The organism is Klebsiella sp. 28 (assembly GCF_018223905.1).
In the GTDB taxonomy this organism is placed as follows: domain Bacteria; phylum Pseudomonadota; class Gammaproteobacteria; order Enterobacterales; family Enterobacteriaceae; genus Klebsiella; species Klebsiella pneumoniae.
Map to the genome: position 1 here is coordinate 1 of NZ_JAGRQY010000035.1, position 56183 is coordinate 56183.

At 55.3% G+C, this 56183-nt stretch carries 58 protein-coding genes and 1 tRNA gene; 26 read left to right on the plus strand and 33 right to left on the minus strand.

All coding sequences use genetic code 11. The features are described 5' to 3' along the window. Positions 1-30 precede the first annotated feature (30 nt). Positions 31-504, plus strand: coding sequence for a hypothetical protein (locus KHQ28_RS06740; RefSeq protein ID WP_032419369.1), 474 nt, complete (start codon positions 31-33; stop codon positions 502-504). Positions 505-760: 256 nt separating this feature from the next. On the opposite strand, the gene KHQ28_RS06745 is transcribed toward KHQ28_RS06740, so the two are convergent. The 7 genes from KHQ28_RS06745 to KHQ28_RS06775 form a co-directional block, all read right to left on the minus strand. Then, on the minus strand, positions 761-1117 hold the full coding sequence (locus KHQ28_RS06745) for a DUF4156 domain-containing protein (protein WP_021464585.1): 357 nt from the start codon (positions 1115-1117) through the stop codon (positions 761-763). Positions 1118-1355: 238 nt separating this feature from the next. Beyond that, positions 1356-1892: an Ail/Lom family outer membrane beta-barrel protein gene (locus tag KHQ28_RS06750; protein ID WP_020802545.1), complete on the minus strand. Its 537-nt coding sequence runs from the start codon at positions 1890-1892 to the stop codon at positions 1356-1358. Positions 1893-2101: 209 nt separating this feature from the next. Further along, positions 2102-2590 carry a hypothetical protein gene (locus KHQ28_RS06755; protein ID WP_004183096.1) on the minus strand — a complete coding sequence of 163 codons (489 nt, stop codon included), beginning with the start codon at positions 2588-2590 and terminating at the stop codon, positions 2102-2104. Further along, positions 2563-3297 carry a transcriptional regulator gene (locus KHQ28_RS06760; protein ID WP_032419370.1) on the minus strand — a complete coding sequence of 245 codons (735 nt, stop codon included), beginning with the start codon at positions 3295-3297 and terminating at the stop codon, positions 2563-2565. Before KHQ28_RS06760 ends, KHQ28_RS06755 begins: the two co-directional genes overlap by 28 nt. A 56-nt stretch (positions 3298-3353) precedes the next feature. Further along, positions 3354-4916, minus strand: a complete 1563-nt coding sequence (locus KHQ28_RS06765) for an EAL domain-containing protein (RefSeq protein WP_077259193.1) — start codon at positions 4914-4916, stop codon at positions 3354-3356. A 58-nt stretch (positions 4917-4974) separates the two neighbouring features. Beyond that, entirely contained in the window at positions 4975-5475 is a 501-nt protein-coding gene (locus tag KHQ28_RS06770; RefSeq protein ID WP_026005907.1) for a hypothetical protein, read from the minus strand. Continuing rightward, complete coding sequence (locus tag KHQ28_RS06775; protein WP_032419511.1) at positions 5448-6194, minus strand: membrane protein; 747 nt, start codon at positions 6192-6194, stop codon at positions 5448-5450. Before KHQ28_RS06775 ends, KHQ28_RS06770 begins: the two co-directional genes overlap by 28 nt. Before the next feature lie 476 nt (positions 6195-6670). Here KHQ28_RS06775 and KHQ28_RS06780 point away from each other — a divergent pair, with 476 nt between their 5' ends. From KHQ28_RS06780 to KHQ28_RS06800, 5 genes are read left to right on the plus strand one after another with little or no spacing between them, the layout of a single operon-like run. Continuing rightward, entirely contained in the window at positions 6671-7207 is a 537-nt protein-coding gene (locus KHQ28_RS06780) for a fimbrial protein (protein ID WP_004183089.1), read from the plus strand. Positions 7208-7266: 59 nt separating this feature from the next. Further along, a complete protein-coding gene (locus KHQ28_RS06785) occupies positions 7267-8025 on the plus strand; it encodes a fimbria/pilus periplasmic chaperone (RefSeq protein ID WP_009309770.1) in 759 nt (252 codons plus the stop codon). Continuing rightward, positions 8009-10564, plus strand: coding sequence for a fimbrial outer membrane usher protein (locus KHQ28_RS06790; RefSeq protein WP_032419371.1), 2556 nt, complete (start codon positions 8009-8011; stop codon positions 10562-10564). The genes KHQ28_RS06785 and KHQ28_RS06790 overlap by 17 nt, the downstream gene beginning before the upstream one ends. A 4-nt stretch (positions 10565-10568) precedes the next feature. Continuing rightward, the gene (gene stbD, locus KHQ28_RS06795; RefSeq protein ID WP_021441244.1) at positions 10569-11903 is read left to right on the plus strand and encodes a fimbrial usher protein StbD; all 1335 of its coding nucleotides are present in this window, start codon (positions 10569-10571) and stop codon (positions 11901-11903) included. Next, positions 11869-12603 carry a fimbrial assembly chaperone gene (locus KHQ28_RS06800; protein ID WP_021464589.1) on the plus strand — a complete coding sequence of 245 codons (735 nt, stop codon included), beginning with the start codon at positions 11869-11871 and terminating at the stop codon, positions 12601-12603. The genes stbD and KHQ28_RS06800 overlap by 35 nt, the downstream gene beginning before the upstream one ends. 190 nt (positions 12604-12793) lie before the next feature. On the opposite strand, the gene KHQ28_RS06805 is transcribed toward KHQ28_RS06800, so the two are convergent. The 3 genes from KHQ28_RS06805 to KHQ28_RS06815 form a co-directional block, all read right to left on the minus strand. Then, entirely contained in the window at positions 12794-13258 is a 465-nt protein-coding gene (locus tag KHQ28_RS06805) for an HNH endonuclease (RefSeq protein ID WP_009309774.1), read from the minus strand. Positions 13259-13529: 271 nt separating this feature from the next. Then, positions 13530-14279 (minus strand): cyclopropane-fatty-acyl-phospholipid synthase family protein, encoded by a 750-nt coding sequence (locus KHQ28_RS06810; RefSeq protein ID WP_004183078.1) that lies wholly within the window; start codon positions 14277-14279, stop codon positions 13530-13532. Positions 14280-14336: 57 nt separating this feature from the next. Next, positions 14337-14594, minus strand: coding sequence for a YjhX family toxin (locus KHQ28_RS06815; protein WP_002889848.1), 258 nt, complete (start codon positions 14592-14594; stop codon positions 14337-14339). Positions 14595-15055: 461 nt separating this feature from the next. On the opposite strand from KHQ28_RS06815, the gene glaH reads away from it, so the two are divergent. The 6 genes from glaH to csiR all read left to right on the plus strand — a co-directional run bounded on the left by glaH (position 15056) and on the right by csiR (position 22386). Continuing rightward, complete coding sequence (glaH, locus tag KHQ28_RS06820) at positions 15056-16033, plus strand: glutarate dioxygenase GlaH (RefSeq protein WP_002889847.1); 978 nt, start codon at positions 15056-15058, stop codon at positions 16031-16033. 27 nt (positions 16034-16060) lie between these two features. Beyond that, a complete protein-coding gene (gene lhgO, locus KHQ28_RS06825) occupies positions 16061-17329 on the plus strand; it encodes an L-2-hydroxyglutarate oxidase (protein WP_002889846.1) in 1269 nt (422 codons plus the stop codon). Between the two features lie 24 nt (positions 17330-17353). Then, on the plus strand, positions 17354-18802 hold the full coding sequence (gene gabD / locus KHQ28_RS06830) for an NADP-dependent succinate-semialdehyde dehydrogenase (protein WP_032419372.1): 1449 nt from the start codon (positions 17354-17356) through the stop codon (positions 18800-18802). 12 nt (positions 18803-18814) lie between these two features. Next, entirely contained in the window at positions 18815-20098 is a 1284-nt protein-coding gene (gabT, locus tag KHQ28_RS06835; protein ID WP_023302284.1) for a 4-aminobutyrate--2-oxoglutarate transaminase, read from the plus strand. Between the two features lie 149 nt (positions 20099-20247). Next, positions 20248-21648, plus strand: a complete 1401-nt coding sequence (gene gabP, locus KHQ28_RS06840; RefSeq protein ID WP_002889795.1) for a GABA permease — start codon at positions 20248-20250, stop codon at positions 21646-21648. 45 nt (positions 21649-21693) lie between these two features. Beyond that, on the plus strand, positions 21694-22386 hold the full coding sequence (gene csiR, locus KHQ28_RS06845) for a DNA-binding transcriptional regulator CsiR (RefSeq protein ID WP_032419373.1): 693 nt from the start codon (positions 21694-21696) through the stop codon (positions 22384-22386). A gap of 1 nt (position 22387) precedes the next feature. Here the strand turns inward: csiR and KHQ28_RS06850 are convergent, their stop codons facing one another. Both KHQ28_RS06850 and KHQ28_RS06855 read right to left on the minus strand, forming a co-directional pair. Continuing rightward, positions 22388-22660, minus strand: coding sequence for a hypothetical protein (locus KHQ28_RS06850; protein WP_223366137.1), 273 nt, complete (start codon positions 22658-22660; stop codon positions 22388-22390). Positions 22661-22863: 203 nt separating this feature from the next. Then, positions 22864-23757 carry a LysR substrate-binding domain-containing protein gene (locus KHQ28_RS06855; RefSeq protein WP_032419375.1) on the minus strand — a complete coding sequence of 298 codons (894 nt, stop codon included), beginning with the start codon at positions 23755-23757 and terminating at the stop codon, positions 22864-22866. Between the two features lie 149 nt (positions 23758-23906). On the opposite strand from KHQ28_RS06855, the gene KHQ28_RS06860 reads away from it, so the two are divergent. From KHQ28_RS06860 to KHQ28_RS06875, 4 genes are all read left to right on the plus strand, one after another. After that, positions 23907-24917 carry an aldo/keto reductase gene (locus KHQ28_RS06860; protein ID WP_032419376.1) on the plus strand — a complete coding sequence of 337 codons (1011 nt, stop codon included), beginning with the start codon at positions 23907-23909 and terminating at the stop codon, positions 24915-24917. Positions 24918-24960: 43 nt separating this feature from the next. Next, positions 24961-25758 (plus strand): SDR family NAD(P)-dependent oxidoreductase, encoded by a 798-nt coding sequence (locus KHQ28_RS06865; protein WP_023325095.1) that lies wholly within the window; start codon positions 24961-24963, stop codon positions 25756-25758. Between the two features lie 32 nt (positions 25759-25790). Continuing rightward, positions 25791-26207, plus strand: coding sequence for an SRPBCC family protein (locus tag KHQ28_RS06870; protein WP_004215795.1), 417 nt, complete (start codon positions 25791-25793; stop codon positions 26205-26207). Positions 26208-26364: 157 nt separating this feature from the next. Beyond that, entirely contained in the window at positions 26365-26577 is a 213-nt protein-coding gene (locus KHQ28_RS06875) for a DUF1471 domain-containing protein (protein ID WP_032419512.1), read from the plus strand. A 368-nt stretch (positions 26578-26945) separates the two neighbouring features. On the opposite strand, the gene crl is transcribed toward KHQ28_RS06875, so the two are convergent. The 3 genes from crl to gpt form a co-directional block, all read right to left on the minus strand. Next, positions 26946-27344 (minus strand): sigma factor-binding protein Crl, encoded by a 399-nt coding sequence (gene crl, locus KHQ28_RS06880; protein WP_002889793.1) that lies wholly within the window; start codon positions 27342-27344, stop codon positions 26946-26948. A gap of 57 nt (positions 27345-27401) precedes the next feature. Further along, positions 27402-28646 (minus strand): esterase FrsA, encoded by a 1245-nt coding sequence (gene frsA / locus KHQ28_RS06885; protein WP_002889742.1) that lies wholly within the window; start codon positions 28644-28646, stop codon positions 27402-27404. A 105-nt stretch (positions 28647-28751) separates the two neighbouring features. Further along, a complete protein-coding gene (gene gpt / locus KHQ28_RS06890) occupies positions 28752-29210 on the minus strand; it encodes a xanthine phosphoribosyltransferase (RefSeq protein WP_002889733.1) in 459 nt (152 codons plus the stop codon). A 257-nt stretch (positions 29211-29467) separates the two neighbouring features. Here gpt and pepD point away from each other — a divergent pair, with 257 nt between their 5' ends. After that, on the plus strand, positions 29468-30925 hold the full coding sequence (gene pepD / locus KHQ28_RS06895) for a cytosol nonspecific dipeptidase (protein WP_004152033.1): 1458 nt from the start codon (positions 29468-29470) through the stop codon (positions 30923-30925). A 42-nt stretch (positions 30926-30967) separates the two neighbouring features. On the opposite strand, the gene KHQ28_RS06900 is transcribed toward pepD, so the two are convergent. Both KHQ28_RS06900 and dinB read right to left on the minus strand, forming a co-directional pair. After that, positions 30968-31420, minus strand: a complete 453-nt coding sequence (locus KHQ28_RS06900) for a GNAT family N-acetyltransferase (protein ID WP_004145818.1) — start codon at positions 31418-31420, stop codon at positions 30968-30970. Between the two features lie 2 nt (positions 31421-31422). Next, complete coding sequence (gene dinB / locus KHQ28_RS06905) at positions 31423-32478, minus strand: DNA polymerase IV (RefSeq protein ID WP_002889726.1); 1056 nt, start codon at positions 32476-32478, stop codon at positions 31423-31425. 159 nt (positions 32479-32637) lie between these two features. Between dinB and KHQ28_RS06910 the strand changes: the two genes are divergently transcribed. Continuing rightward, positions 32638-33498: a glycerophosphodiester phosphodiesterase family protein gene (locus tag KHQ28_RS06910; RefSeq protein ID WP_032419377.1), complete on the plus strand. Its 861-nt coding sequence runs from the start codon at positions 32638-32640 to the stop codon at positions 33496-33498. A 312-nt stretch (positions 33499-33810) separates the two neighbouring features. Here the strand turns inward: KHQ28_RS06910 and nqrM are convergent, their stop codons facing one another. From nqrM to KHQ28_RS06945, 7 genes are read right to left on the minus strand one after another with little or no spacing between them, the layout of a single operon-like run. Beyond that, the gene (nqrM, locus tag KHQ28_RS06915; protein ID WP_002889722.1) at positions 33811-34026 is read right to left on the minus strand and encodes a (Na+)-NQR maturation NqrM; all 216 of its coding nucleotides are present in this window, start codon (positions 34024-34026) and stop codon (positions 33811-33813) included. A 2-nt stretch (positions 34027-34028) separates the two neighbouring features. After that, positions 34029-35252, minus strand: a complete 1224-nt coding sequence (nqrF, locus tag KHQ28_RS06920; protein WP_002889720.1) for an NADH:ubiquinone reductase (Na(+)-transporting) subunit F — start codon at positions 35250-35252, stop codon at positions 34029-34031. 12 nt (positions 35253-35264) lie between these two features. Beyond that, positions 35265-35861, minus strand: coding sequence for an NADH:ubiquinone reductase (Na(+)-transporting) subunit E (gene nqrE / locus KHQ28_RS06925; RefSeq protein WP_004177335.1), 597 nt, complete (start codon positions 35859-35861; stop codon positions 35265-35267). 6 nt (positions 35862-35867) lie between these two features. Beyond that, positions 35868-36506 carry an NADH:ubiquinone reductase (Na(+)-transporting) subunit D gene (locus KHQ28_RS06930; RefSeq protein ID WP_002889716.1) on the minus strand — a complete coding sequence of 213 codons (639 nt, stop codon included), beginning with the start codon at positions 36504-36506 and terminating at the stop codon, positions 35868-35870. Continuing rightward, positions 36499-37293: a Na(+)-translocating NADH-quinone reductase subunit C gene (locus tag KHQ28_RS06935; protein ID WP_004177336.1), complete on the minus strand. Its 795-nt coding sequence runs from the start codon at positions 37291-37293 to the stop codon at positions 36499-36501. The genes KHQ28_RS06930 and KHQ28_RS06935 overlap by 8 nt, the downstream gene beginning before the upstream one ends. Then, the gene (locus KHQ28_RS06940; protein ID WP_004147186.1) at positions 37286-38524 is read right to left on the minus strand and encodes an NADH:ubiquinone reductase (Na(+)-transporting) subunit B; all 1239 of its coding nucleotides are present in this window, start codon (positions 38522-38524) and stop codon (positions 37286-37288) included. Before KHQ28_RS06940 ends, KHQ28_RS06935 begins: the two co-directional genes overlap by 8 nt. A gap of 3 nt (positions 38525-38527) precedes the next feature. Next, the gene (locus KHQ28_RS06945) at positions 38528-39871 is read right to left on the minus strand and encodes a Na(+)-translocating NADH-quinone reductase subunit A (RefSeq protein ID WP_002889702.1); all 1344 of its coding nucleotides are present in this window, start codon (positions 39869-39871) and stop codon (positions 38528-38530) included. Positions 39872-40282: 411 nt separating this feature from the next. Here KHQ28_RS06945 and dpaA point away from each other — a divergent pair, with 411 nt between their 5' ends. After that, the gene (gene dpaA / locus KHQ28_RS06950) at positions 40283-41023 is read left to right on the plus strand and encodes a peptidoglycan meso-diaminopimelic acid protein amidase (protein WP_002889699.1); all 741 of its coding nucleotides are present in this window, start codon (positions 40283-40285) and stop codon (positions 41021-41023) included. Here dpaA and KHQ28_RS06955 read toward each other — a convergent pair. Both KHQ28_RS06955 and lpcA read right to left on the minus strand, forming a co-directional pair. After that, on the minus strand, positions 40994-41761 hold the full coding sequence (locus KHQ28_RS06955) for a class II glutamine amidotransferase (RefSeq protein WP_002889696.1): 768 nt from the start codon (positions 41759-41761) through the stop codon (positions 40994-40996). The two genes, dpaA and KHQ28_RS06955, sit on opposite strands and share 30 nt — an antisense overlap. Before the next feature lie 74 nt (positions 41762-41835). Further along, the gene (gene lpcA, locus KHQ28_RS06960) at positions 41836-42417 is read right to left on the minus strand and encodes a D-sedoheptulose 7-phosphate isomerase (protein WP_004145825.1); all 582 of its coding nucleotides are present in this window, start codon (positions 42415-42417) and stop codon (positions 41836-41838) included. A 239-nt stretch (positions 42418-42656) separates the two neighbouring features. On the opposite strand from lpcA, the gene fadE reads away from it, so the two are divergent. Both fadE and KHQ28_RS06970 read left to right on the plus strand, forming a co-directional pair. After that, positions 42657-45101: an acyl-CoA dehydrogenase FadE gene (gene fadE, locus KHQ28_RS06965; protein ID WP_211777577.1), complete on the plus strand. Its 2445-nt coding sequence runs from the start codon at positions 42657-42659 to the stop codon at positions 45099-45101. A 178-nt stretch (positions 45102-45279) separates the two neighbouring features. After that, positions 45280-46050, plus strand: coding sequence for an amidohydrolase (locus KHQ28_RS06970; RefSeq protein WP_002889689.1), 771 nt, complete (start codon positions 45280-45282; stop codon positions 46048-46050). A gap of 30 nt (positions 46051-46080) precedes the next feature. On the opposite strand, the gene eamB is transcribed toward KHQ28_RS06970, so the two are convergent. Beyond that, entirely contained in the window at positions 46081-46671 is a 591-nt protein-coding gene (gene eamB / locus KHQ28_RS06975) for a cysteine/O-acetylserine transporter (RefSeq protein WP_004178672.1), read from the minus strand. A gap of 103 nt (positions 46672-46774) precedes the next feature. Here eamB and KHQ28_RS06980 point away from each other — a divergent pair, with 103 nt between their 5' ends. After that, positions 46775-47656 (plus strand): LysR family transcriptional regulator, encoded by an 882-nt coding sequence (locus tag KHQ28_RS06980; RefSeq protein WP_004145830.1) that lies wholly within the window; start codon positions 46775-46777, stop codon positions 47654-47656. Positions 47657-47715: 59 nt separating this feature from the next. On the opposite strand, the gene KHQ28_RS06985 is transcribed toward KHQ28_RS06980, so the two are convergent. Together KHQ28_RS06985 and dnaQ are read right to left on the minus strand one after the other, a co-directional pair. Beyond that, positions 47716-47792, minus strand: a tRNA-Asp gene (locus KHQ28_RS06985). A 133-nt stretch (positions 47793-47925) separates the two neighbouring features. Beyond that, positions 47926-48657, minus strand: a complete 732-nt coding sequence (gene dnaQ, locus KHQ28_RS06990) for a DNA polymerase III subunit epsilon (protein ID WP_004152034.1) — start codon at positions 48655-48657, stop codon at positions 47926-47928. 64 nt (positions 48658-48721) lie between these two features. Between dnaQ and rnhA the strand changes: the two genes are divergently transcribed. Continuing rightward, on the plus strand, positions 48722-49189 hold the full coding sequence (gene rnhA / locus KHQ28_RS06995; protein ID WP_002889686.1) for a ribonuclease HI: 468 nt from the start codon (positions 48722-48724) through the stop codon (positions 49187-49189). On the opposite strand, the gene KHQ28_RS07000 is transcribed toward rnhA, so the two are convergent. Further along, the gene (locus KHQ28_RS07000) at positions 49186-49908 is read right to left on the minus strand and encodes a class I SAM-dependent methyltransferase (RefSeq protein ID WP_032419379.1); all 723 of its coding nucleotides are present in this window, start codon (positions 49906-49908) and stop codon (positions 49186-49188) included. The two genes, rnhA and KHQ28_RS07000, sit on opposite strands and share 4 nt — an antisense overlap. A gap of 32 nt (positions 49909-49940) precedes the next feature. On the opposite strand from KHQ28_RS07000, the gene gloB reads away from it, so the two are divergent. Together gloB and mltD are read left to right on the plus strand one after the other, a co-directional pair. After that, positions 49941-50696, plus strand: coding sequence for a hydroxyacylglutathione hydrolase (gloB, locus tag KHQ28_RS07005; RefSeq protein ID WP_032419380.1), 756 nt, complete (start codon positions 49941-49943; stop codon positions 50694-50696). A gap of 71 nt (positions 50697-50767) precedes the next feature. Further along, positions 50768-52135, plus strand: a complete 1368-nt coding sequence (mltD, locus tag KHQ28_RS07010; protein ID WP_002889632.1) for a murein transglycosylase D — start codon at positions 50768-50770, stop codon at positions 52133-52135. 57 nt (positions 52136-52192) lie between these two features. On the opposite strand, the gene KHQ28_RS07015 is transcribed toward mltD, so the two are convergent. From KHQ28_RS07015 to KHQ28_RS07025, 3 genes are all read right to left on the minus strand, one after another. Beyond that, the gene (locus KHQ28_RS07015) at positions 52193-52963 is read right to left on the minus strand and encodes a class I SAM-dependent methyltransferase (RefSeq protein WP_002889630.1); all 771 of its coding nucleotides are present in this window, start codon (positions 52961-52963) and stop codon (positions 52193-52195) included. A 91-nt stretch (positions 52964-53054) separates the two neighbouring features. Beyond that, entirely contained in the window at positions 53055-53852 is a 798-nt protein-coding gene (locus KHQ28_RS07020; protein ID WP_002889629.1) for an endonuclease/exonuclease/phosphatase family protein, read from the minus strand. Between the two features lie 102 nt (positions 53853-53954). Beyond that, positions 53955-55145, minus strand: coding sequence for an MFS transporter (locus KHQ28_RS07025; protein WP_012737432.1), 1191 nt, complete (start codon positions 55143-55145; stop codon positions 53955-53957). Positions 55146-55249: 104 nt separating this feature from the next. Between KHQ28_RS07025 and yafC the strand changes: the two genes are divergently transcribed. After that, entirely contained in the window at positions 55250-56155 is a 906-nt protein-coding gene (yafC, locus tag KHQ28_RS07030) for a DNA-binding transcriptional regulator YafC (protein ID WP_002889616.1), read from the plus strand. The last annotated feature ends 28 nt before the right edge of the window (positions 56156-56183 follow it).

Here is a 56183-nt window from a genome sequence, read left to right on the forward strand (position 1 = left end):
GTGTTACTCTCTCTTTTCGTGGAATAGTATATGAATAGAATAAAAATTGCTTTTGGCTTTTTTATTTCTGGCGCTGTACTGGGCCTTTTTTATAATTTGCTGAACGATAAAATACATCATAAGGAAGAGTGCACGGCATCGCTCGTCGTGTTCAAGGGTAATACACAAACTAACTTGACGTTAAATTTCATGTATTCGCTTGATGAAAGCAAGGGCACTGTTGCGGTCAGCGGTAGTTATCTGGATGGAGGGAAACTGCAGGGCCACATCAGAAGAGACGTCATTTATGATATGGTCAAAAATCATGAATCTCATCATTTCCACTCCCGAGAAATAAACCGATACGGTAACATTGATTCTGTATCGGATACGTTCCTGGCCACCATCCTGCCAGATTTTTACGTTTATCCGGATGAAAAAATAAGCTATGTCATCTCAAAACAAAATGAACATAGCTTCCTGATAAAAGTTGGTTCAAGGCCACTACTGTATTGCGCTAACTAAAGCTATAGATGATTTGTCAGGGTGACTCATCACCTGCTATTTTTTGGGCATAATCATCCATTAAGTGGTCTGAATCGCCACAGGTTTACGCTATCAGTCAGGCAATAAACATTCCCCGACAGAAATGATGGGTCGATGACACCGCTACTAACCACTTCGCTATATAGTTATAAAGAAAGGGGGAGTTGAACAGGCAGCATAGTTTAAACTTTACTACCTGCATTATCCTCAGGAGGTTATCAAGATAGAGATATTATCACCGACACCGATAAACCGTGCCGCTTAATGTAACGTTTGTTTGCTGGCTTGAACCTGTGCCATGATAGACGCTACCGGTCTGACCCGCTCTTTGGGTTAACAGTACCACGACGTTCCCCCCCATTTTCCACGCTTTATTTTTTAGATCATTTCGGGCCCCCGTCTCGAGGTTGCTATTTGACGTCCATCCTCCCGTGAAAAAATTACCCTGGCTACCAGTCACGTCCCCTAAATAGGTGCACGAAGTATCAGGTTCGTTATGTGTTATACGTACTCCCTCAGCGCCATGTTGTAAGGAGTTAGCGCTACAAGCTGTTAGCATAAAAGCGGCCAGAAAGACCATTTTTTTGTTCATGTTAATACCTTAATCAATTCTGCTAAAAATAATCCAATAGTTGCGAAACCAGTCGAATGTTGAGGCGCATTGTGCTGGCAATAAAATATACTTCCCAGGGAGCTCCAGGGAGATTTACGATTTAAACTACCATCAAGTATAACTATCTTAAGGGTCCATAATATCTCTTATCGTCGTCATGATATTTTATTTTTTTGAGATAATGTATTCCTTGCCATAAACAGAGGCGTTTTAGGTATTAGAAACGATAACCTACGCTCACACCAAATGTATTTGTATCAACGAAAAGTAATTTGGCCGTTTCCCATGAGAGGCCAAGGGAAAGATTCGTTAATGGATTAAAAATAACGCCTGCTCCATAGGCAAAAGCATTTTCTGAAGAGGAATGATTATCCCGGTTTTTTATCTTCATTTCTGCCATGCCGACATTACCATACAAACTAATATAGTCATTAAACCGATAGGTCGGTCCAATCATTAACGAACTATAGCTGGTAGTATTATCCCCATCTTTATGTAACTTCCCCGCGTCCCACTTGTAATTTTGTAGTTCATGACGAGTGGCGGTAAGAGAGGTTAATACCCCCCAGTCAGAATTGAACTCATAACGATATTTTAGTGCGAGGCCACGAAGATCTTTACTGGCAGAGTTCTTTAACGCACTAAGGTGCGTTTGGGCATAGCCAACCGAGAGGGTATGATTTTCCATCGCTACCGCTAATGCGGGCGAAAATAATAGTGCTGCCATAATCCATGGTGAAAAAATACGCTGCATGTAAAGCTCCTTACTGGTAAATAACTCAATGCTTATCAACAAGCAATCACCGTAGAAGACCGATTGCGGCAGCAATATAACCATAAAAATCGAGAGAAAATTATGAAATTAGTCTTACATATATTTTACCGTCACTTTCAGAAAAAGTATGATTTAGTAAGCTATTGATATTAATAGATAAAAAACCTATTAGCAACGCAAACCCAGGTTCACTGCAAGGTACAAACGTTATATATCTGACGATTTATTGAGTACAAATAGGTGCTATTACCGACTCTGGTGACTCTTATTTCATTAGCGGCACCGGGGTGCAGCAAGCGAAAATGTGCTAAAAAATCACCGGCAGTATCAGTAGAAAACACCTTTACCGAATCAACATCAAATGTATAAATTCCGGCCCCCGGCATCTTCAGGTTTTTTATATATACATCGCGATACAACACTTTTTTTATCTGCTGTGCGGTGATGATGTCATATTGAAGCGTAATGCGTTTATTTTTGAAATCAAGGACGATATTGCCATCAGCGTGAAAATTACCCGGTTGAACTGAGGTTACCGTCCTGGTAGTACATAAAAAAGCGTTCAAATCTGATAAAGGGTAGCGTTGTTGACGTACATGTAAAATCAGTAACGCGAAGGATACCGCCAGGATAAGCAGCGTAATGCTGTTCAGTACCGTTCTTTGATAGTGATGCATTTGGGCTCCGAAACATTCAGTTGATTCAGACACTGAACAAAAATATTGGTATTAGGGACACGAATATAATAAATAAAATTGCCATTTTGCTTATAGACTTGCGGGCTCAACTCGGAAAAAGCCCCCACCGCATCCTCAAGAGTACGGTTATCCTCTGTAACACCGTAAAAGGTATATCCGTTATAGGTTCCCAATTCAGAAAAATAATCTGGCTTACTGTTGTGGTATATATAAATCATTACCAGAAAGAATAACGTTGCGCCGATTAAAAAAAACCATTCTTTCCTGATGGTAAACTGAGAAATTTGCGTTGGTTCTGGCGACGCGTCTGCAACTGGCGCAACGGTATAGCTGGCGATATTTTGCATTGCGGATGTTGAAGCATCAGGCAATGATTCGATGGATACCGAGAGCGTTACGCCGACCTTAGGACGCGTTAATACCGCTGAAGGGGGAAGGCCGACCTTTTCAAATGAACCGCGTAACTGGTTGATTAATTTATAATAGCTCGCACTGGAAACCACAACGCCTTTTCGTCCCCATACCCAGGCAATTAAGTCATCCTTCTTAAATAACCCTTCATGGAAAGCAATAAGCAAATTGCATTCGGATTCAGAAATTCTCAAGCTTTCGCGATCGCACGACAGCGTCATCTTTTCGCAATCAAGAATGACTTTCTTATCAATTAGGTATTTTTTCTTACTCATAAGACCTTCTGTTAAGAATGCGTCGTTCAGGTTAAACCATTATGTTACCTCAGTGGTTACTGATTTATTGAACATTTTTTGCATTTAATCCTGTCATTTTGCTCATTGGCACGCGTATCAAGCCAGCGCGTAAAATCAGATGAACACATAGGCTTTGCGTAAAGATAGCCCTGTATAAATCCTACGTTATGATCGAGAATATAGCTCAATTGATGTTCTGAACTCACGCCTTCCGCAACGATATTAAGACCGAGTTTATGGCTAAGCATGATAATGGTATCCAGAATGGGCACGTCGCTACCGCTGGTATCAATCGTATCGACAAAAGTACGATCGATTTTCAGATAATCAACGGGTAGCTGCTGGAGGTAAGAAAGCGAACAGTAGCCGGTACCAAAATCGTCTATCGCTATCAATATGCCTTTCTCACGTAGCCGTATCAGCTTATCTGACACAAGTGCTGGTTGTACAATGAGGCTGCGTTCGGTGAGCTCCAGCATCAGACGCAGATTGCCTAATCTTGCCTGTAACAACTCAACGTCTTCAATAAAGCTCTCATGCACCAAGTGTTCAGGCGAAATATTAACACTGATATAAAAGCCTTCGGCGACCTGCCACCTTTCGACATCCTCGGCGATGAGCTTAAACAGATGCCGCGAAAGCGGAACGATCATACCTTCGTTTTCTGCGGCGGTGATGAAAATGTCGGGTGTAATAAAACGACCATCGGGAAGAGGCCAACGCATTAATGCCTCTACCCCACCACAATTACCGCGGTTGACGTTAAATACTGGTTGATAATGCACCGTGAACTGCGCATTTTTCATACCGCGGATAATTTCTCGCGCCATGGACATCCGCATTTTCGACCAATGCCGGTAAAGAACCAGGGTCAAAAATGAGAAGCAAAACGAGAGAGGGATAAAAATGAGCAGAGATTTCATCCAAACTGCCGTCAATGTGCCAAGAGGCGCAGCGACGGTAAGAGAAATCTTTCCGTCGTCAGTGACGTAATTCTGGGTCATCACTATTCGATCATACTGTGCTGGTTGACTGATAATGGCATCGCCTTTGCCAAATCTAAGGCTGAAAACGGCCTCTCTCTCCTCTGAGAGTACATCCATCAGCTCCTGGACATACCGAGAATCGACGATAACAAACGCCGCTTTATCCGCCGCGACTTGCTGTGTGTAAACCACCGCGGGCCTGCCAGGCCCACCGGCCATCCAGCTAAATGAGCGAACCCACCTGGCAGGTAGCGGCGTTGGGAGCGTTTTACCTGGTGGCAGAGGAAAAGGATGCGCCTGCTCTCTGCTAACAAAGGAACAGAGCAGATTGCCCTTTTCCAGCAAACCAATATCACGAATATAAGGAGTAAAGGCGCGGGTACGGTTAAGCTCCGACAAAATTTCAGCGCAGGGCCTGTCCGCTAATTTTACGGCTTGCCCGGTGACCCGCCACGAAGCAGTTGAGACATCTTCACTAAAACGTAATAAGGTTTTCGCACTCAGGGCGACATCCTGTTTAAACTGCAGGACACTGACCAGCAGTGCTAACGTAAGCATCATGACCAGCGGCACCAGCACTGCACAAATTATATACGATAGTTTTAGCTTCACTGGTTTCGCCTCTCATTCACGAATGGATGTGCGGTGGTATAGCTGACCGCAAGCCCCATTATGCCTTGGTGCTACCGCTGGTTGTGCAAAAATTATAGATCTGCCGGTTTAGTGAAAAAAGATAGGTTCGCTGACCGACTTTGTTTATCGTCAGCTCATTCACGGTTGCCGGTTGCAGGAGACGCAGCCAGGAAAACATCTCCCCCGTCGTATCCGAATCAAATTTGTGTACGGCTTCAATCCGGAAAGTGTAGGTTTTCGGGCCAATGCGGTTAGGCGCACTGATGGTGATGTCCTGAAAGAATAACCGCTGCTCCCGCTGTTGATCCTGCACGGCGTAATGAATAGCAATCCGATTGGATTTCAAGTCCAGCACCAATGTTCCGCTCAAAATTAATTTTCGCGACTTTATATAAACATTTGATTTAGCAGTGCAAATAAGGTTATTCACTTCTTCCGTATCGCGTCTGGCTCCCCGATACACCTGCGTTGCCAGCACCATACATGCGCAGAGCAGACCACACAGGATAATTAGTAACGCTCTTTGATGGTAATGCATTTTGGTACCGCCGTTTCAACAGGATTCAGGCACTGCAAAAAAAGATTCATGTTCGGCTCCCGGAGGTAATAAAGATAATGTCCGTTCTGGCGACATAGCGGTAGCGTCAGGGTGTTATAGGCCGAAACCACCTCCTTAAATGTCACTTTATCGCTCGCCATTTTGAAGAAGATATAGCCATCCTTATCACCAAGCATCCTGAAGGTGCTTTTGTGTTTATTTTGCACAGGTGCATGTTGAAATAGCATCGCTATAGCCGTTAACAGCATCAACAACATTGTCAGCACCAGAAGACGTATTTTGGCGGTAAATTTTTTACCCTCCGCGAGATGAGTCTGTCGACTGTCTTTACCCCGCGCTGTATCGCTGGCCTGTTCGCCTGCTTCCGAACGTTGTTTTTTGAACGGTTCTAATGGCAGTGACAACGAAACACCAATTCGTGGACGGGTAACAATATCGTCCGCTTTCAAACCAACGAGCGAAAAATTATTCCGCATTTGATTAATAAGCTTGTAATAACTCGATTCTGAAACACAACCCGCACGATTCTTCCAGACGAAATCAATGATATCTTCTTTTTTATATATACCGCGATGGAAGGCAAGAAGTAGGTTTGTCTCCGACTCAGAGATTTTAATAATCTTATTACCATTAGCCAATGTCATTCTGGCACTATCAAATATCACCTTTTTAGCGATTAACAACAACTCTTCATCCATGGAAAATCCGTTCTTCAATACACTTACTCTGTCGCCTGTCATATTAACACAGGGTGAAATGATTTCACCCACCTTAACATTCGCAATCTTTTCACAAAACACAGTCACTAACATCAACTCTGCTACCCTTATTGCTTACTCTTCACCAAATCAATAGATTAGCTTCCTTTATGAATTTTTCTTACCTTTTTTGAATATCAACACACCAGTCAAGTAAGATAAATTTAAGGAATATTCAGCACATCAGTAAGCTCTTTTCAGAAAATGGTTCGTAATCTTGCCTTTAAAACATGATGGCGCCGCCCGGCGATTGACCACGTCGCTATGCAACCTTATCACCGGGAACCGCACAATAAAATCACCTGGCGAGACGCTATTTTGTTTTGCATCAACTAAAGGACGTTGTCTTTATCTGCCCTAGCTGCAGAGCGAGCCTCATCATATATAAATGAATAGCAACAAAGGAATAAAAAACCATGTTCAAGAAAACCACACTGGCTTTATTAACAGCCTCACTTTTTATTTCCACCAGCGCGCTAGCCATATCTAATAATACTATTACCTTTCGCGGTGAAGTTTCCGATGAAACCTGTTCTGTGGCGATTAACGGCAATCAGGCAAAACCGGTAGTTATTCTGCCGACGGTGAGTGCCAAGGAATTGGCGAAAGGCGGTGATGTCGCAGGTCAGGTGACATTTGATATTGGTCTCACCGGCTGCACGGGTAATACCGATAGAGCGACCAAAATCTCTACCGTCTTCGTTGGTAACCAGGTGACCAGCAACGGTAATCTTGGGAATACGGGAGACGCGACCAACGTTGAAGTACAACTCCTTGATACCGCAAATAAAGTTATCAATTTGACCAACGGCTTCAAAGGTGAAGGCGATCTACAACTGAAGCCTGGAGAGACGGAAGCCAGCGCCACCTACACTGCGCAGTATTACGCCACAGGAGCAGCATCGGCTGGTACGGTCGAAGCCACTCTCCAGTACGCCGTTTCCTACCTGTAAAACTCTCCGTGGTCCGGTGCTAGCCGTCGGACCTTTTTGATAGCAATGGAGTTGTTGCGATGAAAAAGGATGCCCCCCGTTCAGGGCTACGCTATCTGGTGCTGCTGATAGCCCTGTTCTTTCCCGTTACCGGGGCCTGGGCCAGCGTTACCATTGTAGGCAGTCGGATTATTTATCCATCGACCGTCGCCTCAGTCGATGTACAGCTAAAAAATAACGATGACTTTCCCTATATCGTACAAACCTGGTTTGACAATGGCGATCTGCATATTGGGCCGGAGAACGCGAGCGGCATTCCTTTTATCTCTACGCCGCCAGTATTTCGAATCCAACCGAAATCAGGGCAGATTGTCCGCGTTGTCTATAGCCAGCGTAAAGCGCTGCCGCACGATCGTGAATCGGTTTTCTGGTTCAACGCGTTGCAGGTACCGCCAGCCAATATAGGTGGCCGCCAGCAAAATAAAGTGCTGGTGATGCTTAGGACGCGGATCAAACTCTTCTATCGGCCGGAAGGCATTGGTTCACCAGGTAATCTGGCGAAAAAACTGCACATCACCGTGGTGCGTAATGCCCGAAAAGGCGCCGGTATTGTCATCAGCAATCCGCAACCCTGGTATGCCTCCCTCAGTAATCTGAGCGTGAAAGTAAATGGTACTTCACGCGAGCTTAATGTCGACATGGTCCCCCCTTTTTCCAGTCGCACTTTCTGGATACCGGGAAACGTCAGCGCCAATTCACTTAACGGTACCGTCACTGTGACGGTGGTTAACGACCAGGGTGCAAGGATAAGCGAGCGTTATCATGTCGCTGAAGGTTAAATTCTCACGCCAAAATATCTTCGTTATCTTAGCCGTAGCCTGCGTTGGTCAGGCTTTCGGTGAAGAATATTATTTCGACCCCTCTCTATTGCAGGGAACAGCTTACGGACAAGGTATGGCGAGCGTTAACGGACCCGACACCCCCGCCGGAGAGTATCTGGTTGACGTTATCGTCAATGGAACGCTGATAAAATCCGGCGTAAAAATCCGCTTTAGTCCAGTCAATGGCGGACAGCGCACCGAGCCCTGCCTTCCGTTATCGCTGATGCAGGCCGCTCAGGTTAAATCGCTCCCGGACAACGCGCTGCAAAATAGCTGCCGTCCGCTAAGGGATTGGGTATCCCGCGGTGAATGGCAATTTGATAGCGCGACGCTACAGTTCCGGCTTACGCTACCGATGAGCGAGCTTATGCACAGGCCGCGCGGCTATATCCCGCCTTCGCAGTGGGACAGCGGCGCGCTGGCTCTGTTTTTACGCCATAACACCAACTGGACCCACACAGACAACACCAGCCAGCACTTCCGCTACCACTATTTGTGGAGCGGCATCAACGTTGGCAGCAATATTGGCCTGTGGCAGCTCCGCCATCAGGGGAATCTGCGCTATGCCGACAGTAACCAAAGCGGTAGCGCCTGGCATTATAATCGCGTGCGCACCTGGGTACAGCGGCCACTCACCGCAATCGACAGCATCATGGCATTTGGCGATAACTATACCGACTCCAGTTTATTCGGCAGCCTGTCATTCAATGGTATTAAACTCGCCACGGATGAGCGCATGTGGCCGCAGGGCAAACGCGGCTATGCGCCGGAGGTGCATGGCGTGGCGTCAAGCAGCGCGCGGGTGGTCATCAAACAGCTAGGCAAAGTTATCTATGAAACCCATGTTCCACCTGGCCCGTTCTATATAGATGATCTTTACAACACCCGCTATCAGGGGGATTTGCAGGTTAAGGTGATTGAGGCTAACGGAAAGGTTTCTCGTTTTACCGTTCCCTATTCCGCCGTTCCCGACTCGGTGCGCCCTGGTAACTGGCACTACGCTTTTGCTCTAGGCAAGGTCCGCCAATATTACCGCATCGACAACCGTTTTCTTGAGGGGACGCTGCAGCACGGGGTGAATAATCATCTCACGCTTAATCTTGGATCGCGGTTGGCGCATGATTATCAGGCCTGGCTGGCTGGCGGCGTTCTGGCAACCCGTCTGGGCGCGTTCGGGATGAATGCCACCTGGTCTGGCGCACAAGTGGAACATAACGATCGGCAGCAGGGCTGGCGCGCGGAGTTCAGCTATAGCAAGACCTTTTCCACAGGCACTAATCTGGTACTGGCGGCTTATCGCTACTCAACCGGCGGATTCCGCGATTTAGAAGATGTGTTTGGCGTCCGGCAACAGGAGCACAACAGCATTGTTTACTACTCCGATACCCTACACCAACGCCAACGTCTTTCTGCAACCGTCAGCCAGCCGTTAGGTCGGTTGGGGACGCTCAATCTTAGCGCCAGTACCGCTGATTATTACAATAACCGGTCGCGGATCACGCAACTGCAGCTGGGCTATAGCAACCAGTGGCGAAAAGTGAGTTATGGATTCAACCTTGCCAGGCAACGCTCCACCTGGGACGATGGCCGCTTCTACCACAGCGTTAACGAACCGCAGGATCTGAACCAGCGGCAAAAATATACCGAGACGACGCTATCGTTCACTTTATCCATTCCCTTTAACTGGGGTGACAATCCGACCTCCGTGGCAATGAATTATAACCAGTCGCGCGCGAACCGATCCTCAACCTTGTCGATGAACGGAACCCGTGGCGAGCAGAACGAACTCTCCTGGTCGGTCTACGGCGGCTATGATCGCTATCGCAATGGGGATGAAGGGACAGCAACGACTTTTGGCGGCAACGTCCAGCAAAACACCCGTTTTGGGGCGCTGCGCGTGGGCTACGATCAGGGAAAAGACTATCGTCAGGTGGCGCTAGGCTCCTCCGGAACCGTGGTGTTGCATTCCGGTGGCGTGACGTTCGGCCCCTACGCCAGCGACACGTTTGCATTAATTCACGCCGATGGCGCACAGGGCGCCGTCGTACAGAACGGTCAGGGGGCGGTAATCGACCGTTTTGGGTATGCCATTTTGCCCTCGCTATCTCCCTATCGTCGCAACAACGTCTCACTCGATACCCGGCAGATGCGCAGCGATGCTGAGCTGACCGGGGGAAGTCAACAGGTGGTTCCCTATGCTGGCGCGATCGCACGGGTGAACTTCTCAACGATTACCGGCAAAGCAGTGCTCATCGCGGTGAAAATGGCAGATGGCGGCATACCGCCAATGGGCGCCGAGGTCATGAACAGCGAAGGCGCCGTCATTGGGATGGTCGGGCAAGGCGGGCAGGTGTATGCCCGGATCAGCACACCCTCTGGCTCATTACTGGTGCGTTGGGGAAAAGGAGCCAACCGACGTTGCCGTGTGCCTTACCAGTTCGATATGCATTCTCCTGAAAACGTGATTTATCTCACGACTACCTGCGAGAGGAAATAGTCTCATGTGTCATCTTCGCCGAACGCTGCTGTTTGCAGCTGGCCTGCTTTTCAGCACCGCGCCCTGGGCTAACTGCGTTAAGGTCACGGATAATAGTTTCCTTTCTGAGGCTGCGATTAAAGCGGGTTATACCGCGCGCTACTGGCGCGGCGCCTATGATGACAATATCGGTCATCTTGGTCTGCCGTCAGTCATTAGCGTTAGCGCCAATAACAAGTTCCAGCCTTCAGGTACTGTGCTTGCCAGCGCAGTGGCTAATTTCCTTACCGCCGGCGTTCAGACGCCCTACTCGGCAAAACAGGTGCTTTACCGCTGTGATTTGAAGGATGCAGGGCAACTGTACGAATTATATTCTACCAATGCCGATAACCCTTTTGTTGGAGGACGCCGGGCGAAAGAAGTTGAAGGGGCCTACTATGACGCGGAACGTAACGTCGCGGTACGGATGACTAACCTGAGTACTGGCGAATACTATAGCCGCTACTGGAAGCAGCGCCAGCTTACTGCGGATAGTTGGTTTCAGGACGATCGCGCAATCTATATTCCCGCAGGCGCGTTTAGTAATGTCCTGTATGAGATGATTAAAATCGCCGCCTCGGATCAGTATATTTATTCGGACAGAATCAACAAAGACCTCTATACCCAGCCGCGCGGTTATATCGCCTTTAAAGGGCCGGGCTTAATAACATCCGCTATTCAGCCAGGTATGGATCATGCTTCAAGCTATTATGGTTGGCCTGCTTATTGGCCCGGTGCATGGAGTAGCTATAATCAGGTTACCTATATTCGCGGCGCAGCTTGCACCATTGAAGATTATCCTGCGACAGTGCTGCTCCCCACCATATCAGCAGAAGCGCTTACTTCTGGCGAAAGCAGCGAGGCGCCTTTCAGTATAACGCTTGAGTGCGAAGCCGGCGCGATGTCTTCAACTCACCCCACAACCCAGGTAGCTAATGTCGCCATGGGCTTTTTGGTCAACCAGCCTGCGGCTGTTGCCGCCGCGCGCCGCCTGGGCCTGACGACCACCGGTGGCGGATTAACCTGGTTACTGGATACGCATTATGGCGAAAAGGGCGTGGCTTCCGGAGTAGGAATACGGATTTACGATGAGCGCGGTGCGCCGCTTAACCTGTTACCAGACAAAACGAGTACGGGAACGGGCAATGCCCGTGGCTGGTATGGGTATAAGGAGCTCACGGTACAAACCGGCAAAAAAGATCATGGTTCGGTGGAAATCTGGCACGGTGATTTTACGGCCTCCCTTGAGGCGCTTGGAGGACAAACGGTAACGGTAGGGAGCGTGAATGCGCAGTTACAGGCAGTGGTTAGTTTTCAGTAAGGCTTTGTTAGCGCTATTGTTGCTGGCAGGCATCACTCCGGCGCCGTTTGCTGCGGTTAACGTTGATCGAACCCGGCTCGTCTTCGCTGCTAACGATGTTGTCCAGTCGCTGACGCTCACAAACGATAGCGTGACGCCGATGCTGTTACAGGTCTGGACCGATGCCGGAGAGACGGCCTCTTCACCAGACAGTAGCCGCACGCCGCTGGTGGTCTTGCCCCCTGTCTTTAAAATGCAGCCGGATGAGTTGAGAACGCTTCGTGTGATGCTGAGCTCGCGCCGTAGTTTGCCAGGGGATCGGGAAAGCCTTTTCTGGCTTAATATTTACCAGATCCCCCCCGAGCAGAATGCAACAGACAGCGTCACTCGCAAATTAGTGTTACCCCTGCGATTACGGTTAAAGGTATTTATTCGTCCGCACGGCTTAAAGGCCCCCACCAGCAACGATGAGCGGAAATTACGCTTCAGTATCGCTTCGCAGGGCATCACGATAACCAATCCGACCCCGTGGTATATGAGCCTGGCTGTCGCGCCGATAAAGGGAATAAGTATCGGTAACATCATGCTCGCGCCCTATGAGCAGCGCGATGTCGCGCTTTCTAATATGCCAGCGGTGGGGTCAACAGTAGACTATGCGGTGATTAATGATTCGGGGAACTGGCGGACCTATACCGCAACCATTATGGATAAAGAAATTTGAGCGCCATTTTTTATTACCGAAAGTGAATCAGAAGCCTCACTCTTCTGCCACTCTATTGCAGATGGCAGTTATGGCGGTTATCTGGCGCGGTCTGTGCAATTCACGCTCCGCTCAAAGCATATATTTGTACGCGGGAAAATGTCTGAAAGTAAATGGTTCGTTTTGCTGCGATATTTGCATCTTATCCTTATTATTGCCACTCAACCTCATCTCTGTTGCCCTTACTGACGTTGCACTCGTTGCACATGATTTGCAGATTGGCAATATCGAGGGCTAAATGCGGGTAAAGAGAACGCGGTTTAATATGATCAACGTGCATCACCATCCCGTCACTGGCGCCGCGCCCGCATACGCAACATTTATTGCCGTAGCGCTGGAACGCCTGATAACGTAAACGCCGCCACTCCCTTGAGCGGTAAAACGTATCAGCCTCTTTAGCAGCTTGCTGCCGCAGCGCCTGCTCACGCCGGTACTGCTCGAATAAAACGACATGCCCTTCAGCTTTAGGGTAATTTCCCCAGGCATCCGTCGCTGGCGTTGTGTCGGGCTTCTCCTGTACCTTCACCGAGTCTGGAGGATAGAGTTTGCTCGTAACCTTTTGTACCAGTTTGAAAAGTACCCATACGACTACGGCCAGAATAACTAACGTTTCCACTCCCTCGCCTTATTCTCATTCAAAGATAATTGCTGCATTATTTTATACAAGCGCCATATTGATGGTCATTATACCTTTGTAGGGATGAAATTGCGTTATCGCAAGGCTAGCCAGCCCCCACAGCTCATCCACCTCCAGGCGACTCATCTCTATTGTGCCCCTACTCTCCTGGCCGTACGTTGTGATACCCCAGAACACGTCATGGTCAGCTACGACGAACTGAAGGTCTGAAGGTGGTCGGTAGCGCCTCCTGACGCTACCGACATGCCGGTTAACGCGCCATCAGGACAAACACGCCCCAGCCGAGATATTCCCGGGTCCAGGTGACGTGGTGCAGCGGCGCGGTGGTCAACTGCTGGCGAACCTCCGGTGCGAAGTCATCGTGCGGATTGGCCTCCAGCCAGCGGCGCATTGTCAGCCATTTCGCCGCTTCATAACGATCCCAGCCCTCCTGGTCGGCCAGCACCATCTCCACCACGTCATAGCCCAGTTCGCCAAAGTGGGCGACCAGCGCCGGTAGCGTCAGGAAGTCATCGGGTGACTGCGCGCCGCAGGCAACCGCTTCTTCTGCCGTGGCCGGACGTTTACGCCACCATGGCTCGCCGATAAGCAACATACCGCCTGGGGTAAGGCTCTGCTTCAGCAGCTCGATTGTGCCTGCCACCCCGCCGCCGATCCACGTGGCCCCCACGCAGGCGGCAACATCGCACGGCTGGCTGGCGACATATCCGCTGGCATCCTGGTGCACAAAGGTCACCCGGTCGCTCACCCCGAGCTCCTCTGCCCGGGCGGCCGCCTGCTGGCTGAACAGCAGGCTCATGTCTACGCCGGTGCCGACTATCTGATGATCGCGCGCCCAGCTACAGAGCATCTCGCCGGAGCCGCTGCCGAGGTCGAGAATGGTGGTGCCCGGCGCCATTCGCAGCGCCCGTCCCAGCGTGGCGTACTTTTCCGGGGTAAAAGGGTTATGGATACGGTGCTCGCTTTCACTGATGGTAAAAATGCGAGGGATATCGATCATGAGGTTTTCTCCTTGAGAGCCATACGCCCGGGCAGCGACCCTGCCCGGGTCGCTATTTCAGCGGTTGTCCGCTTGCGCGCGAACGTTATTCAAACCGGTCGTGTTGATCCGGTACGGCTGGCCGTTCACCGACTTAATCAGCTTTTTAGTTTTGAGCTTTTTGAAGACCGCAAGGGTGCAGTCGCTCAGCAACAGCCCTTCGCGGGTGTAGCATTCAACGGCGGTAATGCGGCCGGAGGTATCGCGGACGTGCGCAATACGGCCACCTTTGGCGAGAACGTGTAAGGTCCGTTGTTCCTGACGGGATAAATTCATACTGAAACCTGTTCATTATCATGTGCGAAAACATGCCTACACCCGCAGGTGTGTGCGTAAGGTTTAAGCGCAGCGATAATCAGTCCGGCCTGGGCAGGTCGGGAAACTGATTATCTGATAATGACATTCTCCAGCATCGAAGCCTCAGTGAGCATTGAAAGGTATTTACCGGCTGAATATTAACACCTTCATCTGGTAAGGATATTGTGCAGATTAAAAACTGTGACCGGTATTACGATTTCCCTCGGCCTTATCCCCATTTTGCGCTATACGCCACCCGCTCTGTTCCGCCACTTTCACCACCACCTTATCCCCCCTCCCGCATTGTTAAATAATTGTTTTCAGATCACAAAATGGAAACAAAAAGGCCATTTCGTACGCATTTTATAAAAATGTAGATATTTTTAATTTATGGCTACGAAATGAACATCACCCTGACCTTACAGCGAGGAACGATCCTGATGAACGCCCTGACCGCAGTAAAACCGACACCCGCGCCGGTAGCCCAGCAATACCCTGGCTTTTCTTTCACCCCTTCCGCCCAGTCGCCGCGCCTGCTGGAGCTCACCTTTTCCGCCGAAACGACCACGCAGTTCCTGCAGCAGGTCGCGCAGTGGCCGGTGCAGGCGCTGGAGTACAAATCTTTCTTACGCTTCCAGGTCGGCAAGATCCTCGACGATCTGTGTGGCAATCAGCTGCAGCCGTTGCTGATCAAAACATTGCTCGATCGCGCGGAAGGCGCGCTGCTTATCAACGGCGAAGGGATCGATCACGTCAGCCAGGCCGAGGAGATGGTCAAGCTGGCCACCGCCGTCGCCCACCTGATTGGTCGTTCCAACTTCGACGCCATGAGCGGTCAGTATTACGCCCGCTTCGTGGTGAAAAATGTCGATAACTCAGACAGCTACCTGCGCCAACCGCACCGGGTGATGGAGCTGCACAACGACGGCACCTACGTCGAAGAGCAAACCGACTACGTATTAATGATGAAGATCGACGAGCAGAACATGCAGGGCGGCAATTCCCTGCTGCTGCATCTCGACGACTGGGAGCATCTCGACGAATTTTTCCGCGACCCGCTGGCTCGCCGCCCAATGCGTTGGGCCGCGCCGCCGAGCAAAAACGTCAGCAAGGATGTTTTCCACCCGGTGTTCGACGTCGATTCGCTGGGCCGCCCGGTAATGCGCTATATCGACCAGTTCGTCCAGCCGAAAGATTTCGAAGAAGGCACCTGGCTGAGCCGCCTCTCCGACGCGCTGGAGACCAGCAAAAACATCCTTTCCATACCGGTGCCGGTGGGCAAATTTCTGCTCATTAACAACCTGTTCTGGCTGCACGGCCGCGACCGCTTTACGCCGCACCCGGACCTGCGCCGCGAGCTGATGCGCCAGCGCGGCTACTTTGCGTATTCCACGAATCATTACCAGACTCATCAATAAGGGTTTTCAGGCGAAGGAATTGAGCGGATGTATGATTTCGTGATTATCGGCGGCGGCATCATCGGCATGTCGACCGCCATGCAGTTAATTGAGATTTACCCGGACGCCCGCATTGCGCTGCTGGAAAAAGAGGCCGGCCCGGCCTGCCATCAGACTGGCCACAACAGCGGCGTGATCCACGCCGGGGTGTATTACACGCCCGGCAGCCTCAAGGCGCAGTTTTGCCTCGCCGGCAACCGCGCCACCAAGGCCTTTTGCGAGCAGAACGGCATCCGCTATGACGTCTGCGGCAAAATGCTGGTCGCCACCTCACCGCTGGAGATGGAGCGGATGCGCGCCCTGTGGGATCGCACCGCCGCCAACGGCCTGCAGCGCGAGTGGCTAAGCGCCGGGGAGCTACGCGAGCGCGAACCGAACATTACCGGGCTCGGCGGGATCTTCGTCCCTTCCAGCGGCATCGTCAGCTACCGCGAAGTGGCGGCGGCAATGGCGAAGAACTTCGAAGCGAAAGGCGGAACGATCGTCTACAACGCCGAAGTCAGCGCCCTGAAAGAACACGCCAGCGGCGTGGTGATCCGCACCCGCCAGGGCGGCGAATATGAGGCCTCGACGCTGATCGCCTGTTCGGGCTTGATGGCCGATCGGCTGGTAAAAATGCTCGGCGTCGACCCCGGGTTTATCATTTGTCCGTTCCGCGGCGAGTATTTCCAGCTGGCGCCGCAGCACAACCAGATCGTCAACCATTTGATCTATCCGATCCCCGATCCGGCGATGCCGTTCCTCGGCGTCCACCTGACCCGCATGATCGACGGCAGCGTCACCGTCGGCCCCAACGCCGTACTGGCTCTGAAGCGCGAAGGCTACCGCAAGCGCGATATCTCGCTGGCCGATACCCTGGAGATCCTCACCTCGCCCGGCATCCGCCGGGTACTGCAAAACAACCTGCGCTCCGGACTGGGCGAAATGAAGAATTCGCTGTGCAGAAGCGGCTATCTGCGGCTGGTGCAAAAATACTGCCCGAGCCTGACGCTGAGCGATTTACGCCCGTGGCCGGCCGGCGTGCGGGCGCAGGCCGTGTCCCCGCAGGGCAAGCTGATCGACGATTTTCTCTTCGTTACCACCGCGCGTTCGATACATACCTGCAATGCGCCATCGCCAGCGGCCACCTCCGCTATCCCGATCGGCGCGCATATCGTCAGCAAGGTGCAGAGCCTGCTGGCCAGCCAGAGCAATCCCGGACGCACGCTGCGTGCGGCACGTAGCGTGGAGACACTACACGCCGCTTTTACCCGTTAACCACCCTGAAGACAGGAAGCGTTTATGCAACTCAACGATATGACACTGTTTCGCCAGCAGGCGATGATCGATGGCCAGTGGCGCGATGCGCCCAACGGCGACGTGATTGCGGTCACCAACCCGGCCAACGGCGAGCAGCTCGGCAGCGTGCCGAAAATGGGCGCCGATGAAACCCGCGAAGCGATTGAAGCCGCCAATCGCTCCCTACCCGCCTGGCGCACCCTGACCGCCAAAGAGCGGGCGAACATTCTGCGCCGCTGGTTCGATCTTATGATGGAGAATCAGGACGATCTCGCTCGCCTGATGACCCTCGAGCAGGGAAAACCGTTGGCGGAAGCCAAAGGCGAAATCAGCTACGCCGCCTCCTTTATTGAGTGGTTCGCCGAAGAAGGTAAGCGCATCTACGGCGACACCATTCCGGGCCACCAGGCCGACAAGCGCCTGCTGGTGATTAAGCAGCCCATCGGCGTTACCGCCGCCATCACCCCGTGGAACTTCCCGGCGGCGATGATCACCCGCAAAGCGGGCCCGGCGCTGGCCGCCGGCTGCACCATGGTCCTGAAACCGGCCAGCCAGACGCCGTTTTCCGCGCTGGCGCTGGCCGAACTGGCGAATCGCGCCGGGATCCCCGCCGGAGTATTCAACGTGGTCACCGGCTCCGCCGGCGCGGTCGGCGGCGAACTGACCAGCAACCCGCTGGTGCGCAAGCTCTCCTTTACCGGCTCTACCGAGATTGGCCGCCAGCTGATGGAGCAGTGCGCGAAAGACATCAAAAAAGTCTCCCTGGAGCTGGGCGGCAACGCGCCGTTTATCGTCTTTGACGATGCCGACCTCGATAAAGCCGTCGAGGGGGCGCTGGCGTCGAAGTTCCGCAACGCCGGGCAGACCTGCGTCTGCGCCAACCGCCTGTACGTCCAGGACGGGGTGTATGACCGTTTCGCCGAGAAGCTGCAGCAGGCGGTGGAAAAACTGCGCATTGGCGACGGCCTGCAGGACGGCGTCACCACCGGCCCGCTGATCGACGAGAAAGCCGTGGCCAAAGTTGAAGAACACATTGCCGATGCCATCGCCAAAGGTGCGAAGGTGGTCACCGGCGGCAAACCGCACGCCCTGGGTGGCAACTTCTTCCAGCCGACCATCCTGGTCAACGTTCCCGACAGCGCCAAAGTGGCGAAAGAGGAGACCTTCGGCCCGCTGGCCCCGCTGTTCCGCTTTAAAGATGAAGCCGACGTCATTGCCCAGGCCAACGATACCGAGTTCGGTCTCGCCGCCTATTTCTACGCCCGCGATCTGAGCCGCGTCTTCCGCGTCGGCGAAGCGCTGGAGTACGGCATAATCGGCATCAATACCGGCATTATCTCCACCGAAGTCGCGCCGTTCGGCGGCGTTAAGGCCTCCGGCCTCGGCCGCGAAGGGTCGAAGTACGGCATCGAAGATTACTTAGAAATCAAATATATGTGCATTGGCCTTTAACAGGAGCGACGGATGAACAGCAATAAAGCAATGATGGCGCGTCGCAGCGACGCGGTCCCGCGCGGCGTCGGCCAGATCCACCCTATCTTCGCCGAACGCGCGGAGAACTGCCGGGTGTGGGACGTGGAAGGCCGGGAATATCTCGATTTTGCCGGCGGTATCGCGGTGCTCAATACCGGCCATCTGCATCCGCAGATTGTCGCCGCCGTCGAAGACCAGCTGAAAAAGCTGTCGCATACCTGCTTCCAGGTGCTGGCCTATGAGCCTTATCTGGCGCTGTGCGAAAAGATGAATCAAAAGGTGCCCGGTGATTTCGCCAAGAAAACCCTGCTGGTCACCACCGGGTCGGAAGCGGTGGAGAACGCGGTGAAGATCGCCCGCGCGGCAACCGGGCGCAGCGGCGCTATCGCCTTCACCGGCGCCTATCACGGCCGCACCCATTACACCCTGTCGCTGACCGGCAAAGTGAATCCTTACTCCGCTGGTATGGGCTTAATGCCGGGCCATGTCTATCGCGCCCTCTACCCGTGCGCGCTGCACGGCGTCAGTGATGACGAGGCGATCGCCAGCATCCATCGCATCTTCAAAAACGATGCCGCGCCGGAAGATATCGCCGCCATCATTATTGAGCCGGTGCAGGGTGAAGGCGGGTTCTATGCCGCCTCCCCGGCCTTTATGCAGCGCCTGCGCGCCCTGTGCGACGAGCACGGCATTATGCTCATCGCCGATGAGGTCCAGAGCGGCGCGGGTCGCACCGGTACCCTGTTCGCCATGGAGCAGATGGGCGTCGCGGCGGATATCACCACCTTCGCCAAATCCATCGCCGGCGGTTTCCCGCTGGCGGGCGTCACCGGCCGCGCGGAGGTGATGGACGCCATCGCCCCCGGCGGACTGGGCGGCACCTACGCCGGCAACCCCATCGCCTGCGCCGCCGCCCTGGCGGTATTACAGATTTTCGAGCAGGAGAATCTGCTGGAAAAAGCCAACCAGCTCGGCGACACCCTGCGCCAGGGCCTGCTGGCGATCGCTGAAGATCATCCGGAGATCGGCGACGTGCGCGGTCTGGGGGCGATGATCGCCATTGAGCTGTTTGAAGAGGGCGACCGCAGCAGGCCGAACGCCAGGCTGACGGCGGATATCGTCGCCCGCGCCCGCGACAAAGGCCTGATCCTGCTCTCCTGCGGGCCGTACTACAACGTGCTGCGCATCCTGGTGCCGCTGACCATCGAAGAGGCGCAGATCGAGCAGGGGCTCAAGATCATCGCCGACTGCTTTAGCGAGGCGAAACAGGCATAGAGAAACAGGCATAGAACAGAACACATGCGGAAGCGAAGTACGTTCGTAAGGGAATGAAGACGAGACCTGCAAAACAACAATAATACGCGTGCCCCGGCGCGGGAACGTCGGGGCGCTCTCCCAGGTGACACACTTCGAGAGGGTAAATGATGGGGCAACTGTCGCAATCACAGGATTTAGGGGCGGGGCTGAAGTCGCGCCACGTCACGATGTTATCTATCGCCGGGGTGATCGGCGCGAGTTTATTTGTCGGCTCCAGCGTCGCCATTGCCGAGGCTGGCCCGGCGGTGCTGCTGGCCTATCTGTTTGCCGGGCTGCTGGTGGTGATGATTATGCGTATGCTGGCCGAAATGGCGGTCGCCACGCCGGATACCGGCTCCTTTTCCACCTACGCCGATAAAGCCATCGGCCGCTGGGCGGGGTATACCATCGGCTGGCTGTACTGGTGGTTCTGGGTCCTGGTTATTCCGCTGGAAGCCAATATCGCGGCGATTATTCTGCATTCGTGGGTGCCGGGCGTCCCGGTGTGGTTGTTCTCCCTGGTCATCACTCTCGCCCTCACCGGCAGTAACCTGCTGAGCGTCAAGAACTACGGCGAATTCGAGTTCTGGCTGGCGCTGTGCAAAGTGATCGCTATTCTGGCGTTTATCGTACTGGGCGCGGTCGCCATTACCGGCTTTTATCCCTATGCCGAAGTGAGCGGCATTTCGCGGCTGTGGGACCACGGCGGCTTTATGCCGAATGGCTTCGGCGCGGTGCTGAGCGCGATGCTGATCACCATGTTCTCGTTTATGGGCGCGGAGATCGTCACCATCGCCGCCGCCGAATCGGATACCCCGGATAAACATATCGTGCGCGCCACCAACTCGGTGATCTGGCGTATCTCTATTTTTTATCTGTGCTCGATCTTTATCGTCGTCGCCCTCATCCCATGGAATATGCCGGGGCTGAAGAGCATCGGCTCCTACCGCTCGGTGCTCGAGCTGCTGCATATTCCCTATGCCAAGCTGATTATGGACGGCGTGATCCTCCTGTCGGTCACCAGCTGTCTGAACTCGGCGCTGTATACCGCCTCGCGGATGCTCTACTCCCTGAGCCGTCGCGGCGATGCGCCGGCCATTATGGGCCGGACCAACCGCAGCAAAACGCCATACGTGGCGGTGCTGCTCTCCACCGGCGCGGCGTTCCTCACCGTAGTGGTGAACTACTATGCCCCCGCCAAGGTGTTTAAATTTCTCATCGACAGCTCTGGCGCCATCGCCCTGCTGGTCTATCTGGTGATCGCCGTTTCACAACTGCGGATGCGCAAAATCCTTCAGGCGCAAGGCGGCGAGATCCGTCTCAGAATGTGGCTCTATCCGTATCTGACCTGGCTGGTGATCGCCTTTATCACCTTCGTGCTGGTGGTGATGCTGTTTCGTCCGGCGCAGCAGCTGGAGGTGATCTCTACCGGCCTGTTAGCTCTGGGAATTATTTGTACGGTACCGATTATGTCACGCTGGAAAAAGCTGGTATTGTGGCAAAAACTGCCGCTGCAAAATACGCGTTAACCCTGTTCCCGGCGCCCGCCGGGAAGAGTATTCAGGAGTAAGAACATGACCGCCATTCCCCAGGCGACGGCCATTGACGGGTACCGTTGGTTAAAAAACGACATCATCCGCGGGGTCTACCACCCCGATGAGAAGCTGCGGATGAGCCTGTTGACCTCGCGCTATGCCCTGGGGGTCGGTCCGCTGCGCGAGGCGCTTTCGCAGCTGGTGGCCGAGCGGCTGGTGACGGTGGTCAATCAGAAAGGCTATCGGGTAGCGCCCATGTCGGAGCAGGAGCTTCTCGATATCTTCGACGCGCGCGCCAACATGGAAGCCATGCTGGTGCGTCTCGCCATTGAACGCGGCGGCGACGAGTGGGAAGCTGAGCTGCTGGCCCGCGCCCACCTGCTCAACAAACTGGAGTCGTGCGAAGCGAGTGAGCACCTACTCGATGAATGGGACCAGCGCCATCAGGCGTTTCACACCGCCATCGTCGCCGGCTGCGGTTCGCAGTATCTGCTGCAGATGCGCGAACGGCTGTTCGATCTGGCGGCGCGCTACCGCTTCATCTGGCTGCGCACCACCGTGCTGTCGGTGGAGATGCTGGAAGATAAGCATGTCCAGCATCAGACCCTGGTGGACGCTATTCTGGCGCGCGACGCCGAACAGGCCAGCGCGCTGATGCGTGAGCACTTACTGACTCCGATCCCGATTATTCAGCAGGCGATGGCTGGCAAACTGCTGTCGCAGCAATCCTGATTCAGGCAGCGGGCTTTTTATAATACGGCAGCTGTGTGACCGGATACTCGTAGTGTTCCTCCACCACGCAACGGTCCGGCGTCGCCATTCCCGAGTAGAAGAAAAAGTACTCCTGACTGTCCGGGAAAAAGACCAGATCGTCGCCGTTGCGAAAGCTGGTTACCCGATAGGGAATATGATTATTGGTCTGCGCCTGACGCATGCCGGAAGCCACCTGGAAATGGTCGCCCCACTTCATGGTCGATAGCTGGTAATGGAAACGCGAGATGGTCACATTTTTGCGTAAAGAGCAGGACAATTTTACCGCTGTGCCGGCGAAAGCCGGTGAAAGAAAGAAGCTTAATAAACTGATAGATAATAGAAATTTCATGAAGGTCTTATAATTTTAGGGTCAATATTTGACGGTAACATGATTTTCCTGCGCAGACAGGGATCGCGGCGGATTTTCTTGCCGCGCGCCCTACTCCAGGAATATTCCTAATTATTCTCGCCGCGTAGCACCTCACGAAAGTGCATCACCAGCGGGCGCTGGTTGGCTTTGTGCCATACCGCCCACAGCTGGGTCGAATAGCTCATCCACGGAATTTCCCGCAGCACGACCCCCTCAGGGGCGTTATGCCGCAGGCTGTGCTGGATCAGCGCCACGCCCAGTCCCGCAGCCACCAGCCCCAGGGCCGTTAATGGCTCTCCGGCTTCCAAACGAATATCCGGATTAAAGCCCGCGCGCACGCAGGCGGCGACGAAATCATCGCGCGAATGGGCATCGTCGTTATGGATAACCGCGATCCACTGCTGATCGGCCAGCTGCGCCGGCTGCAAGTTTTCCGCCGCGGCCAGCGGGTGATTCTGCGGTAATGCCAGCAGCATTCGGTCATCAAGCACCTGGGTGTACTCCAGATCCTGTTCCCCCGCTGAAGGCGGCATGTCCACCAGCGAGAAATCCAGGCTGCGCTGGCGCAGGCCCTCAATCTGCGTAGCGGGCGGCTGGCTATACAGCGCTATATGCACGTCCGGGCGCGACGTTCGCAGAATGCGCAGCGCGGTCGAAAGCACGCCCGAGTGCATGGCGTTTTCGATATAACCGATACACAACCCGCCGTCTTCGCCGCGCCCCAGTCGTTTACCTAATGACTCGAGACGGTTGGCGTGGGTCAGCAACGAGCGCGTTTCGGCCAAAAACGTCTGTCCGTCCGCCGTCAGGCGAATACGCTGCTGGTTACGTTCAAACAGCATCAGCCCAAGGCGTTCCTCCAGCTGGGCTATCTGGCGGCTGAGCGGCGACTGCGAAATATGTAAGCGTTCGGCGGCACGGCCAACATGCTCCTCTTCCGCTACCACCACAAAGTACTTCAACTGGCGTAAATCAATCATATGAGACCTCAAAGGACTTAAGTCAGACGAATTATGTCCTATCAAGTCATAACACCGCAAGGTATTGTGATCTCCGTCACAGGGCGACAGCACAAGTCGCCCGCACAGAACCCTTCCCAAACGGGAACCCAATATCGAGGACATCTTAGATGAGCATCAAACATATTCTGCCAGGTAACATCGGTTTAGGCGGCGCGCCGCTGGGTAACATGTTCCGAAACATCCCGGAAGACGAGGCGCACGCCACCGTCGCCGCCGCCTGGGATCTGGGCGTTCGTTACTTCGATACCGCACCGCTGTACGGCTCCGGTCTTTCTGAAATCCGGATGGGTGAAGCGCTCTCGCAATACCCTCGCGACCAGTTCGTTCTGAGCAGCAAAGTTGGCCGCATCATGCTTGATGAAATGGAAGACCCGGCCACGCGTGATTTTGGTGAGAAAGGCGGTCTTTTCGAATACGGCCTGAAGAACAAAATCCTCAACGATTACTCGGCCGACGCCACCCTGCGTTCTATTGAAGACAGTTTAAAACGGCTAAAAACCGACCATCTTGACATCGTATGGATCCACGATCCGGCGCAAGATTTCTACGGCGACAGCTGGCTGGAGCAGTTCAACATCGCCCGTACCGGCGCTTTCCGCGCGCTGACCCGCCTGCGTGAAGAAGGCGTAATTAAAGCATGGGGGCTGGGCGTAAATCGCGTCGAACCTTGCGAACTGACCTTAGCGCTCGACGAGCCGAAGCCGGATGCGTTCCTGCTGGCTGGCCGCTACTCGCTGCTGGACCACAAACGCGCCCTGCAGCGCCTGATGCCGGAAGCGCTGGAACAGAATGTCGATATCGTTGTCGGCGGCCCTTACAGCTCGGGCGTTCTCGCCGGCGGTGAACACTTCGAATACCAGAAAGCCTCTGCGGCGATCCACCAGCAGGTGGCGCACATCAAGGCCATTGCCGCCCGTCATCAGGTGGATGTGAAAGCCGCTGCGCTGCAGTTTGCCCTGGCTCATCCGGCGGTGGCCGCCGTAATCCCAGGCTCCAGCCGTCCGGGTCGTATGGCGGAAGATCTGGCCGCGCTGAAAGCGACCATCCCTGCCGCTTTCTGGGAAGAGATGCGCAGCCAGAATCTGGTGGCTGATAACGCGCCACTGCCGATTCGTTAATTTTAGCGGGGCCGCGGGCCCCTCTTAAAACAAGAGAGACAACATGAAACTGGATCTAACCCATAAAGTCGCCGTGGTGAGCGGCTCCACTTCCGGCATCGGACTAGGCATCGCTAAAGGCCTTGCCTGGGCAGGCGCGACCGTGGTCATCGTCGGCCGTCAACAGCGCGGTGTCGATACCGCCATAGCGGCGATTAATGCCGAACATCCCGATGCGCAACTGCGCGGGGTGGTCGCCGACCTTAGCACTGAAGAAGGCGTCAGCGCGCTGCTCGCCGCCGAGCCGCATGCTGATGTGGTGGTTAACAACCTCGGCATCTTTAACGATAAAGATTTCTTTAGCGTGCCGGATAGCGAGTGGATGCACTTTTATAACGTCAACGTGCTTTCCGGCGTGCGCCTGTCACGCCACTACGCCCAGGGGATGATCGATAACGGCTGGGGACGCATTATTTTCGTCTCCTCGGAATCCGGCGTCGCGATTCCTGCCGACATGATCAACTACGGCGTGACCAAAAGCGCCAACCTCGCGGTCTCCCATGGTCTGGCGAAACGGCTCGCCGGTACCGGCGTCACCGTTAACGCCATTCTGCCTGGCCCCACCTTCACTGAAGGTTTGCAGGAGATGCTGGCGGAGGCCGCTACGCAGTCTGGCCGCAGCCCGCGTGAACAGGCTGATGAATTTGTAAAGACCGCGCGCCCAAGCTCGATTATCCAGCGGGCGGCGGACGTCGACGAAGTGGCGAACCTGGCGGTATATCTCGCCTCGCCGCTCTCGTCGGCCACCACTGGCGCGGCGCTGCGCGTCGATGGCGGCGTCGTCGACACCCTGGCAATGTAATTCTAATTATCTGAAATAAAGAGAGAAATAAAATGGCTACTACCACTGTATCTATCGAAATCCCGGCTTCTGTCGACCAGGTCTGGCAACTGATGGGCGGCTTTGACTCGCTGCCCGACTGGCTGCCGTTCATCCCGAAAAGCATGGTGAGCGAAGGGGGACGCGTGCGTACGCTGACCACATCCGATGGCGGCACGGTCATTGAACGTCTGGAAGCGTTTGATAACCGCCAGCGCAGCTATAGCTACTCGATCATCCAGGCGCCGTTCCCGGTAGTGGATTACCTCTCCACTATCGCGGTAGTGGCAACTGCCGATAGCAATATCACCCGCGTTGAGTGGTCCGGCAGTTTCACTCCGGTTAACGTCAGCGACGCGGATGCCGAAGCGCTGTTCAGCGGTATTTATCGCGACGGCCTGCAGGCGTTGAAGAATAACTTTAGCGCCTGATTGTTGCCAGGAATGGCCGGGCCATTCCTTTTATGAACAAAAGAAGAAAAGTCTATTGCCCGTTGCCCTCTTTTTCAGACAACGGGCGGGACATATCCTTTACGCCATCACGTTGCAACGGGCAACGTTAACGAAACAACTGACCAAGATTATGAACATGAAAACTGTATCGACTATTTTTTCCGCAGCCGCACTTTCACTTTTTGCCTTTACCACATCCGCGCATAGCGTGACTGCGACCAGTAATACGCTTGACTCCGCTGAAGCGATGATTGCCAAAAAAGCGAAAGAGCTGAATGCAACTGATTATAAAATCACCAGCGCCCATATGGGGAATAAGGTGACGATGAGCGCTGTGTTAGATAAGTAATTACTTCTGTATTCCTGGTAGGAATTTCCCAGAGGCGGTGCCGACTTTCGACTCCGGGATCCTCTCAGCCCCTACGAATATGCTTCGGCACCATGATAGCGGTCATCCATGCTATAAACAGTGGTCTTGTATTGATCGCGACAGCAGTGATAGTCAAGGCCAGACTATCCATAGGCAACGCATTATCAACGGGGCCAGATTGCAGATATGAAACGTCGCTTTACGCGATACGGTACGGTATTTTTCGTTTAACTACCTACTATATTGCCGCCTCGTATAACGAGTAGGCGGATTGGTGCTGGCGGTTATTTACAATTGGTATTGATTTTAATCGGACGGTGCCTGCGGCAACAGGCACCGGGGAGAAATTACGCTCGCAGGCGAACCGGCTCGCTGAAATCGTCGGCCGGTTCCAGCTTCAGATTAAAGGTGGTCAGCAGCGCTGCTGCGCGCTCGTGAAACTCGCGCAGCGTTTTTTCCAGCCTGTCGCTCACTTCCGGGTCGTCAATGTCGACCGCCTGCCATGATCCTTCCTTATTGAACAGGCCAAACTGGTAGCTATAGGTGAAACGTGACTCTTGTGCTTCCATTTCCATCCACCAGCCCCAGAATTCACGCTTCTCCGGTGCGGGCTTAACATTGACGCAAACTGCCAGGCAATCGAAAAAGAAACGGTTGTCATGGCACTGCTCTTCGCGAATGTAAGGCCCCAGCGCCGTGAATTTCTTGATCAACTTACTTTTCAGGTGTCCACTCGGTAACGTCATTGCGATCTCCTTTAGTGATGCAACTGTTTTACCAAACCAATAGAATTTAGCAATAAATTAACCAAATCTATGATTGATCCAGCGGGCGATCTGTCGCAATGCGTGATCAAAATTGCGATACACCGGGTTAAACGGGATCTCCAGCAGTTTGCCATCGGCAGATGACGAGGTGATTAACCGCGACTCCTCTTCGGGGCTGAACGGATCGTCCTTCCAGAAGCCGGAGAGCATCGGCGTCGGGCAACGGCGCCCCAGCAGTCCCTGGGTTTTTAACGAATAGCGGTTGAGCTCCACGCGTAGCGCTTCATCGGAGGCGTCATGCATGCCCAGCCGCGAAGCCAGCACGTCAAGATACATCTCCGGCACGCGCCCCTGATGCAGGGGATCCACCAGCAGACCATGAACGACCGGGCCCAGACAGGCTACAGCCTTCAGCCGCTGCGGCTCCAGATAGCCCAGACGCACCGCGATATTGGCGCCAAAGCGGAAGCCGAAAGCGGCGACCCGGGTATGGTCAATCCACGGCACATTTTCCAGATGGCGCAGCGCGTGCTGATGCAGCAGGCTGGTGTCCTGATTTAGCGTCCATTTTGACGAGAAGCCGATGGAGGGCATATCAATGGTCAGCATGGCAATGCCGAGCGGTGAGAAGTAGTTCTCATACAGGTTGTAATAATCGGTCTGCAGCGAGTCCAGCCCCCCGCACATCAGCACCGTCGGAAACGGCCCCTCGCCTTTCGGCATATGCAAAAAGCCGGTTATCGGCGAGCCGCCAGGGATGGTGAACTCCAGCTCGCGCAGCGAGCCCGGCAGCCGCTGGGCGGCTTCTTCATACGCCCGGTTGGCTAAAGCCTGCGCCTGTTCCGCCAGCTCATCGCCTTTAATATGCGGATAAGCGGCAATGCTATACAGGTTCGAGGCATGCAGCCAGTGGCGGCCGCTCAGCAAAGGATCGGCTTCCTGCCCGGCCTTTTGCTGCCACTGCATGGCTTCTTTCGCCCACTCGAAGATCCAGTTGCCGCCGCGATAGCCGATGACGGTATCGAACAGCTCAGGATCGGTTCGTTCGGCCTCGCTCATCACAATGCGCGCTTGCACATCGAGGATCTCCTGCGGAGTTACGCCGCGCCAGATCCACATCAAACGGTTGATCAGACGGTACCAGTGATCGACGTGATTGCCGCTCAGCGCCGACTGCATCGCCTGGGGTTTTCCGGCAGAAAACCGACGCACCAGCGTAGAAGTTTCGGGATGTTTGAAGCGAGGTTTAAACAGCGTTTCGCTGAGGTTAGCCTGTGACATGTGCAGTCTCCGTCGTAGTGCCACTCCGGATATTGTAACCTGCTAAAGGATAAAAAAAACCACGCCCGGCAAGCCGGGCGTGGTAAATAGCACTGTCCTGAAGAATTAACGACCTGCGATAGGCGGTACAAACACCACGCCCATATCCCACGGCTGTTCAATCCAGGTATCCTGCGGAATATCCACAACGTAATCGTCCACCAGCGGGCGGCCTGCCGGCTTGGCGAAAATGGTGACAAAGTGCGCTTTGGGATACATTTCGCGGATCGCCACGGCGGTACCGCCGGTATCCACCAGATCGTCGATGACGATAAAGCCTTCGCCATCGCCTTCCGCACGTTTCAGCACTTTCAGCTCGCGCTGGTTATCATGGTCGTAGCTGGAGATGCATACGGTATCAACATGACGAATGCCCAGTTCACGCGCCAGTAAGGCTCCCGGTACCAGTCCGCCGCGGCTAACGGCAATAATGCCTTTCCATTGCTCAACCGGCAGCAGACGGCTGGCCAGTTTGCGGGCGTGAATCTGCAACATGTCCCAGGTGACGACGTATTTTTCGCTCATGTGAAGTGTCCCAGCCTGTGTAATACGGCTTAAATAATGTTCGAGGGGGAAAATGGTTGCGCGAGATTATAGAGATCTGACGCACTAAAAACCAGTGTTAAGCGGTTTGCGCAACGCTTTTTGCGTTGTTTACACTACCTGCGGCGGTGGAAAGTGGTATTCTCAACCCCATCGCGCAAGCCCGGGCTTGTTGTGTATTTTAACGCTAACCCTCGTCCTGCAACCGCTGTATGCAGGAGTCTGTAAGGAGACTTACCGTGTCTGAACTGTCTCAACTATCCCCGCAGCCGCTTTGGGATATTTTTGCCAAGATTTGCTCCATCCCGCACCCGTCCTATCACGAAGAACAGCTCGCCGAGCATATTATGGGTTGGGCAAAAGAAAAAGGCTTACATGCGGAACGCGACCAGGTTGGCAACATTCTGATTCGTAAAGGCGCGACTGCCGGTATGGAAAACCGTAAGCCGGTAGCGCTGCAGGCGCACCTCGATATGGTGCCGCAGAAAAATAACGACACCGTCCACGACTTCGTTAAAGATCCGATCCAGCCGTACATTGACGGCGAATGGGTGAAAGCGCGCGGCACCACGCTGGGCGCGGACAACGGTATCGGAATGGCGTCCGCACTGGCGGTACTGGCCGATGATAGCGTCGCTCACGGCCCGCTGGAAGTGCTGCTGACCATGACCGAAGAAGCCGGTATGGACGGCGCGTTCGGTCTGCAGGCCAACTGGCTACAGGCCGATATCCTGATCAACACCGACTCCGAAGAAGAAGGCGAAATCTACATGGGTTGCGCCGGCGGGATCGATTTCACCTCTAACCTGGCGCTGACCCGCGAAGCGATTCCCGCCGGGTTCCAGAGCTTTAAAGTCACCTTAAAAGGGCTGAAAGGCGGCCACTCCGGCGGTGATATTCACCTTGGTCTGGGTAACGCCAACAAGCTGCTGTCGCGCTTCCTCGCCGGCCACGCCGATGAGCTGGATCTGCGTCTGGTCGATTTCAACGGCGGCACGTTGCGCAACGCCATCCCGCGTGAAGCTTACGCTACTGTCGCCGTCGCCGCGGATAAAGCCGATGCGCTGAAAGCGCTGGTGAATACTTACCAGGCGCTGCTGAAAAACGAGCTGGAGGCCAAAGAGAAGAACCTGGTGGTGCTCGTGGAAGCGGTCGATAACGACAAAGCGGCGCTGACTCAGGCTTCCCGCGACACTTTCATCCGTCTGCTGAACGCCACGCCGAACGGGGTTATCCGCAACTCTGACGTGGCGAAAGGCGTAGTGGAAACTTCGCTGAACGTCGGCGTCGTCACCATGACCGATGACAACGTACAGATCCACTGCCTGATCCGCTCGCTGATCGACAGCGGCAAAGACTACGTGGTCAGCATGCTGGATTCTCTGGGTAAGCTGGCGGGGGCGAAAACCGAAGCCAAAGGCGCTTACCCTGGCTGGCAACCGGACGCAAATTCGCCAGTGATGCACCTGGTGCGCGAGACTTACCAGCGTCTGTTCAACAAGACGCCGAACATCCAGATCATTCACGCCGGTCTGGAATGCGGTCTGTTCAAAAAACCGTATCCGGAGATGGACATGGTCTCCATCGGGCCAACCATTACCGGTCCGCACTCCCCGGATGAGCAGGTCCATATCGAGAGCGTCGGTCAGTACTGGACGCTGCTGACCGAGCTGCTGAAAGCCATTCCGGCTAAATAAGCCCCACAACCGGCGGCGGCCCGCCGCCGGTTTTACCCCGCATCACCTTAGCGCCACGCGTTTTTCCATCCGGTAATTAATAAACCACTCCCCGCGCGCCGCCACCCGCTGCTCAGCCACCACCTTAAAACCATGGGCCGTAAAACAGGGCTTTGCGGTAATGCTGGCGTCCACCGTCAGGATTTGCGCTGGATACTGAGCGCAGAGCGCCTCGATAAGCGCGCCGCCGATACCCTGGCGGGCACGATCCGGCGAGACGAACAGCAAATCGATATGCGTCCCGATGGCGGTGATAAAGCCAACCGGCTGGCTGTTGACCACGGCCACCAGGCCGATTGAGTCGGCCAGCTTTTGTCGCCAGCGCGTCTCATCCACCTGCGCCCAGGCCGCGATCTGCCCCGGGGTATAGTCCCGACTGGCGGTTTCCCGCACCGCGCGCAGAAAGATCTGGCAGAGCAGTGGCAAATCGCTGTCGCGGTAAGCACGAATATGCATGGCTAAATCCCTAATAAAAGCTGCCTTTCCAGCTGCGGATCGAGCAACGTCACGTGGAGCCCAACCAGGCGCACGCCCCGTCCGCCGCGGCGCTCATCCCAGGCTTTGTGCGCGGTGGCGATCAGATCCTCTTTGTTCAGCCGCGGCCAGACGTGCTCCTGGGTGGTCAGCTGGAAATCATTGAATTTCAGTTTAATGCCCTGACGGGCGATCAGCAGGTCAGGTTTGACCTTCGCCAGTCGCCTCTCCAGCTCGGGATAGAGGTTTTCGATAATCGCTTCGCACTCCGGCCATTCATGGATATCTTCCGCTAAGGTGCGCTCCACGCCCACCGATTTACGCTGCCGATCGTTATGAATTTCCCGCTCATCAATCCCGTGGCTGCGCTCCCACAGAATACGCCCGAATTTACCGAAGCGCTTAAGCAGCATGGCCAGATCGCTGTTTTGCACATCGCCACAGGTTCGCAGGCCCATATTTTCCAGCTTCGCTGCCGATACCTTCCCGACGCCGGGTATTTTCGCCAGCGGCAGCGCCCGCACAAACTCTGCCACCTGATGGGGGGCGATAACGAACTGGCCGTTGGGTTTATTCATATCTGAAGCGATTTTAGCGAGAAACTTCACCGGCGCCACCCCCGCCGAGGCGGTGAGGCGCAGCTCCCGTTCGATGGTCTGGCGGATCTCCTGGGCTATCAGGGTGGCTGACCCGTGACAATGCTCGCTGTCGCTGACGTCAAGATAGGCTTCATCCAGCGACAGCGGCTCAATGCGCGAGGTATAGCGGGAGAAAATTTCGCGGATATGGTTCGAGGCTTCTTTGTAGGCATCGAAGCGGCCGGGAAGCAGCGTGAGATGCGGGCACAGCTTGAGCGCCGTCGCCGTCGGCATGGCGCTGCGCACGCCAAACTTACGCGCAGGATAGTTCGCGGTACTAATCACGCCACGTTGTACCCGACTGCCGCCTATCGCGAGGGGAATATCGCGCAACGCTGGGTTGTCGCGCATCTCCACCGCCGCAAAGAAACAGTCCATATCGACATGGATAATTTTACGCATCGTCAGACTCAACACTGTATACCCATACAGCATAGCAAAATCAGATGCGAATTTTATGCTTTTTTTATTTCATCGGCTAAAAAAGCGGTTAAAACATAAAACTGCAATAAATTATGTTTATTTTCATTGATTTAAAAGATAAATCAGGAAGATGTAATCATGAAGAAAATACTTACCGCGCTTTGCCTGCTGGCCACCGCCGGCGCCTGGGCCGCTCCACAGCTGATAGCCCACCGCGGCGGCACCGGCGATGCGCCGGAAAATACCCTGCCGGCCATTAAGCTGGCGCTGGACAATAACGCTGAAGCCATCTGGGTCACGGTGCAGTTAAGCCGTGACGGCGTACCGGTGCTCTACCGGTCAAGCGATCTTTCCGCATTGACCAATAGCGAGGGCAAAGTTTCCAGTTTGACCGCCGCCGAGCTGGCGAAAGTCGACGCCGGCTGGAAATGGGGGGATGACAGCCACCCGTGGCGTGGTAAGCAGGCCACCATTCCGACCTTGCAAAGCGTTTTACAGCAATGGCCGCACACTTTTTTCTATATCGATATCAAATCTCCGGATGCCGATCCGACTGTGATGGGCCAGCGCCTGCTTGAAGTGTTAAAAACCACCGATAGCCTCGATCGCGTGCGGGTCTATTCCACCGAAGACCGCTATATCGCCGCCCTGCCGCCAGCCATCCCTCGCTTTGTCACTCGCAGTGAAACCCGCACCAGGCTTGCCAATATTTCGCTCAGCCATCAGTGCCAGCCAGCGAGTCAACGCGATGGTGAGCAGTGGTATGGCCTGGAGCTGAAGCGCAAAGTCGAGGTGGTGGAGAAATTCACCCTTGGCGAAGGGATCTCCCCGGCGACGCTCACCTGGGATAAAGAGGCAATGGATTGCTTCCGCTCGCAGGATAAAGCGCACATTATCTTCTTCGGCATCAACAGTGCGGAAGACTACCGCACGGCGATAGAACTGGGCGCCGACGGGGTGATGGTGGATTCTCCGGCGCAGGCGAAAAGCTGGCAGTAAGGGAGTCAACGGCTAAAAAGGCCGCGAAAGCGGCCTCACATTGCTGGCATGTTGTTGCCGGGTGGCGGCTGGCGCCTTACCCGGCCTACAAAACCGAAGCAGCTGACCCGGCAAGCGCAGCGCCGCCGGGCACGGAGCCGCTTTATGCCGGGTGGCGGCTGGCGCCTTACCCGGCCTACAAAACTGAAGCAGCAGCCCCGGCCAGCGCAGCGCCGCCGGGCACGGAGCCGCTTTATGCCGGCTGGCGGCTGGCGCCTTACCCGGCCTACAAAACTGAAGCAGCAGGTCCGGCATGCGCAGCGCCGCCGGGCATTACAAAATACGCCGCTGCTGACGCTGCGCCTCGCGGGCGAGGCGCTTTTTACGCGCGTCGCACGGTTCCGGACAATCGCAGACTTTCTCCAGCCCCAGCGCGGAGATCCCACCGCAGCTGCCCTGGATGCTCTTGCGCTTCACCAGGTAGCCCAGCGACATGCCGAGGATCACCAGCGCAAAAATCACAAAGGTCGCGATAAATACCGTCAGCATCGTCAGCCTCCAAAGTCGTCGAGGAGAATATTCTCGTCCTCGACGCCCAGATCTTTGAGCATCTTAATTACCGCGGCGTTCATTACCGGCGGCCCACACATGTAGAACTCGCAGTCTTCCGGCGCCGGGTGATCGCGTAGATAGTTCTCGTACAGAACGTTATGGATAAAGCCGGTATGCCCGGTCCAGTTATCTTCCGGCAGCGGATCGGAGAGCGCGACGTGGAAGGTAAAGTTTGGATTGTCGCGCGCCAGCTGTTCAAACTCCTCATCGTAGAACATTTCGCGCAGCGAACGGGCGCCGTACCAGAAGCTGATTTTGCGAGTGCTGTGCAGGCGCTTGAGCTGGTCGAAAATATGCGAACGCATCGGCGCCATCCCGGCGCCGCCGCCGATAAACACCATCTCGGCGTCGGTTTCTTTAGCAAAGAACTCGCCAAACGGCCCGGAAATCGTCACCTTATCGCCCGGCTTCAGCGACCAGATATAGGATGACATGATCCCCGGCGGCGCATCCGGGACCTTCGGCGGCGGCGTCGCGATGCGCACGTTGAGCATAATGATGCCCTTCTCTTCCGGATAGTTAGCCATTGAGTAGGCGCGCAGGGTCGGCTCTTTCACCTCAGAGACATAGCGAAACAGGTTGAACTTATCCCAGTCTGAACGGTATTCATCGGGAACATCAAAATCTGCATAGGCCACTTTATGCGGCGGGCATTCAATCTGAATATAGCCCCCGGCGCGAAACGGCACCACCTCCCCCTCCGGGATCCGCAGCTTGAGCTCTTTAATGAAAGTGGCTTTGTTATCGTTAGAGATAACTTCACACTCCCATTTTTTGACGCCGAAAATCTCTTCCGGCAGTTCAATCTTCATGTTCTGCTTCACCGCCACCTGACAGGCCAGACGGCAACCGGCTTTGGCATCCCGCTTGGTAATATGCGAAAGCTCGGTCGGCAGGATATCCCCGCCGCCCTCTTTAACAGTTACCCGACACTGGCCGCAGGAGCCGCCGCCGCCGCAGGCGGAGGAGACGAAGATCCCGTTGCTGGACAGCGTGTTCAGCAGTTTGTCACCCGCCGGGGTGCGGATCTGTTTATCCGCTTCGTTATTGATCTCAATAACCACGTCGCCCGCGTTCACCAGCTTTGAGCGCGCTGCCAGGATAAGCCCCGACAGCACCAGCACAATCAGCGTGAACATCACGACGCCAAGAATAATTTCCATACTTATTCGCCCTTATAGCTGCACGCCGGAGAAGGACATAAAGCCCAGCGCCATTAGTCCGGTGGTGATAAAGGTGATCCCTAACCCGCGCAAACCGGCGGGCACGTTGGCGTACTTCATTTTTTCGCGGATCCCCGCCATCGCCACGATCGCCAGCATCCAGCCAATGCCGGAGCCGAAGCCGTAGACGATGGACTCCGGGAAGTTGTAATCGCGCTGCACCATGAACGACACGCCGCCGAAAATCGCACAGTTCACCGCAATCAGCGGCAGGAAGATGCCCAGCGCGTTGTACAGTGCCGGAAAATACTTATCGAGGATCATCTCGAGGATCTGCACCAGCGCGGCGATCACTCCGATAAAGGTGATGAAGTTAAGAAAGCTGAGATCCACCCCCTCAACCAGCGCGCCGTCGCGCAGCACCAGGTTATAGACCAGGTTATTGATTGGCACGGCAAGCCCAAGCACTACCGTCACCGCGACGCCGAGGCCGAAGGCGGTGGAGACCTTTTTCGACACCGCAAGAAAGGTGCACATCCCGAGGAAGAAGGCCAGCGCCATGTTCTCAACGAACACCGCGCGGACAAACAGGCTGATGTAATGAGCCATCACCGATTACTCCTTTTCCTGCTGCTCAGGCTTCCAGCTACGCAGGGCCCAGATCAGCAAACCGATAATGAAGAACGCGCTCGGCGCCAGCAGGAACAGGCCGTTCGGCTGATACCAGCCGCCGTTCTGCACCGTTTCCAGCACCGTGATACCGAACAGCTTGCCGCTACCGATAAGCTCGCGCAGGAAGCCGACGATAATCAGGATCGCGCCATAGCCGAGACCGTTGCCAATACCATCCATAAAGCTCGCCAGCGGCGGCGACTTCATGGCGTAGGCTTCGGCGCGGCCCATCACGATGCAGTTGGTGATGATAAGCCCGACGAATACCGACAGCTGTTTGGAGGTCTCATAGGCGAAAGCCCGCAGCAGCTGATCCACCACGATCACCAGCGAGGCGATGATCGCCATCTGCACGATGATGCGCACGCTATTGGGAATATGGTGGCGGATCATCGAGATAAACATGCTGGAGAACGCCGTCACCAGGGTCACCGCAATGGTCATCACGAAGGCGGTTTCCAGTTTGGTGGTTACCGCCAGTGCGGAGCAGACACCCAGCACCTGCAGGGCGATGGGGTTATTGGCGATGAGCGGCCCCACCAGCACGCGCTTCACCTCTTTCATATCGCTCTGTTCAGCCATTATTCAGCTCTCCCTCACGAACCTTTTTCAGGAACGGACCAAAGCCCAGTTCGCCCATCCAGAAATCAAAGCTATGCTGTACGCCATTGGACGTCAGCGTGGCGCCGGATAAACCGTCAACCGCGTGGAGATCGCCTGCGCGCGCGCCGCCTTTCACCACCTTCAGCGCCGGCATGCCGTTGTCATCCAGCACCTGCTTGCCGACAAACTGCTGGCGCCAGTTCGGGTTTTCCACCTCGCCGCCCAGCCCCGGCGTTTCGCCCTGATCGTAGTAAGTAATGCCTTTTACCGTGCGGCCATCGACGTCCAGCGCCACGAAGGCATACATCATCGACCACAGGCCGTTGCCATAAATGGGCAGCACCACCTGCTCAATCTTCTGCTGCGCGTCGCGCACCAGGTAAATTTCCGCCAGATTACTGCGTCGCTTTATACCAGCCGGATCCTGACTGGCATCCAGGGCCATACTCTGCTGCGGATCCTTCAGCGCCTGAGCCTGATTAAATTTACCCGGGTCTTTCTCCAGCAGTTCGCCGGTGGCCAGATTCACCAGTCGCGGGGTAATGCGCGCCGCGAAGGTGTCCGCTACCGCATCCGCATCCATACCGGGGTGCATCAGCCCTGACACTGCCAGGATATTGCGCTGCTTATCCAACGCCCGCTGCGCCTGCTGGCGGGATTTCAGCCCCACGGCCGAGCCCGCCACCACGATGGAGCAGACCAGACAAAGCACCAGCACCACCAGCAGCGTTTTGCCGATGCTATCGTTACTTTTCTTCTCAGCCACGCGACTTCCTCCGCTTAATATTGGCCTGCACCACCAGATAATCGAACAGCGGTGCGAAGAGGTTGGCGAAGAGGATCGCCAGCATCATCCCTTCCGGATAAGCCGGGTTCACCACGCGGATCAGCACGCACATCACGCCGATCAGCACGCCGTAACTCCATTTCCCTTTATCGGTAAACGAGGCGGATACCGGGTCCGTCGCCATAAACATCATCCCGAAGGCGAAACCGCCGAGCACCAGATGCCAGTACCATGGCATAGCGAACATCGGGTTGGTGTCGGAGCCGATAACGTTAAACAGGGTGGCGGTGGCGATCATGCCGATCATTACCCCGGCGACGATGCGCCAGGACGCGACGCGGCCAAAGAGGATGATCGCCCCGCCGATGAAGATCATCAGCGTTGACACTTCGCCAATTGAGCCGGGAATATTGCCGAGGAAGGCGTCCATCCAGCTCACCGGCACGCCAGTCGCCACGTTCACCAGCGCTTCACCGCCGCCGCTGGCCCACTGGGAGAGCGGCGTGGCGCCGGAGAAACCGTCCGCCGCGGTCCATACGAGATCGCCGGAAATCTGCGCCGGATAGGCGAAGAACAGGAACGCGCGCCCCGCCAGCGCCGGGTTGAGGAAGTTGCGCCCGGTGCCGCCGAAAATCTCTTTGGCGATCACCACGCCGAAGGAGATCCCCAGCGCCGCCTGCCACAGCGGCAGCGTGGGCGGCACAATCAACGCGAAGAGAATAGAGGTAACGAAAAAACCTTCGTTAATCTCATGCTTGCGCACAATCGCGAACAGCACTTCCCAGAAGCCGCCGACGATAAAAACGGTGATATAGATCGGCAGGAAGAAGACCGCGCCCAGGGTCATCATGCTCAGCCAGCCGGCGTCGGCACTGAAGCTCACCCCTAACCACTGGGCGACGCTGTAGTGCCAGTTGTTGGCGATCGCCTGCTGCAGCTGTTCGGCGCCGTATAGCTTGTGCAGCGCCGGAATGGTCTGCAGCCCAACGTTGTACATGCCCCAGAACATCGCCGGGAATACGGCAAACCACACGAGGATCATCATCCGCTTCAGGTCGATGGCGTCGCGCACGTGCGCCGCGCCGCGGGTTACCTGGCCCGGCGTGTAGAAGATGGTCGCCGCCGCCTCATACAGCGGGTAATATTTTTCCAGCTTGCCGCCATGCGTGAAATGCGGCTCAAGTTTCTCAATCAGGTGCTTTAAGCCCATCTCTTATCCTTCCTGCTCAATCCGGGTTAACACGCTGCGCAGCGCCGGGCCATATTCATACTTTCCAGGGCAAACATAGGTGCACAGCGCCAGATCTTCTTCATCCAGCTCCAGACAGCCCAGCGCCTGAGCGCTGTCGGTGTCTCCGGCCAGCAGATCGCGCAGCAGTATGGTCGGCAGGATATCCAGAGGCATCACCCGCTCGTAGTTGCCGATCGGCACCATCGCCCGCTCGCCGCCGTTGGTATCGGTGGAAAAATGAAAGCGCTTGCGCTTGAAGAAATGGCCCAGCGTGGTGCGGGTAATCGAGAATTTCTCTTTGCCCGGCATCACCCAGCCGAAGAGCTCTTTTTCCCGCCCTTCTTTGACCACGCTCACCTGCAGATGGAAGCGCCCCAGGAAGGCGTGAGGGCCATGGGCGCGGGCGCCGCTAAGCACCGAGCCGGAAATGACCCTGTTTTCCCCCTCCTGCAACTCACCTGCCAGCAGATCCTCCAGGCTGGCGCCGAGCGTCGTTTTGACCAGCCGCGGAGATGTTACCTGCGGGCCGCCGAGCGCAATTATCCGTTCGCAGTAGAGCTCCCCGTCGAGGAAAAGCTTACCAATGGCGATCGCGTCCTGATAATTGAGGTGCCAGACCTGCTTATTCAGGCTCACCGGCTCCAGAAAGTGAATATGCGTTCCCGGCAGCCCCGCCGGGTGCGGCCCGCTGAACTGATTAAAACAAACCTGGCCGAGAGGATGACCGCCCAGCTTGCCGCCGCTGGGCTGGCAGACGTGCACTTTCCCGTCGGTCAAGCGCGTGAGCACGGTAAGACCGGCGTCGAAGGCGGCACGTTCGGCCAGAATAATCGGCTGCGGCTCCGCCGCCAGCGGATTGGTGTCCATGGCGTTAACAAAGATAGCGGCGGGCGTGCTCCCCGGGAGCGGCGTTTTGCTGAACGGCCGGGTACGCAGCGCCGTCCATTGGCCCGACGCCAGCAGCTGCTGCTGTACGGTGTCGCGCGGCAGTTCGGCCAGCGCGTCCGCGGCGTAACGGGTAAACGCCACCGCGTCATTGCCCTCGATATCAATCACCACCGACTGCAACACGCGCCGTTCGCCGCGGTGGATCGCGCTGACGATCCCGCTCGCCGGGGCGGTAAAGCAGACGCCAGGGATCTTTTTATCTTCGAACAGGATCTGACCTTTTTTGACCCGATCGCCTTCTTTAACCGCCATCGCGGGGCGCATGCCAACGTACTCTTCGCCGAGTAGCGCGACGCGCTTCACCGCTGGCGCGGGAGAAATCTGCTGTAATGGCATGCCAGCTATGGGCAAATCCAGCCCTTTCGTGATTTTAATCATATCGTTAGCAGGTATCCGTAACCTCAACCCCGACGCAGGTCAGGGCCAGCTTATTGACAGAATGGCAGAGAAGAAAGGGCGAAACGGCGCCAGTAGCGCTCAGGACGGAAGAGAAGCATCCTTTCTTACTCTGATGATGAACCGGCGCAAGTGTAACATTTCGTGAGCGGCGGCTGTAGCGCAAGGGGCGATAAGTGCTTCTAAAATGCGAGCTATTGCGCAAAGTTCTCACTGTGTTTTCGTCGCTGGCAGGGTATAAAGTGAGGCTGATTTGTAAACGCCGCCACGTCGCCCTTGCGAAAAAATGCCGTGATGCTAATGTGAGCGCTCTAAATCCAGAAAACTCTGATTTCGGGTCTCTCTTGCCGTCCTGGCAATGTGGCTATTTTGTTTTATCAAGGAACAAGCAGTATGCGCAAAATCGCATTATTTATTGCGATGCTTCTGTTGCCGTGCGTGTCATTTGCCGGGCTGCTCAGCAGCAACAGCCCGACGACGCCGGTAAGCAAAGAATATAAGCAGCAATTAATGGGTTCACCGGTTTACATTGAGATCTTTAAAGAAGAGCGCATGCTCGACCTTTACGTCAAAATGGGTGAGACCTACCAGCTCCTCGACAGCTACCGGATCTGCAATTACTCCGGTGGCCTCGGTCCGAAACAGCGCCAGGGCGATTTCAAGAGTCCGGAAGGGTTCTATAACGTCACCCGCAGCCAGCTCAAACCCGACAGCCGCTTCTATAAAGCGATTAACATCGGCTTCCCGAACGCCTACGATCGCGCCCATGGTTATGAAGGGAAATACCTGATGATCCACGGCGACTGCGTCTCAGTCGGCTGCTACGCCATGACCGACAGCGGTATCGATGAGATCTTCCAGTTCGTGACCGGCGCTTTAGTCTTCGGCCAGCCAAGCGTGCAGGTGAGTATCTATCCGTTCCGCATGACCAACGCCAACATGGAACGCCACAAATACTCCTACTACGCGGATTTCTGGAAACAGCTCAAGCCTGGCTATGACTATTTCCAGCAGACCCACAAACCGCCGGTCGTATCAGTGACCGACGGCCGCTATGTGGTGAGCAAGCCGCTCAGCCACGAGGTTGTCCAGCCGCAGCTGGCCTCAAACTACACGCTCCCCGAGACAAAATAACGCCCACTCGCCTGGCATGATCTTATGCCAGGTTTCATTGGCCGTCAGCGGCTGCGTGGCGATAACCGTGACCACATCGTTGGGTGTGGTCTCGCGTTGAAAGTCGATCTCCACATCCTGGTCCAGCAGTTTTGCCACGCCGAACGGCGCTCGCCGGGTGATCCAGTGCAGATTGGTCGAGCAGAACGCCATTACGTAGCGCCCGTCCGACAGCAGCATGTTGAACACCCCTTTCTCACGTAGTTCACCCGCGAGGGTGGCGATATACTTGAAAACGCCCAGCATATTGCCCGGCGTGCGCGGATAGCGCTCGGTTAAACGGTGCAGCAGCCAGCAAAACGCTTTTTCACTGTCGGTTTCACCTACCGGATGAAAATTACCGGTTTTCAGCGACTTATAGCCTTTTAGCTGCCCATTGTGCGCATAGGTCCAGTTGCGCCCCCACAGTTCGCGGGTGAAGGGATGGGTGTTCTCCAGGGCCACCCTCCCGCGGTTGGCCTGACGAATATGGGCGACGACGGAACAGGACTTAATGGGGTAATCCTGAACCAGTTTCGCGATCGGCGACTGAAAGCTCGGCTGGGGATCCTTGAATGTGCGACAGCCTTTACCTTCATAGAAGGTAATGCCCCAGCCGTCTTTATGCGGCCCCGTCCCGCCGCCGCGCTGCACCAGCCCGGTAAAGCTAAAACAGATATCGGTTGGCACATTGGCGCTCATCCCGAGCAGTTCGCACATAGATCACCTCACCCTCACAAATCACGACGGCGCCGGAGCGAGGCTACCGTCAACAGTACACACTCACCTGCCTGTTAGCCTTTCGCCATCTCTTTTTCGATCAGCATAATCAGAATGTGGATCACTTTGATATGGATCTCCTGGATGCGGTCGGCGTAGCCAAAGTGCGGCACGCGAATTTCAACATCAGCGCTACCGGCCATTTTACCGCCGTCTTTACCGGTCAGGGTGATCACTTTCATCCCCTGCGCCCGCGCGGCCTCAATGGCCTTAATCACGTTGCCGGAGTTGCCAGACGTGGAGATACCGAGCAGCACATCGCCTGCGCGGCCAACGGATTCAACGTAGCGGGAGAACACATATTCATAGCCAAAATCATTGCTCACGCAGGAGAGGTGGCTGACGTCGGAGATCGCGATGGCCGGGTAACCCGGGCGGTTTTCGCGATAACGTCCGGTCAGCTCTTCCGCAAAATGCATCGCATCGCAATGGGAACCGCCGTTACCGCAGGACAGCACTTTCCCACCCGCCTTAAAGCTATCCGCCAGCAGGACAGCGGCACGCTGGATAGCATGGATATTAGCTTCGTCCTGCAGAAAGTTAGCCAGCGTTTCCGCGGCTTCGTTCAGTTCGTTACGAATAAGATCCTGGTACATGAGGATAATCCTTCAGTATGAGTGGAATAACCCCGGCAGTGTACCGGATAGCCGTCGAAGCGAGAAGCAGCAGGCAGCGTTATCCCTCGCTCTTTTGATTTTATGTGCCGCTTTTGCATACAACAATGTGAGCAAGGTTGTAATTATTTTGTAAACACATTGCTAAATAAAAACGCATGCACTACAACCAATACATCACAAGTGGTCAGACCTCCTACAAGCTCAGGGAGCATTTCTCTATGATGATTTTGAGTATTGTTGCAACCGTCGTTTTACTCGGCGCGCTCTTCTATCACCGGGTCAGCCTGCTGCTCAGCAGCGTGATTTTGCTCGCCTGGACCGCGGCGCTCGGCGCGGCCGGAGTGTGGAATATCTGGCTGCTGCTGCCGCTGGCGATCATACTGTTGCCGTTTAACTTTGCGCCTATGCGTAAATCCATGATTTCCGCACCGGCGTTTCGCACATTCCGCAAGGTGATGCCGCCGATGTCGCGCACGGAAAAAGAAGCCATCGACGCCGGCACCACCTGGTGGGAAGGCGATCTGTTTCGCGGCAATCCTGACTGGCAAAAGTTACATAACTATCCGCAGCCGCGGCTGACCGCCGAAGAGCAAGCTTTCCTCGACGGCCCAGTTGAAGAAGCCTGCCGGATGGCTAACGACTTCGCCATCACCCACGAAATGGCCGATTTGCCGCCGGAGCTGTGGGCCTATCTGAAAGAGCACCGCTTCTTCGCGATGATCATTAAGAAAGAGTATGGCGGACTTGAGTTCTCCGCTTACGCTCAGGCACGAGTACTGCAGAAACTCTCTGGCGTCTCCGGCATCCTGGCGATCACCGTCGGCGTCCCGAACTCGCTGGGTCCGGGCGAACTGCTGCAGCATTACGGTACCGAAGAACAGAAGAATCATTATCTGCCGCGTCTGGCACGCGGCCTGGAAATCCCTTGCTTCGCTCTCACCAGCCCGGAAGCGGGCTCTGACGCCGGCGCCATCCCGGATACCGGCGTGGTGTGCATGGGCGACTGGCAGGGTCAACAGGTGCTGGGGATGCGCCTGACCTGGAACAAACGTTATATCACGCTGGCGCCTATCGCCACCGTGCTGGGGCTGGCTTTCAAACTCTCTGACCCGGATCGTTTGCTGGGCGGAGAAGAAGAGCTGGGTATCACCTGCGCGCTGATCCCCACCTCCACCCCGGGCGTGGAAATCGGCCGTCGCCACTTCCCGCTGAACGTGCCGTTCCAGAACGGTCCAACCCGCGGCAAAGATATCTTCGTGCCTATCGATTACATCATCGGCGGCCCAAGCATGGCCGGTCAGGGCTGGCGCATGCTGGTTGAATGTCTATCGGTCGGCCGCGGTATTACTCTGCCGTCCAACGCCACCGGTGGTCTGAAATCCGTTGCCATGGCGACTGGCGCTTACGCCCATATTCGCCGCCAGTTCAAAATCTCCATCGGCAAAATGGAAGGGATTGAAGAGACGCTGGCGCGTATCGCCGGTAACGCCTATGTGATGGACGCTGCGGCGTCGCTGATCACCTACGGCATCATGCTCGGCGAGAAACCTGCAGTGCTGTCCGCTATCGTGAAATATCACTGCACCCACCGCGGCCAGCGCTCCATTATCGACGCGATGGATATTACCGGCGGGAAAGGCATTATGCTGGGCGAAGGCAACTTCCTCGCCCGGGCCTATCAGGGCGCGCCTATCGCCATCACCGTGGAAGGCGCAAACATTTTGACCCGCAGCATGATGATCTTCGGTCAGGGGGCGATTCGCTGCCATCCGTACGTACTGGAGGAGATGGCCGCCGCGCAGAATAATGACCTGAACGCCTATGACAAGCTGCTGTTCAAACATATCGGCCATGTCGGCAGTAATAAAGTGCGGAGTTTCTGGCTGGGCCTGACCGGCGGGCGCACCAGCAGCGCGCCGACCCGTGACGCCACCCGTCGCTACTATCAGCAAATGAATCGTCTGAGCGCCAACCTGGCACTGCTGTCAGACGTCTCAATGGCGGTGCTCGGCGGCAGCCTCAAGCGACGCGAACGTATCTCCGCCCGTCTGGGGGATGTGTTAAGCCAGCTGTACCTGGCCTCGGCGGTGCTGAAACGCTATGACGATGAAGGACGCAATGAAGCCGATCTGCCGCTGGTTCACTGGGGGGTACAGGACGCGCTGCACCAGGCCGAGCAAGCCATTGACGATCTGTTGGACAATTTCCCGAACCGTCTGGTGGCAGGCGTAATGCGCCTGGTCATCTTCCCGACCGGCCGTCATCATCATGCGCCATCGGATAGGCTGGACCACCAGGTCGCCAAAATTCTGCAGGTGCCCAGCGCCACGCGCTCCCGCATCGGCCGCGGTCAGTATCTGACGCCGAGCGAGCATAACCCGGTAGGCCTGCTGGAAGAGGCCCTGCTGGAAGTGATGGCGGCCGATCCTATCCACCAACGGATCTGCAAAGAGTTGGGTAAAAATCTGCCGTTCACCCGTCTGGATGAGCTGGCCCACAACGCGCTGGCCAAAGGATTAATCAGTCAGGATGAGGCCGCCATTCTTACCCGTGCAGAGCATAGCCGTCTGCGCAGCATTAACGTCGACGACTTTGCGCCAGAGGAGCTGGCGACAAAGCCGGTAAAGCTGCCGGAAAAAGTTCGTAAAGTTGAAGCTGCATAATAAAACCACTACCACATCACACGCCGGGCGGGGAACTTTCCCCGCCTTTTTTTCGCCCTCTCCTCCCCTTTCGTTTCCATCAGTAGCATTTTTTTAACAAAATATTCCGCGGACCGCCGCGCGGCTGATATGGTGTTACAGTTAACCTAACCCCCTCATGAGAATGGAGTTGACCATTGTGCCTGGCCTGAAAATTTCGCTGTTGCAACAACCGCTGGTCTGGATGGACGGCCCTGCCAACCTGCGCCATTTTGATCGCCAACTGGAAGGAATTACCGGGCGCGATGTGATTGTTTTACCAGAGATGTTTACCACCGGCTTTGCCATGGAAGCGGCAAAACAGTCTTTACCCGAGGCCGACGTGGTGGAGTGGATGCATGCCCGGGCTGCGCAATCCCAGGCGCTGATTGCCGGCAGCGCTGCGCTGCAAACTGAACACGGCGCCGTTAACCGCTTCCTGCTGGTCGAGCCTGACGGTACGGTGCACCATTATGATAAACGGCACCTGTTCCGTATGGCCGATGAACATCATCACTATGAGGCCGGAAACCAGCGCGTGGTCTTTGAATGGCGTGGATGGCGGATCCTGCCGCTGGTCTGTTACGACCTGCGCTTTCCGGTATGGTCGCGTAATCAGAACGACTATGATTTGGCGCTGTATGTCGCCAACTGGCCGGCGCCGCGCTCGCTGCACTGGCAGTCGCTGCTGATCGCCCGCGCGATTGAAAACCAGGCCTATGTCGCCGGCTGTAACCGGGTTGGCACTGACGGCAACGGCCATCATTACCGCGGCGATAGTCGGATTATCAATCCCCAGGGGGAGATTATCGCCACCGCCGATCCGCATCAGGCCACTCGTCTTGATGCCGAGCTGTCGCTGAGCGCCCTTCAGGAATATCGTGAAAAATTCCCCGCCTGGCGCGATGCCGATCCTTTCACGATCGGCTAATCACCCTTCGGGAGCCGCTGCGCTCCCTTTTTATTCCACCACGATCCGCACAGCACAGTAGACCAATAACGCTGCCAGCATCCAGTTCAGTTGCCGCCCGTACAGCAAAAACAGGCGCTGAAACAGATGCCCCGCCAGCGCCCAGCACAGATTTCCCAGTGCGCCAATCGCCGCCAGCAGCAGACTCACGCTGATAAGCCAAACAGGCTCGCGAGTAACGGGCAGAACAAAGGTAGAAAGCGCGGTGATGCCATACAGAATAATTTTAACGTTGACGAACTGTAGCCCCAGACTCGCCCAAAAGCCTACCGGTTCTACACTCGGCGTCCCTGTCGCCGGTTTGCTTTTGGCAATCTGCCAGGCCAGCCACAGGATGTACGCCGCGCCAATCCATCCCAATACCAGGGTAAAGCGTGAGTCGAGTTCAACCAGCGAAAAGGTTAAAGCCGCGCAAATCAACATAGTGATAATAAACCCGACGCTCATCCCGGCCAGCACCCGCAGGCTGCGGCGTAGACCATGGGAGGTGACGCTGCTCAGCGCCAGGATATTGTTGGGCCCGGGTGTCAGGGCGGTGATCAAAGTGTAAGTTAAAAAGGCGCTTATCAGGGTAGGTGTCACGGGTTTTCTCCTCTTGTCTGGCAGACACTACCCGAAGCTGATAATTTAAAAAAATGAATATTTTTTCATTCTCGCTTCGATAATATCGATACAAAGAGGAAATATGGATCTGCGACGCTTCATCACCTTCAAAACTGTTGTCGAAGAAGGTTCCTTTCTGCGCGCGGCGCAGAAACTATGCTGCACTCAGTCCACCGTGACTTTTCATATCCAGCAGCTGGAGCAGGAGCTTGCCATCCCGCTGTTTGAGAAAATCGGCCGGCGGATGTGTCTCACCGCCGCCGGTAAGAAGGTCCTGCCGCATGTCTACGACCTGACTAAAGTGATGGCCTCGATACGTCAGGCGGCACGCCAGGACGATGAGCCCGGTGGCGAACTTCGCGTCGCCACTGGCGAAACGCTGCTGGCGTATAAAATGCCGCGGGTGCTGCAGCGTTTTAAGCAACGCGCTCCGAAAGTGCGCCTGTCGCTGCAGTCGCTCAACTGCTACAGCATCCGCGATGCGTTGCTTGCCGACGAGGTCGATTTGGGGGTGTTTTACCGGGTGGGTAACGATGACGCGCTCACGATAATGGAGCTTGGCCAGCAGTCGCTGACGCTGGTCGCATCGGTCGAGCAGGCGCCGGTAGACTTCATGCGCCCGCGCCAGCATATCCCGCTGAGCTTTATCATCAACGAACCCCAGTGCGTGTTCCGGCAGATTTTTGAAAGCACCCTGCGCCAGCGCGAAATTACTCTGGAGAACACCATTGAGCTGTGGAGTATTGAGAGTATCAAGCAGTGCGTGGCGGGAAATCTGGGAGTGAGTTTTCTGCCACGCTTTGCGGTGGAGGACGAGCTCAAGCGCGGGACGCTGGTTGAGCTGCCATTCAGCGAGACGCCGTTGACGATCCATGCGCTCTGCGCCCACCATGCCGGGAAGGCTATCAGTCCGGCGATGCGGGTATTTATGCAGTGCATGCAGGAGGAACAAGAGGCGCGCTGAAATTCGGCGACGAAAACGACGAAAGCCTGAATCATTGCTGATTCAGGCTTTCTGAATAGTGGCGGAACGGACGGGACTCGAACCCGCGACCCCCTGCGTGACAGGCAGGTATTCTAACCGACTGAACTACCGCTCCGCGTTGTTGTTCCGTTGGGAACGAGGCGAATATTACGGATTCCCCTCTACCCCGTCAACGCTTTTTCTACCATTTTGAATCGTTTGCTGCAAAAATCACCCAACCGCCTACTTTTAATTCATTTTAGTGGCTATCAGGCACGCCACAAGCAGCTTCCGCCTTTCTTTTGTACCAGGTCGAGGCGGGATTCATGGTTCGCCAGTTCTTCATCTGAGGCATAAACCACGCGTAACTGACTGCCGGCGCGGACGACGCGCTGAATTCCCATCTCTCCCGCCTGCTGCTGGCTTTCGCCTTCCATAGAGAACGCCATTGAAGTCTGGCCGCCGGTCATCATCAAATAGACATCGGCAAGGATCTGGGCATCGAGCAACGCCCCGTGCAGCGTACGCTTGCTGTTGTCTATTTCGTAACGCGAACATAGCGCATCGAGGCTGTTGCGCTTGCCAGGAAACATTTTCCGCGCCAGCGCCAAACTGTCGGTGATTTTACAAAAGGTCTCGGTTTTTCCGATGCCGCGGTTTAGCTTACTGAATTCATAATCCATAAAGCCGATATCGAACGAGGCGTTATGGATCACCAGCTCCGCGCCGCGGATGTAATCCATAAACTCATCAGCCACGTCGGCAAAGGTAGGTTTATCCAGCAGGAACTCATCGGCGATCCCGTGTACGCCGAATGCTTCAGGATCCACCAGCCGATCGGGCTTCAGATAGACGTGAAAATTGTTACCGGTCAGGCGGCGGTTGATCACCTCCACGGCGCCGATCTCAATGATCTTGTGTCCTTCGTAGTGTGCCCCGATCTGGTTCATACCGGTGGTTTCGGTATCGAGAACAATCTGGCGCGTAATTGCAGTGCTCATAGCGGTCATTTATGTCAGACTTATCGTTTACAAATCGATTTCAATTACAGGAAGTCTACCAGAGATGCTCAAACAGGTAGAAATTTTCACCGACGGCTCTTGCCTGGGTAATCCAGGACCTGGCGGCTACGGCGCCATCATGCGCTACCGCCAGCACGAAAAAACCTTCAGCGCTGGCTACCGTCTGACCACCAATAACCGCATGGAACTGATGGCGGCAATTGTTGCCCTGGAAGCGTTAAAAGAGCATTGCGAAGTGGTGCTCAGCACTGACAGCCAGTATGTTCGTCAGGGGATCACCCAGTGGATCCACAACTGGAAAAAGCGCGGCTGGAAAACGGCAGAGAAAAAGCCGGTGAAAAATGTCGACCTCTGGCAGCGGCTGGACGCCGCGCTTGGCCAGCATAAAATTAAATGGGAATGGGTAAAGGGCCACGCCGGCCATCCTGAAAATGAACGCTGCGACGAACTGGCGCGCGCGGCGGCCTCCCACCCCACACTGGACGATGTCGGCTATCTGCCTGAGAGTTAATTCTGCCCTTTGCGCCACTGCCGGGTGGCGCCCACCGCCGGCCGCAGCTGAGTTTTCGCTTTGCCGGATTTCATCGGATTGAGCGTCAGCGGAATGGTCCGTTTGCGGGCGACAATCAATTGCAAACAGCCCAGCGCCGGCAAATGGGTGCTCAATAATTTGCCGCCATGGCGCGACCAGGGCAAAACCTGGTAACGTCCATAGTGCAGCACTTCAAAGTTGAGCAGCGCCAGCCAGTCCAGCTGGCGCATCAGCGTAAACATACGGCTATTATAAGGCGTACCGTTGCGCAGGACCGGCACCAGCTTACGCAACCCCATCAGGCTGACCGGATTAAACCCGGTCAGGATCATCCAGCCATCATCGATCAGTACACGATCGGCTTCCCGCAGCAGACGATGCGGATCGCTACACCACGGCAGGGTGTGCGCCAGCAGGCAGGCGTCAACGGACTTTTCGGCAAAGGGTAAATGCAGCGGGTCAGCCCGGACCTGCATTGGATTTCCCGCCAGCGAGACATTCACCTGGTGCGAGATGGCGCAAGCTTCGGTATTGATTTCCGCGCTCAGATTGCCAATCTTAAGCAGATGAAAGCCATATAATTTAGCCAGCCACGGTTTCATCTGCTGCTCCAGCGTTTCGCGATAGTATTCGCCCCACGGCATACTGGACCAATGCTCAGGCGCTGTCACTGTGTGAGGTATCCTTGCCGGCTTCATTGCCACCTTCCGCTACGCTTTAGAGGTAATTTATGAATCTTATCAGTATTCCCGCGTTTCAGGACAACTACATCTGGGTTCTCAGTGAGAATAACGGCCGCTGCATCATCGTAGATCCAGGCGAAGCCGCGCCGGTTCTGGCAGCCATCGAGGAAAACCAGTGGCAGCCCGAGGCTATTTTATTGACCCATCATCATCAGGATCACGTCGGCGGCGTAAAACAATTACGTGAAAAATTCCCTTCTATAGTGGTTTACGGGCCGGCGGAAACCCAGGATAAAGGCGTCACTCAGGTGGTAGGCGATGGCGATCGGCTGTCAATTCTCGGGCACGATTTTTCCATTTTCTCTACGCCAGGTCACACATTAGGACATATCTGTTACTACAGCGAACCTTATCTGTTCTGTGGCGATACGATGTTTTCCGGCGGCTGCGGAAGGCTGTTCGAAGGTACAGCAGAGCAGATGTATCAATCATTTATGAAAATTAACGCCCTTCCTGAAGAAACCCTCATATGTTGCGCACATGAATATACGTTAGCGAATATGAAGTTTGCATTGAGTATCCTGCCAGATGATAGGGACATAAACGATTACTATCATAAAGTTAATGAGTTACGTGCAAAAAAACAAAAAACACTACCCGTAACTCTGAAAAATGAGCGGCGTATAAATTTATTTTTACGCGTAAATGATATTGATTTAATTGACAAAATTAACAAAGAAACAAATTTGCAACACTCTATGGCGCGATTTGCATGGTTAAGGTCAAAGAAAGATGACTTCTGATATTTAATTCTTGTCATCGGCCAACTTCGCCGTTATCCTTGGTCGTCTTTTAAGCAACTATTGACACACACATGAAGGCACGAGCGATATTACTCGCCTCTGTCCTGCTGGTGGGGTGCCAGGCGTCTAAGCACGATGGCACCGTCGAACAGCGAGCACAGAGCCTTTCTGCGGCTGGTCAAGGGGAAGCAGGCAAGTTCACAAGTCAAGCGCGCTGGTTAGATGATGGAACCTTCTACGCGCAAGACCAGGATCTGTGGACTTCCATAGGCGACGAGCTAAAGATGGGAATACCGGATAATCCCCGGATTCGCGAACAGAAACAGAAGTACTTAAGAAATAAGAGCTATCTCCACGATGTAACTTTACGGGCAGAGCCGTATATGTACTGGATAGCCGGGCAGGTTAAGAAACGTAACATGCCAATGGAACTGGTATTACTACCCATAGTGGAGAGCGCTTTTGACCCACACGCGACGTCTGGCGCCAATGCCGCAGGCATTTGGCAGATCATTCCGAGCACAGGGCGCAATTATGGTTTAAAACAGACCCGCAGTTACGATGCGCGTCGTGATGTCGTCGCGTCTACTACCGCGGCGCTGGACATGATGCAGCGTCTGAACAAAATGTTCGACGGCGACTGGTTGTTAACGGTCGCAGCCTATAACAGCGGCGAAGGCCGGGTCATGAAGGCAGTAAAAGCGAACCGTTCGCGTGGCAAACCCACCGATTTCTGGTCGCTGTCTCTGCCGCATGAAACGAAAATCTACGTCCCGAAAATGCTGGCATTGAGCGACATTCTCAAAAACAGCAAACGTTACGGCGTAAAGCTGCCTACGGCTGATGAAAGCCGTGCGCTGGCGCGCGTTCGCCTCGACAGTCCGGTTGATATTTCTCAGCTCGCGGACATGGCCGGTATGCCGGTCAGCAAGCTGAAGACGTTCAATGCGGGCGTAAAAGGGTCAACGCTGGGCGCGAGCGGGCCAAAGTACGTCATGGTGCCGCAGAAGCACGCCGCACAGCTGCGTGAATCGCTGGCCTCTGGCGACATTGCCGCCGTGCAGCCGACGCAGCTCGCGGACAATACGCCGCTGACCAGCCGTAGCTATAAGGTGCGTTCCGGCGACACCATTTCCGGGATAGCTTCCCGTCTTGGTGTGACGACCCGCGATCTGCAGCAGTGGAATAACCTGCGCGGCTCTGGATTAAAGGTTGGGCAGAATCTGGTTATTGGCGCAGGCAGCAGCGCCCAGCGTCTGGCGAACAACAGCGATAGCATCACCTATCGCGTTCGTAAAGGCGATTCGCTGTCGAGCATCGCCAAACGTCACGGCGTTAATATTCGTGACGTGATGCGCTGGAACAGCGATACCGACAACCTGCGCCCAGGCGATCAGCTAACGTTGTTTGTGAAAAACAGCGATCGACCAGAGTCCTGATACCTCTGGTTCGACAAAAAGGCACCGACTTCCCCGGTGCCTTTTTTGTTGCCTAAATTAAACCGCTTTATGCGCTTCGAACAGAATGGTATCGCTGGTAAACGATCCGTCCTCCTGTAACTCGAAGTACGCTTTGACCTCCGCCGAAGCGCTCTGCTGATATAAGCGAATCGCCTCCACCAGCGGCTCAGGAGTACGCATCCGCGCCACCCATGAACTGAACTCCAGCGGCAGGCGATCGGTCAACAACTGGTTAACCACCAGCCCCGCTTCAGTCGCCAGCGTCAACCACTCGCCGCTGGAATAATTACGCACATGCGAGGTGTCGCGCAGGGCTTCCACCGTCTGCAGCCAGACATCACGTACCGGATGACCCGGCGACATCACGTCCATCACGATAATCACCCCGCCCGGCTTGAGAACACGTTTCACCTCACGCAGCGCCTGGCCAACGTCATGCCAGTGGTGAGCGGAATAGCGGCTAATCACCACATCAAAGCTGGCATCAGCGAACGGCAGCGTTTCGGCGTACCCCTGCTGGGTCACGATATTGCTAAAACCTTTCTCCTTTGCCGCGGCGGCAACGACCTCCAGCATCTGGCTCGATAAATCATAGGCGGTTACCTCGGCAACCTGTCCCGCCGCGGTAAAGCTGGCGTGCCCTGCCCCGCAGCCCATATCCAGCACTTTCGCCTGAGGAAAATCAGCCAGCCGTTCCGCCAGCCGCTGCAGATCGCGACCAGAGGCGTGTACGGCGCTGGTCAGATAGGCGCTGGCCTGGGAGCCGAACTGCTTTTCGACGTTGTCATGGTGAGAGCGTGTTGTCATGTTGTCTTGTCCTTACGGTTTTTTTTGAGTAATAAAAGGCAGCACCATGCATGCGCAGGCCTGCCCCATGGCAGGCCTGACCAACCTTAAATTAATCAGGCTTGCCGGGACTGAATTCGACTAGTAGCGGGTTGTGGTCGGAGGCGCGGGTCACCAGCACGGAAGCATCGTGCACGCTTAACCCACGGTAGAACACAAAATCGAGGGGACGACCAAACGCGCGGCGGCGCTGATCGTCTGAGAAACGAACTTCGCGTAACGACATCTCACGCGCAAAGCGGTACAGCGCATTCATCCGCGGCCGGCTCCAGGCATTGAAGTCGCCGGCCATGATCACCGGCCCGCTGTGATGGGCGATCTGATCGCCAATTGGCAGCAGCTGTTTGCTGTAGACGTCGACGCCAAGGCTAAAGTTGACGGCATGGATATTGACTACCATCAACAACCGCGCATCCGGCAGCGGATAAACGGTCACTAACGCCGATTTCGGCAATCGCAAAATAGGCTCGCGCTCGCGCAGCGGACAGCAATAGATGGGGTGCGCGGAGGCCAGCGTCATTACGCCGGAAGGATGCTGCGGCAATACCAGCGCCGGCACCTGATCGGCGGCCAGATAGTTTGAAGTCGCGAACCGGACCAGTTCTGGGGTAGTTTGCGCCTCCTGCAACAGGACCAAATGCGCATCTTTGCCGAAATTTTTGAGGACCGACTGCCACTCTGCGCGCTGCTGCTTGAAGATATTCCATACCAGCACGCGGATCTTCTCATCGCTGCTTAATGGCGTACCGGCGGGATAAACCGGACTTACGCCCGCAAACGCCCCCGGAGGCAATATTCTCTCCGCAGGTTGTCCGGCGACATAGCGCATGGCGTAGGTGTTCTTTCGCAATTTGGGCATTAATCCTCGATAACAGAAACCAGCCCGACGACGACTGGTTATTCTGTTATAGGGATTTTCCCATACACTTTCAATGCAAATTGCGAGAAACCCTTAGCCTTCGGGAGAAAGCGCTGCCGAACGGCGTGGCAATTTATCTAAACGTCCGCTCAGGACCACCAACAGCAAAGCGACCAGCACAATCATCGCGCCAATCCACGGCGTCTGCGCCAGACCGTACCGCTCGACCGTCTGTCCGCCGACGATCGACCCCAGCGCGATGCCGACGTTAAAGGCGGCAATATTCAGGCCGGAAGCGATGTCGACAGCCCCCGGGGTATACTGCTCTGCTTTTTGCACCACATAGACCTGCAGACCCGGCACGTTGCCGAAGGCGAAAACGCCCATCACCAGCACTGTCGCCAGCGCGGCATAGTGAACGCTGGCGGTCAGCTGGAAGACCAGCAGCAGTAGCACCAGCGCGGCGAAGATAAACTTCAGCGCGGAGACGGCGCCATGCTTATCGGCCAGTTTGCCGCCCCACACGTTACCTATAGCCACCGAGACACCATAGCCCAGCAGGATCCAGCTCACCGCTGACGGGCTGAAGCCGGCCAGCTCCTGCATCATCGGCGCCAGGAAGGTAAAAGCGGTAAACACGCCGCCGTAGCCCAGCGCGGTAATGGCGTAGATCATCAGCAGGCGCGGATGGGTTAATACTTTCAGCTGATCGCGCAGGCTGGCGCTGGCGCGGCCCGGAATATTATTCGGCACCAGAATCAGACTGCTGATTAGCGCAATCACCCCGAGAATCGATACCGCGAGGAAGGTTTCCCGCCAGCCGAAATGCTGGCCAATAAAGGTGCCAAAGGGAACGCCGGTCACCAGCGCGACCGTCAGGCCACCGAACATAATGGCGATGGCCGAGGCTGCTTTCTCTTTTGCCACCAGGCTGGTGGCGATTGTCGAGCCGATAGAAAAGAACACGCCGTGCGCCAGACCAGTCAGCAGTCGCGCCAGGATCAGCGTTTCATAGCCAGGGGCCTGCCAGGCCAGTATGTTACCCGCCGTAAACAGCACCATCAGCGCCAGCAGCAGCTGTTTACGCGGCATACGCCCGGTCAACGCCGTCAGTACCGGGGCGCCGATCGCCACGCCCAGCGCGTAGATAGAGACCAGCAGTCCCGCCGAAGGCAGGGAGATAGAGAGTTGCTGAGCAATGGTCGGGACCAGGCCGACAATCACAAATTCAGTGGTGCCAATTGCGAAGGCACCGATGGTTAAGGCAAATAGCGCCAGTGGCATAATTTACTCCGTAGCATCAGGATTAAGATGACACGTAGTATGAAGGGTTGTATAAATAACAAAAACTATCAAAGTATCAATAGAATTTTGCTATAGGTGCAATAATGAGAGCCACATCAGAGGAGATCGCCATCTTTGTGGCGGTGGTGGAAAGCGGGAGTTTCAGCCGGGCGGCCGAGCAGCTCGGACAGGCCAACTCCGCCGTCAGCCGGGCGGTCAAAAAGCTGGAATCAAAGCTAGGCGTAAGCCTGCTCAATCGGACCACCCGCCAGCTCAGCCTGACAGAAGAAGGCGAGCGCTATTTTCGCCGGATGCAGGTGGTCTTGCAGGAAATGGCGGCGGCAGAGAACGATCTGCTGGAGACGCGCACGACGCCGCGGGGCCTGCTGCGGGTAGATGCCGCGACGCCGGTGATGCTGCATTTTCTCATGCCGCTGGTGAAGCCATTTCGCGAACGCTACCCGGAAATGACGCTGTCGCTCGTCTCGTCTGAGACGTTTATCAATCTGATTGAACGGAAAGTGGATGTGGCCATTCGGGCCGGGACCTTAACGGATTCCAGCCTGCGCGCCCGACCGCTGTTTACCAGCTATCGTAAGATCGTCGCCTCGCCCGACTATGTCGCGCGCTACGGTATGCCGCAGCATCCATCCGATCTGAAACAGCATCACTGCCTCGGCTTCACCGAGCCGGTATCGCTGAATACCTGGCCGGTCTCCTGTTGCGATGGCCAGCTGTTAGAGATCGAAGCGGCGGTGTCATCCAATAGCGGCGAAACGCTCAAGCAGCTGTGCCTGACCGGCAACGGTATTGCCTGCCTGTCGGATTACATGGTGGATAAAGAGATTGCCAGCGGAGAGTTTGTCGAGCTACTGGCCGATAAGCGCTTACCGGTGGAAATGCCTTTCAGTGCCGTCTATTACAGCGACCGGGCGGTCAGCACTCGCATCAGGGCATTTATTGATTTTCTGAGCGACCACGTAAAACAGCTCCCGAAGGAGCTGTCGTAATACCTTCTCGGGCGGCAGGGCGAACGGC

Coding starts and splice junctions, on each gene's coding strand:
- yafC (WP_002889616.1), top strand. CDS start 55,250: ATGAGAGCCACATCAGAGGAGATCGCCATCTTTGTGGCGGTGGTGGAA.
- KHQ28_RS06760 (WP_032419370.1), bottom strand. CDS start 3,297: ATGAGTAAGAAAAAATACCTAATTGATAAGAAAGTCATTCTTGATTGC.
- mltD (WP_002889632.1), top strand. CDS start 50,768: ATGAAGGCACGAGCGATATTACTCGCCTCTGTCCTGCTGGTGGGGTGC.
- lhgO (WP_002889846.1), top strand. CDS start 16,061: ATGTATGATTTCGTGATTATCGGCGGCGGCATCATCGGCATGTCGACC.
- KHQ28_RS06940 (WP_004147186.1), bottom strand. CDS start 38,524: ATGGGCTTAAAGCACCTGATTGAGAAACTTGAGCCGCATTTCACGCAT.
- KHQ28_RS06810 (WP_004183078.1), bottom strand. CDS start 14,279: ATGATCGATATCCCTCGCATTTTTACCATCAGTGAAAGCGAGCACCGT.
- rnhA (WP_002889686.1), top strand. CDS start 48,722: ATGCTCAAACAGGTAGAAATTTTCACCGACGGCTCTTGCCTGGGTAAT.
- fadE (WP_211777577.1), top strand. CDS start 42,657: ATGATGATTTTGAGTATTGTTGCAACCGTCGTTTTACTCGGCGCGCTC.
- csiR (WP_032419373.1), top strand. CDS start 21,694: ATGACCGCCATTCCCCAGGCGACGGCCATTGACGGGTACCGTTGGTTA.
- KHQ28_RS06775 (WP_032419511.1), bottom strand. CDS start 6,194: ATGGATGAAGAGTTGTTGTTAATCGCTAAAAAGGTGATATTTGATAGT.
- KHQ28_RS06865 (WP_023325095.1), top strand. CDS start 24,961: ATGAAACTGGATCTAACCCATAAAGTCGCCGTGGTGAGCGGCTCCACT.
- lpcA (WP_004145825.1), bottom strand. CDS start 42,417: ATGTACCAGGATCTTATTCGTAACGAACTGAACGAAGCCGCGGAAACG.
- KHQ28_RS07000 (WP_032419379.1), bottom strand. CDS start 49,908: ATGAAGCCGGCAAGGATACCTCACACAGTGACAGCGCCTGAGCATTGG.
- KHQ28_RS06790 (WP_032419371.1), top strand. CDS start 8,009: ATGTCGCTGAAGGTTAAATTCTCACGCCAAAATATCTTCGTTATCTTA.
- frsA (WP_002889742.1), bottom strand. CDS start 28,646: ATGTCACAGGCTAACCTCAGCGAAACGCTGTTTAAACCTCGCTTCAAA.
- nqrF (WP_002889720.1), bottom strand. CDS start 35,252: ATGGAAATTATTCTTGGCGTCGTGATGTTCACGCTGATTGTGCTGGTG.
- KHQ28_RS06930 (WP_002889716.1), bottom strand. CDS start 36,506: ATGGCTGAACAGAGCGATATGAAAGAGGTGAAGCGCGTGCTGGTGGGG.
- nqrE (WP_004177335.1), bottom strand. CDS start 35,861: ATGGCTCATTACATCAGCCTGTTTGTCCGCGCGGTGTTCGTTGAGAAC.
- KHQ28_RS06870 (WP_004215795.1), top strand. CDS start 25,791: ATGGCTACTACCACTGTATCTATCGAAATCCCGGCTTCTGTCGACCAG.
- KHQ28_RS06955 (WP_002889696.1), bottom strand. CDS start 41,761: ATGTGCGAACTGCTCGGGATGAGCGCCAATGTGCCAACCGATATCTGT.
- KHQ28_RS06900 (WP_004145818.1), bottom strand. CDS start 31,420: ATGCATATTCGTGCTTACCGCGACAGCGATTTGCCACTGCTCTGCCAG.
- KHQ28_RS07015 (WP_002889630.1), bottom strand. CDS start 52,963: ATGACAACACGCTCTCACCATGACAACGTCGAAAAGCAGTTCGGCTCC.
- crl (WP_002889793.1), bottom strand. CDS start 27,344: ATGACGTTACCGAGTGGACACCTGAAAAGTAAGTTGATCAAGAAATTC.
- nqrM (WP_002889722.1), bottom strand. CDS start 34,026: ATGCTGACGGTATTTATCGCGACCTTTGTGATTTTTGCGCTGGTGATC.
- KHQ28_RS06980 (WP_004145830.1), top strand. CDS start 46,775: ATGGATCTGCGACGCTTCATCACCTTCAAAACTGTTGTCGAAGAAGGT.
- gabD (WP_032419372.1), top strand. CDS start 17,354: ATGCAACTCAACGATATGACACTGTTTCGCCAGCAGGCGATGATCGAT.
- KHQ28_RS07025 (WP_012737432.1), bottom strand. CDS start 55,145: ATGCCACTGGCGCTATTTGCCTTAACCATCGGTGCCTTCGCAATTGGC.
- KHQ28_RS06785 (WP_009309770.1), top strand. CDS start 7,267: ATGAAAAAGGATGCCCCCCGTTCAGGGCTACGCTATCTGGTGCTGCTG.
- gpt (WP_002889733.1), bottom strand. CDS start 29,210: ATGAGCGAAAAATACGTCGTCACCTGGGACATGTTGCAGATTCACGCC.
- KHQ28_RS06875 (WP_032419512.1), top strand. CDS start 26,365: ATGAAAACTGTATCGACTATTTTTTCCGCAGCCGCACTTTCACTTTTT.
- gabP (WP_002889795.1), top strand. CDS start 20,248: ATGGGGCAACTGTCGCAATCACAGGATTTAGGGGCGGGGCTGAAGTCG.
- KHQ28_RS06750 (WP_020802545.1), bottom strand. CDS start 1,892: ATGCAGCGTATTTTTTCACCATGGATTATGGCAGCACTATTATTTTCG.
- KHQ28_RS06800 (WP_021464589.1), top strand. CDS start 11,869: ATGCGCAGTTACAGGCAGTGGTTAGTTTTCAGTAAGGCTTTGTTAGCG.
- dnaQ (WP_004152034.1), bottom strand. CDS start 48,657: ATGAGCACTGCAATTACGCGCCAGATTGTTCTCGATACCGAAACCACC.
- KHQ28_RS06945 (WP_002889702.1), bottom strand. CDS start 39,871: ATGATTAAAATCACGAAAGGGCTGGATTTGCCCATAGCTGGCATGCCA.
- KHQ28_RS06740 (WP_032419369.1), top strand. CDS start 31: ATGAATAGAATAAAAATTGCTTTTGGCTTTTTTATTTCTGGCGCTGTA.
- gabT (WP_023302284.1), top strand. CDS start 18,815: ATGAACAGCAATAAAGCAATGATGGCGCGTCGCAGCGACGCGGTCCCG.
- stbD (WP_021441244.1), top strand. CDS start 10,569: ATGTGTCATCTTCGCCGAACGCTGCTGTTTGCAGCTGGCCTGCTTTTC.
- KHQ28_RS06860 (WP_032419376.1), top strand. CDS start 23,907: ATGAGCATCAAACATATTCTGCCAGGTAACATCGGTTTAGGCGGCGCG.
- KHQ28_RS06780 (WP_004183089.1), top strand. CDS start 6,671: ATGTTCAAGAAAACCACACTGGCTTTATTAACAGCCTCACTTTTTATT.
- KHQ28_RS06855 (WP_032419375.1), bottom strand. CDS start 23,757: ATGATTGATTTACGCCAGTTGAAGTACTTTGTGGTGGTAGCGGAAGAG.
- glaH (WP_002889847.1), top strand. CDS start 15,056: ATGAACGCCCTGACCGCAGTAAAACCGACACCCGCGCCGGTAGCCCAG.
- gloB (WP_032419380.1), top strand. CDS start 49,941: ATGAATCTTATCAGTATTCCCGCGTTTCAGGACAACTACATCTGGGTT.
- KHQ28_RS06770 (WP_026005907.1), bottom strand. CDS start 5,475: ATGCATTACCATCAAAGAGCGTTACTAATTATCCTGTGTGGTCTGCTC.
- KHQ28_RS06910 (WP_032419377.1), top strand. CDS start 32,638: ATGAAGAAAATACTTACCGCGCTTTGCCTGCTGGCCACCGCCGGCGCC.
- KHQ28_RS06745 (WP_021464585.1), bottom strand. CDS start 1,117: ATGAACAAAAAAATGGTCTTTCTGGCCGCTTTTATGCTAACAGCTTGT.
- KHQ28_RS06755 (WP_004183096.1), bottom strand. CDS start 2,590: ATGCATCACTATCAAAGAACGGTACTGAACAGCATTACGCTGCTTATC.
- dinB (WP_002889726.1), bottom strand. CDS start 32,478: ATGCGTAAAATTATCCATGTCGATATGGACTGTTTCTTTGCGGCGGTG.
- dpaA (WP_002889699.1), top strand. CDS start 40,283: ATGCGCAAAATCGCATTATTTATTGCGATGCTTCTGTTGCCGTGCGTG.
- KHQ28_RS06815 (WP_002889848.1), bottom strand. CDS start 14,594: ATGAATTTATCCCGTCAGGAACAACGGACCTTACACGTTCTCGCCAAA.